At 63.4% G+C, this 57,671-nt stretch carries 43 protein-coding genes and 1 tRNA gene (2 of these 44 only partly in view); 25 read left to right on the forward strand and 19 right to left on the reverse strand.

The window, feature by feature from the left end; all coding sequences use genetic code 11:
* From Thiosp_RS08760 to menA, 7 genes are all read right to left on the reverse strand, one after another.
* Positions 1 to 878, reverse strand: the 5' portion of a protein-coding gene (locus tag Thiosp_RS08760; protein WP_201067937.1) for an adenosine kinase. 118 nt of this gene lie to the left of the window's left edge; the window shows 878 of its 996 coding nt (coding positions 1–878); its start codon is at positions 876 to 878; its stop codon lies off the left edge, out of view.
* Between the two features lie 213 nt (positions 879 to 1,091).
* Positions 1,092 to 1,976 carry an alpha/beta fold hydrolase BchO gene (gene bchO / locus Thiosp_RS08765; RefSeq protein WP_201067936.1) on the reverse strand — a complete coding sequence of 295 codons (885 nt, stop codon included), beginning with the start codon at positions 1,974 to 1,976 and terminating at the stop codon, positions 1,092 to 1,094.
* A gap of 118 nt (positions 1,977 to 2,094) precedes the next feature.
* Entirely contained in the window at positions 2,095 to 3,987 is a 1,893-nt protein-coding gene (locus Thiosp_RS08770) for a magnesium chelatase subunit D (RefSeq protein ID WP_242518715.1), read from the reverse strand.
* Positions 3,984 to 5,012 (reverse strand): magnesium chelatase ATPase subunit I, encoded by a 1,029-nt coding sequence (gene bchI, locus Thiosp_RS08775; RefSeq protein WP_201067935.1) that lies wholly within the window; start codon positions 5,010 to 5,012, stop codon positions 3,984 to 3,986. The genes Thiosp_RS08770 and bchI overlap by 4 nt, the downstream gene beginning before the upstream one ends.
* A gap of 211 nt (positions 5,013 to 5,223) precedes the next feature.
* Positions 5,224 to 6,024, reverse strand: coding sequence for an alpha/beta fold hydrolase (locus Thiosp_RS08780; RefSeq protein ID WP_201067934.1), 801 nt, complete (start codon positions 6,022 to 6,024; stop codon positions 5,224 to 5,226).
* Positions 6,021 to 7,184 (reverse strand): o-succinylbenzoate synthase, encoded by a 1,164-nt coding sequence (gene menC, locus Thiosp_RS08785; protein ID WP_323696996.1) that lies wholly within the window; start codon positions 7,182 to 7,184, stop codon positions 6,021 to 6,023. The genes Thiosp_RS08780 and menC overlap by 4 nt, the downstream gene beginning before the upstream one ends.
* A 33-nt stretch (positions 7,185 to 7,217) precedes the next feature.
* Positions 7,218 to 8,138: a 1,4-dihydroxy-2-naphthoate octaprenyltransferase gene (menA, locus tag Thiosp_RS08790; protein WP_201067932.1), complete on the reverse strand. Its 921-nt coding sequence runs from the start codon at positions 8,136 to 8,138 to the stop codon at positions 7,218 to 7,220.
* 371 nt (positions 8,139 to 8,509) lie between these two features.
* On the opposite strand from menA, the gene Thiosp_RS08795 reads away from it, so the two are divergent.
* Positions 8,510 to 10,084, forward strand: coding sequence for a P-loop NTPase family protein (locus tag Thiosp_RS08795; protein WP_201067931.1), 1,575 nt, complete (start codon positions 8,510 to 8,512; stop codon positions 10,082 to 10,084).
* A 78-nt stretch (positions 10,085 to 10,162) separates the two neighbouring features.
* Here Thiosp_RS08795 and menB read toward each other — a convergent pair whose 3' ends face one another.
* The 4 genes from menB to Thiosp_RS08815 form a co-directional block, all read right to left on the reverse strand.
* Complete coding sequence (gene menB / locus Thiosp_RS08800) at positions 10,163 to 10,981, reverse strand: 1,4-dihydroxy-2-naphthoyl-CoA synthase (protein WP_323697112.1); 819 nt, start codon at positions 10,979 to 10,981, stop codon at positions 10,163 to 10,165.
* Positions 10,982 to 11,397: 416 nt separating this feature from the next.
* Positions 11,398 to 13,143 (reverse strand): 2-succinyl-5-enolpyruvyl-6-hydroxy-3-cyclohexene-1-carboxylic-acid synthase, encoded by a 1,746-nt coding sequence (gene menD / locus Thiosp_RS08805; protein WP_242518748.1) that lies wholly within the window; start codon positions 13,141 to 13,143, stop codon positions 11,398 to 11,400.
* Positions 13,144 to 13,220: 77 nt separating this feature from the next.
* Positions 13,221 to 14,732 carry an isochorismate synthase gene (locus tag Thiosp_RS08810; RefSeq protein ID WP_323696998.1) on the reverse strand — a complete coding sequence of 504 codons (1,512 nt, stop codon included), beginning with the start codon at positions 14,730 to 14,732 and terminating at the stop codon, positions 13,221 to 13,223.
* A 286-nt stretch (positions 14,733 to 15,018) separates the two neighbouring features.
* Positions 15,019 to 15,957 (reverse strand): alpha/beta fold hydrolase, encoded by a 939-nt coding sequence (locus Thiosp_RS08815; RefSeq protein WP_201067928.1) that lies wholly within the window; start codon positions 15,955 to 15,957, stop codon positions 15,019 to 15,021.
* Between the two features lie 206 nt (positions 15,958 to 16,163).
* Here Thiosp_RS08815 and Thiosp_RS08820 point away from each other — a divergent pair, with 206 nt between their 5' ends.
* Positions 16,164 to 17,264, forward strand: a complete 1,101-nt coding sequence (locus tag Thiosp_RS08820) for a GGDEF domain-containing protein (RefSeq protein WP_201067927.1) — start codon at positions 16,164 to 16,166, stop codon at positions 17,262 to 17,264.
* A gap of 4 nt (positions 17,265 to 17,268) precedes the next feature.
* On the opposite strand, the gene nth is transcribed toward Thiosp_RS08820, so the two are convergent.
* Positions 17,269 to 17,898 (reverse strand): endonuclease III, encoded by a 630-nt coding sequence (gene nth / locus Thiosp_RS08825; RefSeq protein WP_201067926.1) that lies wholly within the window; start codon positions 17,896 to 17,898, stop codon positions 17,269 to 17,271.
* A gap of 147 nt (positions 17,899 to 18,045) precedes the next feature.
* On the opposite strand from nth, the gene Thiosp_RS08830 reads away from it, so the two are divergent.
* From Thiosp_RS08830 to Thiosp_RS08885, 12 genes are all read left to right on the forward strand, one after another.
* Positions 18,046 to 21,537: a class I SAM-dependent DNA methyltransferase gene (locus Thiosp_RS08830; protein WP_201067925.1), complete on the forward strand. Its 3,492-nt coding sequence runs from the start codon at positions 18,046 to 18,048 to the stop codon at positions 21,535 to 21,537.
* A 37-nt stretch (positions 21,538 to 21,574) separates the two neighbouring features.
* The gene (locus Thiosp_RS08835) at positions 21,575 to 21,823 is read left to right on the forward strand and encodes a DUF433 domain-containing protein (protein ID WP_201067924.1); all 249 of its coding nucleotides are present in this window, start codon (positions 21,575 to 21,577) and stop codon (positions 21,821 to 21,823) included.
* A 197-nt stretch (positions 21,824 to 22,020) separates the two neighbouring features.
* Positions 22,021 to 24,378: a DUF4268 domain-containing protein gene (locus tag Thiosp_RS08840; protein ID WP_201067923.1), complete on the forward strand. Its 2,358-nt coding sequence runs from the start codon at positions 22,021 to 22,023 to the stop codon at positions 24,376 to 24,378.
* Positions 24,379 to 24,831: 453 nt separating this feature from the next.
* The gene (locus Thiosp_RS08845; protein WP_201067922.1) at positions 24,832 to 25,425 is read left to right on the forward strand and encodes a hypothetical protein; all 594 of its coding nucleotides are present in this window, start codon (positions 24,832 to 24,834) and stop codon (positions 25,423 to 25,425) included.
* A gap of 304 nt (positions 25,426 to 25,729) precedes the next feature.
* Complete coding sequence (gene lexA, locus Thiosp_RS08850; protein ID WP_201067921.1) at positions 25,730 to 26,452, forward strand: transcriptional repressor LexA; 723 nt, start codon at positions 25,730 to 25,732, stop codon at positions 26,450 to 26,452.
* Positions 26,453 to 26,484: 32 nt separating this feature from the next.
* Positions 26,485 to 27,111 (forward strand): translesion DNA synthesis-associated protein ImuA, encoded by a 627-nt coding sequence (imuA, locus tag Thiosp_RS08855; RefSeq protein ID WP_201067920.1) that lies wholly within the window; start codon positions 26,485 to 26,487, stop codon positions 27,109 to 27,111.
* Between the two features lie 34 nt (positions 27,112 to 27,145).
* A complete protein-coding gene (locus Thiosp_RS08860; protein ID WP_201067919.1) occupies positions 27,146 to 28,786 on the forward strand; it encodes a Y-family DNA polymerase in 1,641 nt (546 codons plus the stop codon).
* A 261-nt stretch (positions 28,787 to 29,047) separates the two neighbouring features.
* Entirely contained in the window at positions 29,048 to 32,104 is a 3,057-nt protein-coding gene (locus tag Thiosp_RS08865) for a chemotaxis protein CheB (RefSeq protein ID WP_201067918.1), read from the forward strand.
* A 110-nt stretch (positions 32,105 to 32,214) separates the two neighbouring features.
* Complete coding sequence (locus Thiosp_RS08870; RefSeq protein ID WP_201067917.1) at positions 32,215 to 35,649, forward strand: EAL domain-containing protein; 3,435 nt, start codon at positions 32,215 to 32,217, stop codon at positions 35,647 to 35,649.
* A gap of 90 nt (positions 35,650 to 35,739) precedes the next feature.
* Positions 35,740 to 37,353, forward strand: a complete 1,614-nt coding sequence (locus tag Thiosp_RS08875; protein ID WP_201067916.1) for a histidine kinase — start codon at positions 35,740 to 35,742, stop codon at positions 37,351 to 37,353.
* A complete protein-coding gene (locus Thiosp_RS08880; RefSeq protein ID WP_201067915.1) occupies positions 37,353 to 38,027 on the forward strand; it encodes a response regulator in 675 nt (224 codons plus the stop codon). The genes Thiosp_RS08875 and Thiosp_RS08880 overlap by 1 nt, the downstream gene beginning before the upstream one ends.
* A gap of 158 nt (positions 38,028 to 38,185) precedes the next feature.
* Positions 38,186 to 38,659, forward strand: a complete 474-nt coding sequence (locus tag Thiosp_RS08885) for a rhodanese-like domain-containing protein (RefSeq protein ID WP_201067914.1) — start codon at positions 38,186 to 38,188, stop codon at positions 38,657 to 38,659.
* A 116-nt stretch (positions 38,660 to 38,775) separates the two neighbouring features.
* On the opposite strand, the gene Thiosp_RS08890 is transcribed toward Thiosp_RS08885, so the two are convergent.
* From Thiosp_RS08890 to Thiosp_RS08900, 3 genes are all read right to left on the reverse strand, one after another.
* Positions 38,776 to 39,690, reverse strand: a complete 915-nt coding sequence (locus Thiosp_RS08890; RefSeq protein WP_201067913.1) for a complex I NDUFA9 subunit family protein — start codon at positions 39,688 to 39,690, stop codon at positions 38,776 to 38,778.
* A gap of 49 nt (positions 39,691 to 39,739) precedes the next feature.
* The gene (locus tag Thiosp_RS08895; protein WP_201067912.1) at positions 39,740 to 39,967 is read right to left on the reverse strand and encodes a hypothetical protein; all 228 of its coding nucleotides are present in this window, start codon (positions 39,965 to 39,967) and stop codon (positions 39,740 to 39,742) included.
* Positions 39,968 to 40,094: 127 nt separating this feature from the next.
* Complete coding sequence (locus Thiosp_RS08900; protein ID WP_201067911.1) at positions 40,095 to 40,400, reverse strand: DUF4342 domain-containing protein; 306 nt, start codon at positions 40,398 to 40,400, stop codon at positions 40,095 to 40,097.
* A 302-nt stretch (positions 40,401 to 40,702) separates the two neighbouring features.
* Between Thiosp_RS08900 and Thiosp_RS08905 the strand changes: the two genes are divergently transcribed.
* From Thiosp_RS08905 to pmbA, 10 genes are all read left to right on the forward strand, one after another.
* On the forward strand, positions 40,703 to 42,151 hold the full coding sequence (locus Thiosp_RS08905) for a TldD/PmbA family protein (protein WP_242518714.1): 1,449 nt from the start codon (positions 40,703 to 40,705) through the stop codon (positions 42,149 to 42,151).
* Positions 42,148 to 43,569, forward strand: coding sequence for a metallopeptidase TldD-related protein (locus Thiosp_RS08910; protein WP_201067909.1), 1,422 nt, complete (start codon positions 42,148 to 42,150; stop codon positions 43,567 to 43,569). Before Thiosp_RS08905 ends, Thiosp_RS08910 begins: the two co-directional genes overlap by 4 nt.
* Positions 43,570 to 43,780: 211 nt before the next feature.
* Positions 43,781 to 44,410: a c-type cytochrome gene (locus Thiosp_RS08915; RefSeq protein WP_201067908.1), complete on the forward strand. Its 630-nt coding sequence runs from the start codon at positions 43,781 to 43,783 to the stop codon at positions 44,408 to 44,410.
* Positions 44,411 to 44,429: 19 nt separating this feature from the next.
* Positions 44,430 to 44,900: a 23S rRNA (pseudouridine(1915)-N(3))-methyltransferase RlmH gene (gene rlmH, locus Thiosp_RS08920; RefSeq protein ID WP_201067907.1), complete on the forward strand. Its 471-nt coding sequence runs from the start codon at positions 44,430 to 44,432 to the stop codon at positions 44,898 to 44,900.
* 3 nt (positions 44,901 to 44,903) lie between these two features.
* Positions 44,904 to 45,533 (forward strand): Maf family protein, encoded by a 630-nt coding sequence (locus Thiosp_RS08925; RefSeq protein ID WP_201067906.1) that lies wholly within the window; start codon positions 44,904 to 44,906, stop codon positions 45,531 to 45,533.
* A 124-nt stretch (positions 45,534 to 45,657) separates the two neighbouring features.
* Positions 45,658 to 47,112, forward strand: a complete 1,455-nt coding sequence (rng, locus tag Thiosp_RS08930) for a ribonuclease G (protein ID WP_201067905.1) — start codon at positions 45,658 to 45,660, stop codon at positions 47,110 to 47,112.
* A gap of 29 nt (positions 47,113 to 47,141) precedes the next feature.
* Positions 47,142 to 51,401, forward strand: coding sequence for a YhdP family protein (locus Thiosp_RS08935; RefSeq protein WP_201067904.1), 4,260 nt, complete (start codon positions 47,142 to 47,144; stop codon positions 51,399 to 51,401).
* A gap of 169 nt (positions 51,402 to 51,570) precedes the next feature.
* The gene (locus Thiosp_RS08940) at positions 51,571 to 52,413 is read left to right on the forward strand and encodes a carbon-nitrogen hydrolase family protein (protein WP_201067903.1); all 843 of its coding nucleotides are present in this window, start codon (positions 51,571 to 51,573) and stop codon (positions 52,411 to 52,413) included.
* A gap of 80 nt (positions 52,414 to 52,493) precedes the next feature.
* The gene (tldD, locus tag Thiosp_RS08945; RefSeq protein WP_201067902.1) at positions 52,494 to 53,948 is read left to right on the forward strand and encodes a metalloprotease TldD; all 1,455 of its coding nucleotides are present in this window, start codon (positions 52,494 to 52,496) and stop codon (positions 53,946 to 53,948) included.
* Positions 53,949 to 53,987: 39 nt separating this feature from the next.
* On the forward strand, positions 53,988 to 55,340 hold the full coding sequence (gene pmbA / locus Thiosp_RS08950; RefSeq protein WP_201067901.1) for a metalloprotease PmbA: 1,353 nt from the start codon (positions 53,988 to 53,990) through the stop codon (positions 55,338 to 55,340).
* Positions 55,341 to 55,396: 56 nt separating this feature from the next.
* On the opposite strand, the gene Thiosp_RS08955 is transcribed toward pmbA, so the two are convergent.
* Both Thiosp_RS08955 and Thiosp_RS08960 read right to left on the reverse strand, forming a co-directional pair.
* Positions 55,397 to 55,774, reverse strand: a complete 378-nt coding sequence (locus Thiosp_RS08955) for a type II toxin-antitoxin system VapC family toxin (RefSeq protein WP_201067900.1) — start codon at positions 55,772 to 55,774, stop codon at positions 55,397 to 55,399.
* Positions 55,774 to 56,022 (reverse strand): type II toxin-antitoxin system Phd/YefM family antitoxin, encoded by a 249-nt coding sequence (locus Thiosp_RS08960; RefSeq protein WP_201067899.1) that lies wholly within the window; start codon positions 56,020 to 56,022, stop codon positions 55,774 to 55,776. The genes Thiosp_RS08955 and Thiosp_RS08960 overlap by 1 nt, the downstream gene beginning before the upstream one ends.
* Before the next feature lie 329 nt (positions 56,023 to 56,351).
* On the opposite strand from Thiosp_RS08960, the gene Thiosp_RS08965 reads away from it, so the two are divergent.
* A tRNA-Phe gene (locus tag Thiosp_RS08965) sits at positions 56,352 to 56,427 on the forward strand.
* A 524-nt stretch (positions 56,428 to 56,951) separates the two neighbouring features.
* Here the strand turns inward: Thiosp_RS08965 and Thiosp_RS08970 are convergent.
* Positions 56,952 to 57,227, reverse strand: a complete 276-nt coding sequence (locus tag Thiosp_RS08970; RefSeq protein WP_201067898.1) for a hypothetical protein — start codon at positions 57,225 to 57,227, stop codon at positions 56,952 to 56,954.
* Between the two features lie 201 nt (positions 57,228 to 57,428).
* Positions 57,429 to 57,671, reverse strand: partial view of a phytoene/squalene synthase family protein gene (locus tag Thiosp_RS08975; RefSeq protein WP_201067897.1) — the 3' portion only. Its footprint extends 831 nt past the window's final position; the window shows 243 of its 1,074 coding nt (coding positions 832–1,074); its start codon lies off the right edge, out of view — the gene reads right to left on this strand; its stop codon occupies positions 57,429 to 57,431.

Below are 57,671 nucleotides of genomic sequence, written 5' to 3' on the forward strand. Positions count from 1 at the left end.
CTCCATCCCTGAGTGAGTCCATAGAGAAAGGCCCCGGCAAACATGTCGCCGGCGCCGACGGTATCGACGGCCTTGACCGGCACTGGGTCGATATCGATCAATTCCTTGCCGTCGAACACCAGCGCGCCCTTGGGGCCGCGCGTAATGGCGAACTCCCGCGAGATGGTTTTCAGGTAGTCGATGGCCTGGGTCAGATCACTGGTGTCGGCCATGCCCATGGCCTCGTCCTCGTTGGCGAAGACCAGATCGAGCTTGTCGCCGATCATCTCCTTGAGCCCGTCCTTGAAGAAATTCACCATGTTCGGGTCGGACAGGGACAGTGCAGTCTTCACGCCAGCGTCCTCGGCGATTTTGCGCGCTTCAATGGCGGCCACGCGGGCGGTATCCGAGGTGACCAGGTAGCCCTCGGTATAGAACCATTTCGAGGCGCGCAGCGCGTCGGTGTCGAGCTCGTGAACCGACAGGTTGCCGCTGATTCCCAGATAAGTGCACATGGTGCGGTCACTATCCGGGGTGACCAGCACCACGCAGCGGCCGGTGTCGCCCGCGTCAAGAAACTTGGTGTCGCGGGTGGCGATGCCGCCGGTGGACAGGTCTTTGAGGTAAAAATGCCCAAGCTCGTCGTCGGCGACCTTGCAGGAGTAGTATCCGCTGCCGCCTAACTGTCCGAGCGCAATGATGCTATTGGCCGCCGACCCACCCGAGCCACGATGATGATCGCGCTCGCGCAGATGATCCATGATGCGCAGCTGATGGGCTTCGTCGACCAGGGTCATCACCCCTTTGTCGATCTCGAGGCGTTTGAGATCCTCTGGCTCGACGCTGTATTCCATATCGACCAGGGCGTTTCCGAGCGCGTAAACATCGTATTGAGGCATAAGACAATCCTTTTGGTTGCAGTTGGAAGCCTGTGAACTGAGAAAGAAGTGAAGTGAGAAGGTTTCGATAAGACGAACGCGATGCTTTGTGAGGGCATCGCGATCAAGAAAAAGCGGGCGGGCCTTGCAGGAAAAAAGCTTAAGCCGATGCTTGCATGAGCTGAGACAAATGTCTGCGATGGCGGCAAACTGTTGGTTTGATGAACATGCGCGCTAGCCCGTCGCCAAAGCCTCGTCTGCTGCGCCAAGAATCACGCGGGCGACGGGCGCGGCTTGTTCTTCGTGCGCCAGGTGGCCAAGGCCCTGGAGATGCTCGATGCGCGCATTGGGCTGCAGGCGCTGAACGCGCTTGGCCTCGCTCGGGGGAACCGTCTGGTCATTGTCGCCGACCAGCAGCAGCAACTCGCAGGGCAGCCGGGGCAGGTCGCGCGCAAGCGGGTTCAGGTCCCAGTTCGCCATCATGTTCAGCGCGGCGGCGACATGGCCGGGGCTGCTGACCAGCAGGCGGTAGCGCGCGACCCCGGCTTTGTCCAACCTTGAACCTGTGCTGTCGACCAAGCGTTCAACCGCGCCTGGTCGTTTGGCATCATGCCCGACGATGCGCGGCACCAGGGACGTGCGCGCAAGCAGCTTGGCAACGGGCGAGAACACCTTGCCCGGCATGCCGCGCAGCGGCAGCAGAGCGCCGTTCAAGCTCACGAGCAGTCGCGGGGCGATCAGCCCATCCAGGCTCATGCGTGCAAGGATGGCCGCGCCGGCCGAATGTCCGACTGCCACCACGGGCGACTGACCAAGGCTGAGCAGCAATGCGCCGATGGCGGCCGCCATCCCCGGCAGGGACAAGCACTTGGGCTCAGGGGCCGAGGTAAAACCGTGCCCGGGCAGGTCGGGTGCAATCACCCGAAAGCGCTCGGCAAGCAGCGGCATCAGTGATCCCCAGGAATGCGTGGCCGCCGCGGTGCCATGGAGCAACAACAGCGCTGGACCATCGCCCATCATCTGCACATGCCAACGCAGCCCACCGGCCTCGACAAAGCGGCTGTGCTCGCGATTGGGCCAGTCGCTGGCATCGCGCTCCCAGTCGGGTTTGTCATTCATTACACGCGCGGACGTCATGGTATCCAGACCAGCCTGCCAGCAGCAGTTGAGCCAATAATGCGGTTCGGGCAAGGGTTACGAGCTGCTCCGGCGGTAAGTTGCAATCAGGGACGCGCCATCAGACAACGGCTTTGACCGCATTCGATAGAGCGTTGGCGTCCGCGTGTGGCAGCGGCAGATAGACGGCGTTCATCTCTCTGGCCAGCTGCTCGGCCTCGGTGCGCGGGCGCGGGGAGACGTCGATCACCACTCCGATCAGCTCGGCAGTGCGGAACATGCGCGCGGCGCCCATGGCATCCTCCCCGGCTTGGGCGCGCCCGCCGGTGCCATCGCGCGCGACATTGGCACGTCCATCTGTCAGAAAGATCACCACCGGCGTGCCGCCACGGCGCTGAATGCTGTCGGCCAGATCGACGGATGATTCGATGGCGAGCGCGAGCGGGGTGCCGCCACCGCCCGGCAGGCCGGCCAGGCTGCGTTTGGCGCGCACCAGCGAGCGGGTCGGGGGCAGCAGCAGTTCGGCGTTGGCGCCGCGAAAGGCGATCATCGCAACCCGGTCGCGGCGCACATAGCAGTCGGCCAACAGCAGTTCGATGGCGCCCTTGGCCTCGGCCAGGCGGTGCAGCGCGGCCGAGCCGGAGGCATCGACCACGAAAATGGTGGTGGTCTCCGAGCGGTGCTTGTAGCGGGTGACGCGGAAGTCGTCGAGCCGCACCTCGACCCGCGGGCGGGACTGCGCAGGGGCGCGCCCACGACCCTTGCGCGCTGCCGGCTTGGGTGTCGGCGCCTCGCTCTCCTGCTCGCGCTCGGCGCGGCGGATGCGCTGCCAGGGTGCGGCTGAGCGCAAGGTTTCGATGACATTCAATCGTGCGCCAGCGCCCGGCTCGCCGCGGCGCGTGCCGGCTGGCCGTCCGCGCAGGGAGCCACTCTGGGACGCGCCCGACTTACCACTGGTGCGCGTGCGTGCGCGCAGCGCACCAAGCTGGAGTTGGGCGAGCAGATTGGCTGGAATCGCGGCCTCGGCGGACTCGAGCACCTGGTCCTCGAGCGGTTTGTCGATTTCCTGCTCGGGCGATTTGTCCTGCTCGCTATCATCCTGGTTTTCTTCCGGGGGTGGCGGCTCCTCCGGCATCTCGTCTTCGGGCTGCTCGGGCATGGGCAGCCGGGTGGCGCGCGGGGCCAGCACCAGGCGCGCGGCCAGGCTGATGTCCTCGGGCGCGACCTGCTCGCGACCGGCCAGTGCGGCGGCGACTCGCGCCACGCGCACCGCAGCGAGCGTGGGGCGCAAGGAGTCCACCCCTAATGCCAGCGCGGTGCCGCACAGGGCGTCGAGCGCATCGTCATCGACGCTCACGCCGGGCAGGCGCTTGCGCGCGGCCAGGATGTCGGCAGCCTCCACATCCGGCGGCAGCGTCTGCACCTCGCGCCAGGAGAGCGGGGTGAGGTCGATCAGCATGCTGAAACGATCGACCAGGGTGTTGGGTAGCCGCTCGTCGTCATCGGCGCCTTCATCCAAGGCCACCACGCCAAAGCGACTTGGGGTGCGGGCGGTCAGCCCATCGCGCTCGAGCAGGATTTCGCCAGCGTCGATCACCGCGGACAGATGCGCCGCGGTGGAGCGGGCGATGCGCTCGGCCATGGCCAGCACCACCACGCCCCCATCGACTTCCGCGAGAAGTCCGCGCTCGGCGACCGGGCGCCCGGCGCGCAGGGTCGCGGCCAGATCCAGCCCGCCGAGCAGACGCCCGTCGGCAATGTGCAGGGGCACGCGCCGCATGGGTGTGTCGGGCGGCAGAAATTCGCTAAGAAACTGCAGCCAGAGATCCCGCACCGGACCAGGCAGCGCGCGCACCGAAAGCCCCACGACTCCGGCCGGATCGACCGCGAACAGAGCCGCTGCCTGGCAGGCGTCCTGCCACAGGTCGGGCCTGGAATCGGGCTGGGGCGCGGGCGGTGGGCTTTGTTGGGGGGCTGACTGCGCGCTTGTTGCGGTCCCCGCACCAGGCATCATGCGCCGAACAACTCCTCAATCGCACGCTCGACGCGGGTGGTGGAGCCTGCATCATCCAGAACATTGCGCCGCAGCCGATGGCGCAGTGCGGGCGGGGCGACGCGGCGGATATGGTCATCGCCCACGGCATCGTCACCCTCCAAGGCCGCAAGGGCGCGCGCGGCGCGGATCAGGGTCAGCTCGCCGCGCAGACCGTCGGTGCCGAGCTTCATGCAAAGTTCGGCCGCGCGCTCAAGCGCCGCGTCCGGAACCTCGACCTTTTCAAGTCGTTCCTTGGCTTTGACGATCTGATTGCGCACCTTGCCGTCCTTGCGCTTCCATTTGGCAACAAAGGCGTCAGGGTCCTTCTCGAACTCATCGCGCAGCCGCACCACCTGCACCCGGGTTTTCAGGTCTTGCGGAGTTTTGACCTCGACCGAGAGGCCGAAGCGATCGAGCAGCTGCGGGCGCAGCTCGCCTTCCTCCGGGTTACCGGAGCCGACTAGGACGAACTTGGCCGGGTGGCGGACACTGAGGCCCTCGCGCTCGACGACGTTTTCGCCCGAGGCGGCAACGTCGAGCAGGGAGTCGACCAAGTGATCCTCGAGCAGGTTGACCTCGTCGATATAGAGAAAGCCGCGATGCGCGCGCGCCAGCAGACCGGGCTCGAAGGCTTTCTCGCCGCGGGTCAGGGCGCTTTCCAGATCAAGCGCGCCAATGACGCGGTCCTCAGTGGCACCCAGGGGCAGGTCGACTACCGGCACTGCAGCCTTGCGGACCTTGATGTCATCCTTCTTGCGGCGGGTGCGGCAGGACTCGCACAGGCCGGCGTCATTGGCCTGCGGGTCGCAGTTATAGGTGCATTTGTCGATCACCTGCATTTGCGGCAGCAGCGCGGCCAGAGCGCGGATGGCGGTGGACTTGCCCGTGCCGCGATCGCCAAAGACCAATACACCGCCGATGCTTTGATCGGTGGCCGCGATCAGGATCGCGAGCTTCATTTCTTCCTGGGCAACGATGGCCGAAAACGGAAAGGCGACGGGCATGATTAGGCCATCCTTAGGTCAAGAATAGGGAGGTCAAAACAATGGAGGTCAAACAAAGCGCCCGGCAACTGCGGGCAAAAAAGAGCGTCTTGGTGAGCAAAGATCAAGCGCGTGATCCTCCGGGGTATTGATGGGCGGCCTTGGCGCCGCGCCGAACAACCCGAAACCCTATCGCTGTTGTGATGTTGCGGTCAAGTTGCCGAGGCGGGTTTCAGCCGCCGCCGGCAGGGGTTAAGGGGCTTGGCGCGAGCAATTCTCGCAGCTTCCGCGGTGCCTCGATCAGGGGATTGTGTCCGCAATCATCGATGATGTCGTGGCGGGTCGCGGGTCGCCTGTGCTTAACCCCTTTGCCAATGGCGGTGAACTTGGCATCTTCTTCTCCTGTGATCCAATGGAGCTCCCCGTTGAAAGCCTCGATTGCCGTCCAGGTCGGCGGCATCTGCCCGAGGCCAAAGCAGGCCAGATTGCGCGCCAGCCCTTCGGGCCTTTGTGCCAGACGCTGGCGATGCTGGGCTGTGACGGCCGCCGGGGCGCGCGCCGCCTGGGCGTGAAACAGCGCCTGATGCTGCCAGGCAGTAGCAAAGCGCGCGATCCCCTGATCGCGCAGGCAATCGATCCACTGCTGATCCTGCCGGCGCCGGGCCGCGCGCTCGCTGGTTGTTTCAAGCCCCGGATGGGCGGAGATGATCACCAGACGCTGGAATCGCTCCGGCGCGGCCGCCATCAGCGCCAGAGCAATGCGCCCGCCAAGAGAATAGCCCGCGAGGGAATGAACGGTCTCTGGCAGTGCGCGCAGCAGGCGTTGGATTTCCTTGGAGAACTCCTTCTCTGGATCAGGGCTCTGGCCATGACCGGGTAGGTCGATAGCCAAAGCGGGATGCGCTGCTGGCCAGATACCGGCCCAGTCGCTTGCACTCCCGGTAAAGCCATGGAGCAGCAGCCAGCTTGGAGGCGTGCGGGCTGGCTTCGGAGTGTTGGTTGCGAATTGCTCAGCATGGTAACCGGTGATCATTCTCGGTCTCCTGCGGTCGCCCATGACTGGAACCCGCTGCCAGGTCCTTCCCCGAGATGCAGCATGCCATCGCGGATTGGTGGTGGCTCGCCAAGGTCCTTGGCCAGCCAATCGGCTGTCGCTAGCCCATGATGGATTCGCGCGGCCTGAGAGCCTTCTGCCAGATGGGCAAGCGCGGCAGCGAGTTGGGCGCTTGCCCAGAGTCCCGCAGCGGACTCAATCAGACTGGTGACGAGCGTTTCTTTGCCAGCTTCCAGCGCGGCTGCAGCCAGCTTCAGGCTCGGGCGCAGTCCGCCGAGGACTTGGGGCTTGAGCACCAGCCGCCGCACCGGCAGGTGGTCCAGTTTCAGCGGCCAAGCGCGGCGGGGCAGAGACTCATCCAGTGCCAGGGCGATGCTGGTGCGCGCCTGGAGTTGAGCGAGCTGGTTGTCTTGCGGATCGCGCAACGGCTCTTCAAGGGATTCAATCGGCGGGGGACCCCGCTTGCACTTGGCGTTCAGCGCCTCGAGCGCCTGGAGTATGCGGCTGGCGGTGGCGAAATCCCAGGCGCCATTGGCATCCAGGCGCAATTGGGCGCCCTCAGGGAGAGCGGCCAAGAGGGCGCCTAGCTGCTCGATCTCGTCCGACCAGTGCCCGGTGCCGACCTTGAGCTTGAGCACCCGAAAACCAGCCGCGCACTGAGCGGCTATAGTCTGGGGCAGACAGTTCATCAGGGCGCCGAGGGCGCCATTAACCGGAATCCGCTCGGGCGTGCTCGCGCTGGTTGCCAGTTCTGCCAACGCTGGAGCGCACCCGCGGAGTAGGTACGCCCGCAGCGGGACAGCGGCAGCTTTGCTGAGTACATCGAGCAGTGCGCATTCGACCGCGGCATCCGCTGCGGGGGTCGCGCTTGGCAGCGCGGCGTCGAGCGCATCCAGCATGGCCTGCGGGGTGCATGCAGACGCTCGCGCTTGCCAATGCGTCAGGCGCCGGTCGGCCGCGTCAAGCTCCTCGGTGCCGGCAGCCGGCAAGGGGGCGCAGTCGCCATAGCCAGTGAGGCCGTCATGCTCGGCAACAAGCAGCCAGCCGCAGCGTTCGCTGAGCGTGCCTCGGGCACTGTGCCAGGGTTGGCGCAGCGGCAGACGATAGGGTAGGGCTTGCAGGCGCATCGGCGCAGACAAGGGTGGAGCGCGGCTGAACAGGTCGCGGCCGGGTCAGAACATCGGCCAAGCCAGGCCGATGGCAAAGAGTGCGACCAGCAGGCTCTGGTAAAGCGCAGTTTGTCCGAGCAGGACATTCAGCGCGCGGCCCTCGGTCCCGGCGAACAGACGGCGAATCAGCGCGATGGCCACCGGCAAGCCGAGCACGACCGGCCAGGAGTGTGACAGCGGGGCGCACAGCAGCAATAGCGGGATGGCTCCGAGCATCAGCGCGGCATAGAGCTGGCGCGCGCGCGCCTTGCCCAGCAGGTGATTCAGCGTTCGGCGCCCGGCGCGGTGGTCAGTCTCAAAGTCGCGATAATTATTGAGCAGTAACACAGCGGCGGCGGGCAGGCCGCAGGCGACGCCAAGCAAGAGCGCAGCGCCAGTGAGCTGCAGGCTTTGCAGATAATAGCTGCCAGCCACTGCGGCGATCCCAAAGAAAGCCAGCACGAACAGCTCGCCATAAGGGCCATAGGCAATGGGCCGGGGGCCGCTGGTGTAGGCATAACCGGCCAGAATTGCCGCCAGACCCAACAACAGAATCGGCCAGCCGCCGCGCACGACCAGCAAGAGACCCACTACAAAGGCGGCGAAAAAGGTCAGATGCGCGGCTTGCTTGACCTGCTGCGCGCTGAACCAGCCCTGCGCCGAGGCCCGTGGTGGGCCGAGCCGATCTGGCGTGTCCGTGCCGCGCTCGAAGTCGGCAGCATCATTGTGCAGATTGGTGCCGATTTGAATCGCGGTGGCGCCGAACAAGGTCCCGAGCGCCGCCCAGAACGCCAGGGTGCCGGTATGGAACCAGGCCAGCGCGATGCCGGCGACCACCGGCGAGACCGCGAGAAAGAGCGTGCGCGGACGCGCCGCGCTGATCCAGCGCCCAGCCTGGAGGCGCAGCCGCTCCCGGCGGGGCAGGGCGATGGTGGAGGATTTCATTGCGCGCTTGGTCTCGGGAGTGGATTGCTGGGAGGACCATGAGCCTAGGGCTGCGTCATGTTCGGGCGGACAGTGCCGGATTCTACCGAAAAGCGCATCCCTGTTTCAGCGCCTAGCTTCGCTTTTCGAAATTCTTCTGCTTCGTGATTAGATGTTGGCGAGCTCCAACTTGTCTGCAAGCGAGGGTTTTGCACAGGCTGCGTCGACGCAAGCCTGGTGGTTCTTGGTGCCGCGTCTTGAATTGTCGGGTCAGGCAGACTATACCGAAGACGGCACCATCAACCACCTCGACTCGTGGTTAGGCGAGCGCGGGCGCGCCACGGCCTACTGTTAGGGCTTACCCCAGGTTCACCCCGCTTGGAGGCGGACAGATGCGATTTTTTAACACCGAAGGGCCAGTGCGGGCAGATAAACACTATCAATTGGATCCGCTGCACCGTTGGAATCTCGCCGACATTCTGCGCTTGATCGAGCAGGAGAAGTACTTCTTGCTCCATGCGCCGCGCCAGACCGGAAAAACCAGTTGTCTGCTCGCGTTGATGGCGCATCTCAACCGCGAGGGCCGTTACCTGGCCGTTTACGCCAACCTGGAAGGCGCTCAAGCCTACCGCGAGCGTCTGGACCCCGCGATGGCGACTCTGGTGACGGACATTGCCGCTTGGGCGAGCGACTGCGCGGGCGAGACCGAAGCGCCCGCGCTGGCGCGCGAGGTGTTGTCGAGCACACCCGGCGGCTCGGCGCTGGGCGTGTTTCTCAGTCACTGGTGTGCCCGTTTGGAGCGGCCCCTGGTGCTGCTGCTCGATGAGGTCGATGCACTCGTGGGGGACACCCTGGTCTCGCTGCTGCGTCAGTTGCGCGCCGGTTATACCAAACGCCCGCAGGCCTTTCCCAGCACCATTGTCTTGTGTGGCGTGCGTGACCTGCGCGACTACCGCATCCATGCCCACTCCGAGCGTGACCCGATCACCGGCGGCAGCGCCTTCAACATCAAGGCCAAGTCGCTGCGTTTGGGCGATTTCTCAGCCGCCGAGGTGACAACCCTGCTTGGCGAGCATACCCGGGAGACCGGGCAACACTTCACACCAGAGGCCAGGGCGCGCATCTGGGAACTGACCCAGGGACAGCCTTGGCTTGTCAATGCGCTGGCGTATGAAAGCTGCTTCGAGAGACCCGAGGGACTTGATCGCAAGCGCGCGATCGATGTTGCCTTGATCGACCAGGCCAAAGAGCAACTCATCCTGCGCAGCGTTACTCACCTTGACCAACTCGCCGATAAACTGAGAGAAACCCGTGTGCGACGCATCATCGAGCCCATGCTCGCTGGCACCTCCCTGGGCGAAGTGCCCACCGACGAACGCGATTACCTGGTCGATCTGGGTCTGCTGCGGCGCACCAACGGCGGCAGTCTTACCGTGGCCAACCCCATCTACCGCGAAGTCCTGCCGCGCATGCTCGCCAGCGGCCCGCAAGACTCAATGCCTCAGATCAGCCCGAGCTGGCTCAGGCCCACGGGGGATCTGGACCCCGATGCTTTGCTCGCGGCCTTTCTCGACTTCTGGCGCCAACATGGCGAGCCATTGCTCGGCAGCGCGCCCTATCACGAGATCGCCCCGCACCTAGTGCTCATGGCTTTTCTGCAGCGGGTCGTCAATGGCGAAGGCACCTTGGAACGTGAATACGCCATCGGCCGTGGGCGGATGGATCTGTGTCTGCGCTATCGGGCCGTGACACTGGGCATCGAGCTCAAGGTCTGGCGCCCGGGTGCGCCCGATCCACTCACCGAAGGTTTGGCGCAATTGGACGACTACCTGGCGGGCTTGGCGCTGGACACCGGCTGGCTCGTCATCTTTGATCGCCGCTCCGGGCTGGCACCGCTGGCCGAGCGGCTGACCGCAACCGAAACCACCAGTCCCGGCGGGCGCCAGGTGCGCCTGGTGCGGACCTGAGATGAAACAACAGGACGGATTGATGGAAGGCATTCACCTATCGGCCCGAGCGAGTGTTACAGGATCAAGAGACGCATGTCATGCACGCCGCGGAAAGCGGGAGAAGTCGGGCGGGCGTTTTTCCAGGTAAGCATTACGGCCTTCCTGTGCCTCGGGCGTCTGGTAGTAAAGCCCCGTGGCATTGCCGGCCAGTTCCTGAATCCCGGCCAGACCGTCGGTGTCGGCGTTGAAGGCCGCCTTGAGCAGCCGCAGTGCGGTGGGCGAATGGCGCAGCATCTGCCGGCACCAGTCGAGGGTGACAGCTTCAAGCTCCGATAGCGGCACCACGGTATTGACCAGCCCCATGGCCAGGGCCTCCTGGGCGTCGTACTGGCGGCACAGAAACCAGATTTCCTTGGCCTTCTTGATGCCGATATTGCGGGCCATCAGCCCGGCTCCAAAACCGGCGTCGAAGCTGCCGACGCGCGGCCCGGTCTGACCAAAGCGGGCGTTGTCGGCGGCGATGGTCAGGTCGCAGACAAGATGCAGCACATGGCCGCCGCCAATCGCATAACCGGCCACCATGGCAACTACTGGCTTGGGCAGGGTGCGAATCTGGCGCTGCAAGTCCAGCACATTCAGGTGCTCAGCGCCGGCATGGTCGCGATAGCCGCCGTCGCCGCGGATGCGCTGATCCCCGCCCGAGCAAAAGGCCAGGTCTCCTGCACCGGTCAGGATGATCACACCGATGTCTGGATCATGATGGGCGCGATGAAAGGCGTCGATCAGCTCGCGGATGGTCTCCGGGCGGAAGGCGTTGCGCACCTCGGGCCGGTTGATGGTCAGCTTGGCGATACCCTCGGCCTGGTGGTAGAGGATGTCCTGGTAGTCGAGCCCGTCCGGCTGCTGCCAGTCGATTGATGACTCGGGATGTGCGGTGACTGGATGATTGTGGCTGGTCAATGTCGGGCCTTGGATGTGGCGTAATGCGGATAGATTGGCGTGAATCCCACGGCCCGATCCTCCGTGGCAGGACCATGAGCCTTGAGATGCGCTTGATTTCAGTGAGCGACCGGTTGCTTAGGCGGCACTTGCGCGATACAGGCGGATTCTACCGAAAAGCGCAACCCCGTTTCAGCGCAGAGTTTGGCAGCACAAATGAGCTTTCGGTTTTGAGTCGGGTGACGGGCGCGGGGGTGTTCGATCGCCCTGCTCTGATCGGGCGACGCGATCGCAAGCCTACAGGGAAGTATTCACGGCGTCCCCCGCGCCCGTCACCCGGCTCAAAACAAGAAGAAATGCAGGTATGCAATGCCGACTTTCTTCATCCAGTTTTAGCGTCCGGTTTCAGCGGCATCCCCCAACAAGCGCGCATGGGCAACACGTTGCCAGAAATCCAGATGCATGGCGCGACTCTGGTCAGCGTCGATTTGTACTTCAATAAACTTGGGCAGGGTCGAATCAGCCAGGGCGGCGGCAAGACCGTCGCTGTCGCGGACGCACTCATGGGGCAAGCCGAAGGGCTTGGCTAGCTCACCGAGATCTGGCGCCACCGGCGTGCGCCAGTAACGCGCAAAATCAGGTAAGCCTTGCTGGGGCAAGTAGTCGAAAATGCGGCCGCCGCCATTGTTGATGACGATGACAGGACGCTTGAGCTCGCCGGTGAGCAACAGGCCACTCAGATCGTGGCAGAAAGACAGGTCACCAAGCAGCCCCCAGGTGGGTATGCCGGCGGCATTCAGCCCGGCCAGAGTCGAGAGCTGGCCGTCGATGCCGCTGACACCGCGGTTGCCGAACAGCTCCAGCGGCTCGCGGCGCGGGTAGGACCAGGTCTCAATCTGGCGGATGGGCAGGGAATTGGCGCATAGCAGGCCTTCGCCGGGCGCAATGGCCTGCAATAGCTGCTGAATGAGCTGGGCTTCGCACCAGGGGCTTTCTGTTGCATGGGCAGCGGCTAAGTCTTCCACCCGCTGCTCGGCCAGCTGCCAGCTCTTGCACCAATGGCTGTCGGCGCGGGCGTCGAGCCGATCGCCCATGACGCCGGCCAGCGCTCCATTCAGGTCCTGGGGCGCGGCCTGTATCAGCCCGCAGGCGTCATGGCTCGGGTCGCACCAGCGTTCGCGGGTCGCGACCAGCCAGCTCGGCACCTCCGCGAGCCACTCGCCGAGGGTCTTGGATACGGGCGCGAGCCCGAGGCGCAATACCCAGTCGGGCTTGAGCCGGGCGGCTGCATCCGGGTTGCGCAACAGCGCGTCGTAATGGCGGATCACGCAGGGCGAAGGGTCTTGTTCTGGCTGCTGCGCGAAGCGAAGCCCGGACAGCGGATCGGCCAGCAGCGGCAGGCCAAGGTGGGCGGCACAGTCCAGAATGGCGGCGGCATCATCGGCATTGGCTACGCTGGCTGGCCCGCAGACGATGAGTCCGTTGCCCGGTGGTAGCCAGTACCTAATGGACCCATGGCTGCGGGAAATACTCGGCCGGCTTTGCTCGGCGATGGCGGGCGCTAATGCCGCTGCGCTGGCAATGCTGCTTGCGGACGATTGGGCGGCATCTGTTCCAGATCCATCGGATGAAGCCGATGGGCAGTCCCTCGCCGGCACCAGGGGCTCGTTGAATGGCAGATTGATATGCACGGGCGCGGCCCCCGGCCCCTGGCTCTGCAGGGCAACGCGCAGCCCCAGCGCGCGCATGGCCTTCAGACTGACGGGATCAGCACTGGGCGCGCCTGGATCATGGAATTCCCGCACAAAGCTGCCAAACAGGCGGGTCTGGTCAATCGTCTGATTTGCGCCTGAGTGGCGCAGCAGTGGCGGGCGGTCGGCGGACAGCAGCACCAGACCAAGGCCCCAGTGGGCAGCTTCGATCACCGCCGGATACCAGTGCGCCGGGGCGCTGCCCGAGGTGGCGAGCAGGGCGACAGGTTCACCGCTGGCGCGCGCCAGCCCAAGGGCGAAAAAGGCTGCGCTGCGCTCGTCGAGAATCGGGGTGAGGCTGAGCGCGGGGCACCGCTGCGCGGCCAGCACCAACGGGGTAGAGCGCGAGCCGGGCGAGAGCACCAAGTGGCGCAGGCCGCCCTGCATCAGTCCGTCGAGCAGCGCCAGCGACCAGCGCAGGTTCAGACAGCCGATGTCCTCGCTTTGGGGCGCAGCGTCCGGGCTCACGCGAAGCGCAGCGCCGTGAGCATGGCTGCGAGCTTGGCTTCGGTCTCCTCCCATTCCTCATCCGGGTCCGAGCCGGCGACAATGCCGGCCCCGGCATAAAGCTCCGCCTGCTTGCCGCAAATGCGCGCGCAGCGCAGCAGTACCCAGAGCTCGCTGCTGGCGCCGGGCTCGATGAACCCGGCCGCGCCCGTGTACCAGCCACGCGAGAAGGGTTCGTGTGTGCGCAGCCACTGGTGTGCCGCGAGTCTTGGCTGACCGTTGGTGGCCGGGGTGGGGTGCAGCCGCTCGGCAAGCTCGAACAGGTCCGTGTCAGGGTCGATCTCTGCGGTAATCGGGCTCCACAGGTGCTGCGCATTGCGCAGCCGCATCAGGTCGGGCTGGGCGGGAACGTGAATGGCGCGACAACTGGGCTCCAGGGCCTGGCTAATGGCGTCGACGACAAATCCGTGCTCGCGCAGATTCTTCTCCGAGCGCAGCAGCTCCTTGCCCAACGCCAGATCCTGGTCCGCGCAATCGGAGCGCCCGATGGTGCCAGCAATGGCGTCGACCGCAAGGCGCCCGTTGTGCACATGCAGCAGGCGCTCGGGCGTTGCGGCGACAAAGTTGCTGCCATGGCTGCGCATGTTGATGATCTGGCAGGACGGAAACACGGCCGCTAGCACATCGAGCAGGCGCGCGATATCGAACGCGCGGCTGCCGCGTACATCAAGACGGCGCGACAGCACCACCTTGTGCAAGTCACCGGCATCAATATGCGCCAGTGCGGCATCGACCAGGCGTGCCCATTCCGCCTGCTTCGGCTGGGCGGAATTCGTCTCCATCCGCGTGACCAGCGCCGGGCGGCGCACCGGCGCGAACAGGCGCGGGATGAGCTCCTCAAGCAGGGCGTTCCAGCGCGCATGGACTGTTGCTCGCGCCTCGGTTTGGGGCGCGCTGAAAATCACCGCGGCCTGGTCGCCGTGCTGGCGCAGGCCGATGTCTGGCACCCATAGCAGCGCATCGGGCAGCGCATCCTTGACTTGGGATATGGGTTGCGCCTGTGTGGGATCAGGTGTGGAATCTGGCGCGGCAGCAAAACCGAACATCGCGAAGGGGGGCAGCCCAGTGGCGTCGGGGTCATGCGACTCCCAGTCGGTGTGCCAGTTGCGCGCGAGCGCCGATAACTCGCCGAGCCGCCCTGGCCCCCGGGCTTCCCATTGTGCGGCCAGGCCATAGCCGGCGCGCAGTCCGTCGCCATCTGGACGCAGAAACTGAAACTGCGCGCCCGGCAGCTGGGCGATGGCGTTTGGCTGGTGGGGCAGGGCGAGGATCAGTGAGGTCAGCTGATTGGCCTCTGCGCCATCGCGTCCAAGCGGCAACCGGGCGATTTCGCGTGCGAGCCGCTCTTGCAGCTGCTTCATTACAGCCTTGGCGGCGGGCGTCCAGTCCTCGTGGAGCGCATCGGCGCTCCGCGCCGCCTGGCACAGCGGCGGGCGGGCATTATTGATGTCGAGCTGTAAGGATTCCACTCAAAAAAAACCGTTGGCTGTAAGCAGAGGTTAAGCCAAGTAGCGGATGCCAGTACCCCGGGCACTCCGTTACCGCCCGGGACAGGCATGACCGGTGACGATTCTAAAGGCTTTCCGGCCGATCGAGAAACCGCCGCTGACGGGAGTCGCCACGCCCCGCGCGGCGGTGGATTACCACGAAGCACACGGCTTGATTCCGCAACAGCAAGGGTTTCGGCTATACCAAAAACGCATTTGGCTCAAGGTCGTCTCCGGGGCAGCTGGAGAGTGGTCGCAATCCGCAGCCTCAGCCCGCCTTTTGCCAGAAGGCATCAATGGCGGCGATGGTCTTTTGCGGTTGCTCCCATTGTGGCATGCCCAGGGTTGGCTCGACCCGCGACACCTGCCAGTTGGCTTTGCGCGCATCCAGATCAGGCAGCAGGTCGAAGCTTACATTGGCATCGCGATCGTGGATCACCAACACCGGCAGCTGGAGCTTGGCGTAGAGCTGCTCGACCGGATCATGGGTGAACAGCTGCCCAGAGAGAAAGTAGAACGGGGCATAACGTGCACCTGGCTGATGCGAGGTGGCGTAGGCGTAATCGATCAGCTCTTTCGGTGGCTTGGTGACGAAGCTGCGCTGCATGAAATAACCCACGCTTGGGCGGATGGTGACCAGGGCATAAAGCGCCGGGCCGAATCCGGGCAAGCTGAAAAAGCGGTGCAACACCCGACCGGTTTTTGCGCTAGGCAGGCGCCGCGCCGAGAACCCGGTCGGCGACAGCAGCACCAGCCGGCGGAACACTTCAGGTGCCTGCAGCGCAGCGCGGGCGGCGAACTCGCAGCTCAGCGAGTAAGCGATCAGGTCGCAGGGAGCCTTGACGACTTGGGACAAAAAGGCCCGGATCGAGTCCGCGTAAAGCTCGGGCGAGTAAACCCTGTCGCTGCGATCGGAAAAGCCAAAGCCCGGCAGCTCGAGTGCATAGACGCGTCGCGTCGCGCGGTAGTGGTCGAACAGCGGCTTCATCTCGAACGCGCTGGGAGCCGCATTAATGCTGTGAATCAACAGAATGGGCTCGGCATCGGCAGGGCCGTCCACGTAATAATTAAGCTCCGGCAGGCTCTGGCCGGCAAAGCGTGCCCGGGGCGCATCAAGCGCTGCTGGTAGATTTGGGGTTGCGCCCCCAGCATCGGTCGGTGCGGCATTCAGAAGGCCAAGGTGGCTTGGCGTCGATAACACTTGCATAACATTCTCCAGCGGTATGGCGGCCGCAAATCCTGCAAAAATCGCCCGGCAAAAAATCGCCTGAGCAAGAATAGCCCTTCAAAAGATGGTGAAGTATAGCTCGATTGTGCGCCAGGTCGCGTTTTCGATCAGGTCTGTCTGTTGGCAGCACGCGGTGGATGGCCTATGCTGCCAGAAGGTGCTGGGCTTAAAGGGAGTTTCATCACATGACAGCCGTGACTGTGCAGAATATGCGTGTCTGCGAGTTTTGCGAGCTCGACTCGGAAAATGCTCGTCTCAAAACGCAGCTTGAGTCGCTGCGCGCGCGCGCGGTGGAAACCGAGGCCCTGTTCCAACGCCTGCAGGAATGGGAAATGACATTGCTTGGCATTGACTCGCTCGAGCAACTGCTCGACAGCATGACCGGCGATCTGCGCGCGCGCTTCCACGTCGATCAAGCACGGCTGCTGCTGCCGGATACCGATCGGCGCATTCGCAGCCTGCTCGATTCGATCGAGGCCAAGGCACCCAAGGATGTGCTCTTCGAGCGCCCGTCGCAAGACTGCGAGCGTCTGCGCGAGCCCCAACTCAGCGCGCTGGACGAAACCGGCCTGCCGCCCTTGTTCGAGCCCGGCGGGCCGATTCGCAGCGTCGCGCTGCTTCCCCTGGTGCGCGAACAGCGGTTTTTCGGCCTGCTGGCGCTCGGCAGTCGGGATGCGCAGCGCTATGGTCCCGAGCTGGAAACCCATGCGCTGGCGCGACTGGGCGCCATCTGCTCGGTGTGTCTTGAAAACGCCATAAACCGCGCGCGTCTCGAACTGGGCGGTCTGACCGACCCCTTAACTGGGCTGCACAACCGCCGCTCGCTCGAGCAGCGGCTGCACGCCGAGGTGGACCGTGCCCGGCGCAAGCGCCATTCGCTGTCGTGCCTGTTTGTCGATCTCGATCTGTTCAAGCAGATCAACGACCAATACGGCCATAGTGCCGGCGATGCGGTGCTGCAAGAAGTCGCCCGTCGGCTGCTTGCCGCGCTGAGAGGGGGCGACATCGCCGCACGCTTCGGCGGCGATGAGTTGGCCCTGCTATTGCCTGCCACCAGTCAGCAGGATGCGCGCAACATGGGTGAGCGCATTCGTACCGTGGTGAGTGATAATCCGCTGCAGCTCGAAGACGGCGTCAGTATCCCCATCGGCCTGTCCATCGGCGTCGGTACCCTCGAGCACAACCAGCTGACAGAAGACATCGCCCGTTCCGGCCAAGAGCTCCTGCAGGCCGCTGACGAAGCGCTATACCTTGCCAAGCGCGGCGGGCGTGGCCGCGTGGTATAGCTGATCAGCGCTGGTCGGGATACTCACACAAATCCGCGATTGCACACTGGCTGCAGCCTGGGCTGCGCGCGGTGCAGGTGTAGCGCCCATGCAGGATAAGCCAATGATGGGCGTCTTGCAGAAATTCCCTCGGCACCAAACGGAGCAGCTTTTGCTCGACCGCCAGCGGTGTCTTGCCCGGAGCGATGCGCGTGCGGTTGGCAACGCGGAAGATATGGGTATCAACGGCGATGGTCGGCTCGCCGAACGCGGTGTTGAGAATCACATTAGCGGTTTTGCGCCCAACACCGGGCAGCGCCTCAAGCGCTGCGCGCTCACGCGGAACCTCGCCCTGATGCTGGTCGATGAGCAGGGCGCAAGTCTTGATGATGTTCTTCGCCTTGCTGTTGAACAACCCAATGGTGCGGATGTACGTGCTCAAGCCCGCCTCGCCTAGCGCAAGCATCGCGTCAGGGGTGTTGGCTACGGCAAAAAGCGTTTCGGTGGCTTTGTTGACGCTCTTATCCGTGGCCTGAGCGGACAGGATCACAGCGATCAGCAACTCGAACGGCGAGTTGTAGCGCAACTCCGTGGTCGGATGCGGATTCGCAGCGCGCAGGCGGGTGAAAATCTCGGTGCGTTTGGCCCTGTTCATGCTGGCGCTAAGGATATATCGGAACAACATCCAGTTTCAGTCTGAATGTTCCATCGTCAGGCTGTTCGGGAGGTCGCAGGCTCCTTGCTGACAGAGAGCATTTCTCGCCCTACAATCGGCGCCGTTACGGGTTCGCTGGAATCAGGCATGAACGAAACGGATATCGAAGCCTTTATCACCCGCTGGGGTGGCGGCAGCAGCCGTGGCGGCAATGAGCGCGCCAACTTGCAGCTGTTCTTGACGGAATTCTGCACCCTGCTCGATCTGCCCCAGCCCGACCCGGCGAGCGCGGACAACAGTCAGAACGCCTACGTTTTCGAGCGATCCGTTACCGAGCGCCTTCCGGATGGCAGCACTAAGCCGCGCTCGCTGGACCTCTACAAGCGCGGCTGCTTCGTGCTTGAAGGCAAAGATACCGGCAAGCAGACCGGCAGCGACACCTGGGACGCCGCCATCGTCAAGGCGCACAAACAGGCGGAGAACTACGTCCGCGCCCTGCCGGCGGAGGAAGGCCGCCCGCCCTTCATTCTTGTGGTCGATGTCGGGCGCTCCTTCGTCCTCTATTCGGAATTCACCTGCTCCGGCGGCAACTACGTCCCGTTTCCCGACGCGCGCGGTTATCGCATTAGACTTGAGCAGCTGCGCGCCGAGGATATCCGCGAACGCCTGCGCGCGCTCTGGCTCGATCCGTTGAGCCTCGACTCCAGCCGCCACGCCGGCCGGGTCACCCGCCAAATCGCCGACGCGCTCGCGGGCCTGGCCAAGTCGCTCGAGGAGACGGGCGCGGACTCGGAACGCGTCGCCGGCTTTCTGTCGCGCTGCCTGTTTACCATGTTCGCCGAGGATGTCGGCCTGCTCCCGGCCGAAAGCTTCTCTGAACTGCTCGCGCGGCTGCAACAAAAGCCCGAAGCCTTCCCGGATGCGCTCAAGAGCCTCTGGCAAAGCATGAACAGCGGCGGCTTCTGTGGCGTCTTGATGACCCAAGTGTTGCGCTTCAACGGCGGTCTGTTCGAGGGGGCTGATCCCTTGCCGCTGACCGCCAAACAAATCGGCCAGCTCATCGACGCCGCACGCGCCGACTGGCGCCAGGTGGAGCCCGCCATCTTCGGCACCCTGCTCGAGCGCGCACTCAACCCGCACGAGCGCCACAAGCTCGGCGCCCACTACACCCCGCGCGCCTATGTCGAACGCCTGGTCATGCCCACGGTGATCGAGCCATTGCGCGCCGACTGGGAGGATGTCCAGGTCGCCGCGCAAAACCATGCGCGCCTCGGCAAGACCAAGGACGCCATCACCGAAGTCCGCAATTTCCACGGCCGCCTGTGCCAAACCCGCGTGCTCGACCCCGCCTGCGGCAGCGGAAATTTCCTCTATGTCGCGCTCGAGCACATGAAGCGCCTGGAAGGCGAAGTCCTGGACGTGCTCGGCCGCCTGCAGAAATCCGCGAGCTTCGAACTCGAAGGCTTCACCGTCAACCCCAACCAATTTCTCGGCCTGGAGATCAACCCGCGCGCCGCGCGCATCGCCGACATCGTGCTCTGGATCGGCTACCTGCAATGGCATTTTCGCACCTACGGCCATGTCAACCCGCCCGAGCCGGTGCTGCGCGACTTCCACAACATCCAGTGCCGCGATGCCCTGATCGAGGCCAAGGCGCGCGAGCCTTTGCTTGACGACCAAGGCCAGCCCGTCACCGTCTGGGACGGGCGCAGTGTCAAGGTCAGCCCCATCACCGGTGAGAAGATCCCCGACGAGGCCCAGCGTCTGCAAGTCTACCGCTATCTCGAACCATGCCGCGCCGAATGGCCGGAGGCGGACTTCATCGTCGGCAATCCGCCCTTCATCGGTGCCGCCAGCATGCGCCGCGCCCTCGGCGACGGTTATGTCGATGCCGTGCGCAAGGTGTACAGCGGGCTCGTGCCGGACTCCGCCGACTTCGTCATGTACTGGTGGCAGATCGCCGCCGAGAAAGTCAGGAAGGGCGGGGCGCGCCGCTTCGGATTCATCACCACAAACAGCCTGCGCCAGACCTTCAACCGCCGGGTGCTCGAGCCGCATCTGAACGATCCCAAGACGCCCTTGTCGCTGGTATTCGCGGTGCCGGATCACCCCTGGGTGGAGGCCAGCGATGGCGCGCAAGTGCGCATCGCCATGACCGTTGGTGCGCCTGGTCAGAAACCTGGCTTGCTCCAACAAGTGGTCTCCGAGCACGCTGGAGATGATGATGCGCGCGCAGTAAGCGTGACCACTCGCGAAGGCAAGTTGTTTGCGGATTTGGTTATCGGCGCAAATGTTTCCAGCGCCGAAACTCTGCAGTCAAATAATGGCATTAGCTTCCGTGGTGTTTCCCTTATCGGAGCCTTCGATTTGACCCAAGACGAGGCGAACAGGTTTGGCTTTGATAATTCCGCTGTAGCAGACAGCCGGATTAGGCCATTCGTCAATGGAAAAGATATTGCTCAGTCCCCTAGCAATCGTTATGTGATTGATCTTTTTGGGCTTGACCTGCATGAAGTGCGTCAATCTTATCCTGCGCTATATCAGTGGGTTTTGGAGAGGGTGAAACCATCGCGAGATGCGAAGTCGCACACAAAGGATGGGGCTGCATACGCAAAATCCTGGTGGGTTTTTGGGAAGCCAAGACAAGAAATGCGGAGAGCGCTGGAAAACTTAGATCAATTCTTTGTTACGCCGATGACGGCCAAACACCGCCTGATTGTCAGAATGGGCCAACCTGTTCTGCCAGACCAAGGGTTGATCGTATTTTCGACTTGTGACCAATCTCACCAAGGCATACTAAGCAGCCGAATTCATTGTGCTTGGGCTTTAGCAACAGGCGGCAGGCTTGGGGTTGGAAACGATCCGCGCTACAACAATAGCCGTTGCTTCGAGACCTTCCCGTTCCCCGCCGCCGATGACACCCAAATCGCCACCATCCGCGATCTCGCAGAGCAGATCGACACCCACCGCAAACGCCAGCAGGCCAAGCATCCCAAGCTGACCCTGACCGGCATCTACAACGTCCTCGACGCCCAACGCCACCAAACGCCGCTCACCGAAAAAGACCAAGCCATCAGCAACCAGGGCCTGGTCACCCTGCTGCGCGAACTCCACGACCAGCTCGACACCGCCGTCTTCGAAGCCTACGGCTGGCAGGATCTGGCCAAGCAACTGATCGGCCGCCCCGGCGCCACCTGCCCCTGGCCGGACAAGCCCGCCGACCAGCTCCAAGCCGAGGAAGAACTGCTCACTCGCCTGGTCGCCCTCAACGCCGAGCGCGCCGCCGAGGAAGCCCAAGGCAGCATCCGCTGGCTGCGCCCCGACTACCAAAACCCGCAAGCGCACGCCACCACCACCGGCGAGCAACAAACCGCCGACCTCGACACGCCCGCCACCGCGACCACCACCGCCAAGCCGAAAAAGGGGAAAATCAAATTCCCGACCGCGCGCGCCGGCATCCCGGAGCAAGTCGCCGTCGTCAAATCCGCGCTCGGCAAACAAGCGCGCAGCCTGGAGGAACTGACAGAGGAATTTTCAGACCCAAAGAGGACCGCTCCCAAGATCGCAGAAATCCTCGCCACCCTCGAATCACTCGGCCTGTTGCAACGCGAGGGCGAGCGCTACCGGCTCACGCGCTAACTCGCAATCTGGCGCAACAACAAAGTAGATCAGACCGATGAATAACGTCTTACTACAACGCATCACCGTTGATTCACGCATATTCGGCGGCAAACCCATCATCCGTGGGCGACGCCTTGCCGTGGAGCATGTTCTTGGCATGCTCGCCGCAGGCGATGACATCCACACCCTACTCGAAGGCTATCCCTGGTTGGAGCGCGAAGATGTTCTGGCTTGCTTGGCCTATGCCCATCGGCTCGTTGAGCATGAGCGGGTTGAACCCCTGATCGTCGATGCCGCTGCATGAAGCTGCTACTGGACACCTGCGTTTGGGCCGGCGCTGCTCCATGCAACCGTCGTCGAGCGCTATGCCGCCGAGCTTAACCACGGCGCTATCTTGACCGTCACGGCTGATCGTGTGCGAGTTCGCGCCTTACTACAACGCTAAGCATGCGGAAATGGGAAAAGGAAACGATTTCATTCTGAGGACTCGAATTAACCACCATGACTGAGCAGAATCAGCCAAAATCTATCGAAGCCCGCGCGCGCAGCGTGCGAGAACTGCTCGACAAGGCCAAGTACACCATCGACTTTTACCAGCGCGAGTATGCCTGGGAGGAGCGCCAAGTCCGGGAATTGGTCGACGATCTCACCGGCAAGTTTCTTGACCACTACGACCCCGGTCATTCGCGCCCCCAGGTTGAGCACTATGGTCATTATTTCCTCGGGTCGGTGGTTCTCAGTCACAAACGCGGTCAGCGCTTCATCGTCGATGGCCAACAACGGCTCACCACACTGACGCTGCTGCTGATCGAACTCTACCATCGCCAAGGCGAGCGGCCCGATGGGGTCGATGTGCGCAACCTGATCTTCTCTGAGAAATACGGGCACAAGAGCTTCAACCTGGATGTGCCGGACCGCGAGCCAATCATGCGTGCCTTAATGGACGGTCAGGGCGCAGTCTTCGATGTCAGCGATGCGACGCCATCGGTGGTCAATATCCAGGCTCGGGCCGCCAATGTCGGCGAGCACTTGCCCGAAGAAATCAACGCGGACGCGCTGCCGTTTTTCGTCGATTGGCTGCTGGAGAACGTGCATCTGGTTGTGATCGAGGCCTACTCCGACGAGGATGCCTACACCATCTTCGAGACCATGAACGATCGCGGCCTGTCCTTGAGCTTGCCGGAGATGCTCAAGGGCTATGTGCTGGCCAATGTGTATCGGGAAAGCGACCAGCGCGACATCAACGACCTTTGGAAAGCGCGGATGCAAGCGCTGCGGGCGACGGAGAAAGAGGGTGACGCCGACTTCTTCAAGGATTGGCTGCGCGCCCGTCACGCGCAAACGATCCGGCCTGGCTCCGCTGGCGCCGAGAACAAAGACTACGAACGCATTGGCACGGAGTTCCACCGCTGGGTTCGCGATCAGCGTGATCTATTGGGATTGGCGGACCCTGATGGCTTCCTGCGCTTTGTGCGCCGCGATCTCGACTTTTTTGCCCGCCAGGTGCTCACCATTCGCAACGCGATGGTCAAACTGGAACCCGGGCTTGAATCCATTCGTTTCAATGCCGACCGGGGGTTTACGCTGCAAACCCAGTTGATGTTGGCGCCGCTCTCGGCCGAGGATTCCAAGGATACCGCACGGCGTAAGATCGCTTTGGTGGCGGACTTTGTCGATATCTGGCTGGCACGACGCATTTGGTGCTTCCGCACCATCAGTTACTCGTCGGTCAAGTACACCATCTTTCAGCTGACCAAGGAATTGCGCGGTCGCGATATCAGCGACCTCGCGACCTTCCTGCGCGCGGAACTGAATGCGCAGAAAGAGAGCTTCGCGAGCGCCCCTCAGTTTAGGCTGCATGCGCAAAATTATCGCCAGGTTCGGCACATCCTCGCGCGCCTAACCTTATGGCTTGAAGCCCAATGTGGCCAGCCAGCGCACTTCGAGGATCTGATCTCACAGGGCAAGGCAAAGCCGTTCGAGATTGAGCACGTTTGGGCGGATCGTTATGAACGCTTTACCGAGTGGTTCAATCACCAAAGCGATTTCGACACCGAACGCAACCGGATCGGTGGTCTGCTGCTCCTGCAGCGCGGCATCAATCAAAGCCTCGGGGATGGGACCTATGAGCAAAAACGCGACGCCTACATGGCGCACAGCGCCAACCTGCTTGCTCGCAGCCTGCACCCGCTGGCCTACCAGAACCACCCGGCTTTTCTGAGCCTGATTGACCGCACCGGTCTGCCGTTCCGCCCCTACGACACCTTTGGTCCGGAGGAGCAGAAGCAACGCCAGGAACTCTATATCCGCATTGCCGAATGGGTCTGGAATCCTTCCCGACTTGACCTGGATGGCGAAAAACCGCCCGTCTATGAGCCCATTGCCACCATCGACGAAGAGGAAGCAGAGGCGGCCAACCGTCCTGATCGCTACGAAGCGAGACTCGCTTTCTGGACCAAGCTGCTCGACCACGCCAAGACTCAGTCTGATTTGCACGCCAGAATCTCCCCAGGGAAATACCATTGGGCCGGTGCCCGTCGCCACGGTGTCTGGTGGAACTATTGGGTCACGATGGCGGAGACCCGCGTGACCATTTACATCGATGGCCCCGATGCCGCTGCGAACAAGGCGCTCTTTGACGCGCTCCATGATGGCCACCGCAACGCGATCGAATCCGCATTCGGCGGCCCGCTAGAATGGCAACGCCTCGAAGAGCGCCGCGCCTGCTGGATTGGCACCAAGCTGGAAGGTGGCTGGGTCGATGAGTCAACCTGGGACGGCGCCATCGCAAAGGCTGTCGATGTAATGACAAGGCTCTATGCCGCGGCTTCGCCTCGGCTGAAGAACACGGAAAATTAGCGAACATCTCCGCTCTCGGCAAACAAGCGCGCAGGCTGGAGGAACTGACAGAGGAATTTTCTGACCCAAAGAGAACCGCTCCCAAGATCGCAGAAATCCTCGCCACCCTAGAATCACTCGGCCTGCTGCAACTTGAGGGCGGGCGCTACCGGCTCGCGCGCTAAAGGGCGATTACGACCTTTGCTTTCCGATCATCGATCTTTATCAGAATGACCTTGACCATCGTCTTCCACAATTACATGCAGCGGCTTGACAGGTAGGTTCGCATGGATCAACAACCCATTCGTCGCGTGATTGGGCGTCGGCAGGAACGTCCGGTGGGCAAGCTAGGGGCGCCAACACTGGCTGCACAGAGGTGGTCTGAGACCATGGCCGTGCGGGAAACGCGGGTTCCCAAGGGTATTTTCCGCTATGCCACAATGGAAGAGGCAAATGCGGACTGGGAGCGATGGCATGCTGAGCTGGTGGCGGAAATGGCTAGGAAAAGACGCGGGCCGGGCGAGCGAGAGCAGTCCTGATGCTGGCGGTGACGATGGTCTTGAGTATACACGCCCCGCGACATGGCAGGATGTCATCACGACGGTGCGACTGCTCAACCGCGCTGGAGTCCGCTACATTCTAGTCGGCGGCTATGCCTTGGCAGCCCACGGCTACGTGCGTATGACGACGGATATCGATATCGCGGTCGCGCCTGATCCGGGCAATTCCGCTCGCTGGGTCGCGGCACTTGCCGAACTTCCGGATGGGGTGTGTGCTGCCATGTCTGGCGAAGCGGATCCGTTCGAAGGCGACCATCTGCACGCCATTCGCTTGAACGATGCGTTCACAGTCGATCTTCTGCCTGCGGTGGCGGGAGTATCCTTTACGGAGCTTGAACAGCATGTTGAATGGATGAATCTGGAAGGTGAGTCGGTGCCGGTCTTAAGTCTGGTTGGATTGCTCAAAACCAAGCAAGGCGTGCGGCCGAAAGATCAGGCCGATGAGAGGGTTTTGCGGCGGGCGATCGCCGCAGTGACGGGGCAGAGTTCAGATGACCGTGCGCCATAGCTGTAAAGTCTCGCTAAAGGCAACCAACCACCTTCTTTTCATGCGCCTGCTGAAGCAGCACTGGCCTGAGTGCGGCCTGGCCCGCTGCGGGTGACATTGTGCGCTCGCGCAACTTCAGCGTCGGGCAGGGCAACGCCATGGACGGCGCGATCATCTGAAATCATGCTTGCTGGATGGCAGGAGCTGTCTATAATTACAGTTCTTGTGCCGCGATTCGCGCTTGGCTGTCTGATCGCGGCGCTGTATCCCGTAATCAAGCCCTTGTCATGACCACCACCCCCATTCTGAAATCCCGGGAGCCCTCGTGAGCGAGCCTGTATTGACCGATCGCCAACGCCAGATTTTGGCGCTGATTCGCCGACATATCCGTGAGACCGGCTATCCGCCGACGCGCGCGGAGATTGCCGCTGCCTGCGGATTTCGCTCGGTCAATGCTGCGGTGGATCACCTCAAGGCACTGGCGCGTCGTGGGGTGATCGAGCTCAAGCCGGGGGCATCGCGTGGCATCCGGCTGCTTGAATCCGCGGCATCCGTTTCTCGCGCGTCCCGGGCGCTGTCGGATTCGTCGCCGGATGCATCGGCTGGTTTGCCGATGGCTTCGTCGATAGGTTCGCCGATGGGGTTACCCCTGATCGGTCGGGTGGCGGCGGGGCGCCCGCTGCTGGCGCTTGAGCATATCGAGGACCATTACCCGGTCGACCCGGGGCTGTTTCGGCCGCGTGCCGATTATCTCCTGCGCGTTAGCGGCGAGAGCATGCGCGATGCCGGCATTCTCGACGGCGACCTGCTGGCGGTGCAGCGCAGGTCGGAGGCGCGCAATGGACAGGTCCTGGTAGTGCGCGTCGATGATGAGGTCACGGTCAAGCGTTTCCAGCAGTCAGAGGATCACCCGCATCGCGTGCAGCTGTTGCCCGCCAACCCGGATTTCGACCCCATCGAGATCGATTTGCGCGCGCAGGAGTTGATGGTGGAAGGCTTGGGGGTTGGCGTGCTGCGCCGGCAATTGACGGTTGCCTCGCAGGTTTGATCGCCACAGCACAAGCCGCCAGACCTGCGGCGATGAGCCTGGCATCAGCACCGGTGCGCGATGCGCGTTTGGAGGCATTGCTTGCCCAGCGCGGTGATCTCTGGCGTGGGCGGAGCGGCGCGAGTTGTGAAGCGCCTGGCATGGCCACGGGCTTTGCGCTGCTCGATCAGGCGCTGGTCGGTGGTGGTTGGCCGCAAGCCGGTCTGTGCGAGATTCTAACTGACCAACCGGGCCCTGGGCTGGCCTTGATTCTGCCGTTGCTGGCGCGGCTTGGCGCGCGGCGGCCCTGGATACTGATGGCCGCGCCGCCGCTGTTGCCTTATGCGCCGGCACTCGCTGCCGCGGGCCTGCGGTTGAGCCGCCTGTTGGTTGTCACCCGTCAACCTGCTTTGTGGGTGATGGAGCAAGGGCTGCAGGCGGCAAGCTGCGCGGCCGTGGTGGGTTGGCTCGACCGAGGCACGGCTGCGGACCTGCGGCGTCTGCAACTGGCCTCCACGCAAACGCAGACACCGGCCTTTGTGTTTCGCCCGCCGCCCATGTCGCGGCAACCATCGCCAGCGCGGCTGCGCCTGCAGCTGTGCGCGATGACGCAAAACCGTCTGGAGCTGAGGCTGCTAAAGCAGCGCGGGCGCACGGCGACCATCAGCCTGCCTCTGTAAGACACTTAACGCTATCCCCTTGGCGCCAATCCCCATGCGCGACTCCTGCTGGCTGGCTCTGTGGTTTCCGGAGCTCCCGCTCGAGGTCTATCAGCGTGCCTGGGGCGAGGAGCGGCCGCTCGCCATTGTCGAGGGTGGCCATGTGATTGCCTGCAATGCGGCGGCACGCTCGGCGGGGGTGCGGGTGGGGGGCGCGCGGCTGGCGGCGCTCGCGCTCTGTGCCGAGCTTGCGACCCGTGTGCGCCGCCCGGGCGTGGAGCAAGCCGCGCTCGAATGGCTCGCCGCTTGGGCGCTGCGCTTTAGCGATCAGGTCAGTCTCGAGCCGCCCCAGGGGCTGGTGATCGAGGCCGGGCGCAGTCTGCAGCTTTTTGGCGGTGCTGAGGCTTTTTATCAAGCCGTGGTCAAGGCGGGTGCAGCCCTGGGTTATCGTCTGCAGCTGTGCATGGCGCCGACACCCGCCGGTGCGCTGCTGCTGGCGGCCTGGGGCTGCGAGGAGATCATCGGCGACACAGCCGAGCTGCGACAGCGGCTGGCGCCATTGCCGCCGTCGGTAGCCGGATTGAGCGCGCGGGCCCTGGCTGACTGCCAGCGCATGGGGGTGCGCTGCATCGGCGATCTGCTGGCGCTGCCGCGCAGCGGCCTGACAGAGCGCTTTGGCGTTACCTTTGTGGACGCTCTCGCGCGTTTGCTGGGCGACAAGCCCGATCCGCGTCGGCCGTTTGAACCGCCGGATCATTATCATGGCGAGCTTGAGCTGCCGGCTGAGGTCCAGGAGGCGGAAGCGCTTATGGTTGCCTGTCGGCAGTTGCTTGCCGAGCTCTGTGGTTTGTTGCAGGCACGCAGGGCCTTGGTGCCGGCACTTTACTGGACATGGTGCCATGCCGACGGCGAGCGCACCGTGCTGCGGCTTGGCAGTGCAAAACCAGAAGCAGACATGAAGCACTGGCTGTTGCTACTGCGTGAGCGCCTGGCCGGCTCGCCGGCGCCGGCACCGGTGCGCGAGATTGTCCTCGACACGGATCGTTTTTGCTCGCAAAGTCGCACGACTGGCGACCTCTTTTCACGTCAGAGCCCGCTGTTGGGAGCCGGCTTGGAGGCGGATTTGCAGCCGGGCTCGAGCGACGGCGCCGATTTGCTCGACCGGCTGCGTGCGCGCCTCGGCGATGACGCGGTCAAGACACTGGTCCAGGTGGACGATCACCGCCCGGAGCGGGCCTGGCGCTGGGTGGACGCTCAACAGCCGCCGGACTCCCGAACAGCCCGCGTGCCATGGCCATCGCAGCGGAAACCGTCTTCCGAGTCCTTGCTGTTCGCGGATAGTGCCAGCGCTGAGCGGCCTCTGTGGCTGTTGCAGACACCGCTTCGCTTGCGCTTGCGCGACGGCTGCCTGTGGCTTGCCGACCCGGCGGCGAGCGCGACTTTGCCCGCATTAGTCCGGGCGCAGCCGTTAAGGTTCTGCGGCGGGCGTGAACGGATCGAAACCGGCTGGTGGGACCGCCATCCAGTGGCGCGTGATTATTTTCGTGTCCAGGCGGCGAGCGGAGAAAGATTCTGGGCCTACCGCAGCCTGAGTGGAGATTGCACGCGGGGCGGGTGCGAAAGCGGATCAGCTGATGAAAACAGACCAGGCGCGCCGGATTTGTGTTGGTATCTGCACGGCGCCTTCGGATTCTGAACAGACAAAATAATCGCTATCAAACCCTCGGCGAGCCCGTGCTGCTTTCGATAGCAAGCTGATGGTGGCTGAAGTATCATGGACAATTCGCTGAAGATGCGCTTAGGGGAAAGCCGCTGGCCTGGCGCCGCTGGCCAGCCTGGCGATTCTGATAGTCGCGGGAGGGTCGCAGCGGTTGGAATGCTCAGCCAGCCCTCATCCGCGTGCAAGATTTTTGAAGGAGTGCGCAGCAGCACTAATGCGTATAGGTCAAGTTTAGCTATGTCGACCCATCAAGAGCCTGTTACCGGTCAAGAGCCTGACACCGATCAATCAGACACCCAAAGCGCGAGCGAGAATTCGGGCGATACGCCGACGCCGCAGGAGCCTCGGACCGCCGCTGTTGTCTCCGACGACGACAAAGGGCGCTACATCGTTGCCGTTGGCGCCTCGGCCGGTGGACTTGACGCGCTGGAGCGGTTCTTTCAGGCGCTGCCTGAGCGCTCGGGCGCGGCCTATGTGGTCATTCAGCATCTGTCGCCGGATCACAAAAGCATGATGGCGAATTTGCTCGCCCGCCACACGCTGATGCCGGTGGTGACGGTCGAGGATGGGATGAAGATCGAGCCCGACCGGGTCTATCTGATCCCGCCGGCCAGCATGATGAGCGTCACCAACAACGAGTTGCGCCTGAGCCCGAAGAATCCGCGCGGCCTGACCTTGCCGATCGACCTGTTCTTTACCGCGCTGGCGCGGGAGTATGGCAAATACGCCATCGGCGTGGTGCTCTCCGGTACTGGCTCCGATGGTACCCGTGGTGCTGTCTCCATCAACGATGCCGGCGGCTTTTTGCTTGCGCAAGAGCCGGAGACGGCCAAGTTCGACGGCATGCCGCGCAGCGCCATCGCCACCGGGCTGGTCGACGCTATCCTGCCGCCGGAAGAGCTCGGTCCGCGTATTCTCGATCATATCAGCCAGGTGGCGCGCATCAACATCCGCGGCACCCGTGCCACGGTTGGTTACGACAAGGACAGCGCGCTCGAGGAGACCATGCACCTGCTCTATCACCAGGGCGGGATCAACTTCCGTGAGTACAAGCCGGCTACGGTGATGCGGCGCATCGAGCGGCGCATGCAGGTGCGCCATGTGCCAGACTTGGAAAACTATGCCCGCCTGCTCGAAGGTGACCGCACCGAGCTCAACGCGCTGCGGCGCGAGTTGCTGATTCCGGTGACCAACTTTTTCCGCGATCCGGAAGCCTTCGAGACCTTAGCGCAGAATGCCATTCAGAACATCGTACAGGAGCGTGGCGAGGCGCAGTCCATCCGGGTGTGGATTGCCGGAACCTCTACCGGTGAAGAAGCCTATACCATCGCTATTTTGTTTGCGGAGGCCTTCGAGCGCTTCAAGCGCTGGCCGAATTTCAAGCTGTTTGCGACCGATGTCGAGCAGCACAATGTCGATGTCGGCAGTTCAGGGGTGTTCTCCGAGGCCATTACTGCTGAGGTCTCGCCCGAGCGGCTCGAGCGCTGGTTCTACAAGCGTGGCAACCATTTCGTGGTCAAGAGCGAAATCCGCCAGAGCATTGTGTTTGCACGTCACAATGTGCTTGAGGACCCACCCTTTACCCGCATGGATCTGGTCTCCTGCCGTAATCTGCTGATCTACTTCCGCAGCGAGGCGCAGGAGCGGGCGCTGCGGCGGCTGCAATACGCCCTGGCACCCGGGGGCTTTCTGTTCCTGGGCTCAAGCGAGAGCCTTGCCAGCCTGCAGACGGACTTCACCTCCGTCAGCTCCAAGTACAAGATCTACCGCATCCTGCGGCATGTATCCCTGCCGCTGGACTCCAGCTCATCCTCGCTCGGGCGCTTCTCGTCCATGGCCGGCAAGCCGCGCCCGGCAACCAAGCCCGGGCGCAACATGACCGATGCGGTCGCCATCGATGCCGGACAATCGCTGCTGCTGCGCAGCTATGCGCCGAATACGCTGTTGCTGAACGCCAACAACGAGTTGTTGCACGTCTTCGGTGATGTCGGTCGCTACCTGCGTTTTAACGAGGGGGCCGTGTCGCTGGAGTTGGCCAAGCTGCTGCCACCGCAGATTGCGCCCGTGGCGCAGGCGTTGCTGCACAAGGTCGCGCGCGGCGGCGAGCCGCTGCGCTCGGATGTCGTGACCCTGCGCTTGCCCGATGGTGAGAGCGAGCGCCTGCGTCTGGTGGTGCGGCAGGTCGAGCTTGAGCAGCGTGAGCCCTATCTGATGCTGTCATTCGAGCCGCAGGCGCCCGAGGCTGGTGATCCGGCGAGCTACCGCAGCATGGAGACCATGGACCTCGACAGCGAGACCGCGACTCGGGTCGATACGCTCGAACGCGAGCTGGCCGCGACGCGCGAAAGCCTGCAGGCGACGATCGAAGAGCTTGAAACCGCCAATGAGGAACTGCAGGCGACCAATGAGGAGCTGATGGCCTCCAACGAAGAACTGCAAAGCTCCAACGAGGAGCTGCAGTCGGTCAACGAGGAGCTCTACACCGTCAACGCGGAGAATCAGGAGAAGATCGAAATTCTCAACCGGCTCAACGCCGATCTCGATGGCATGGCCAAGGCTGCCGCCATTGCCACCGTCTTTGTCGATTCCGATCTGCGACTGACCCGCTTCACTCCCGAGGCGACCGGGCTGTTCAAAATCCGCGACGGCGACCTTGGGCGTCACATCGACGATTTCAGTAATCTGCTCAACTACCCGACCTTCATTGAGGAGTTGCGCAACACCATCATTAGCGGTGAGATGCTGCAGCGCGAGATTACGGCCGGCAACGGGCGCATTTATTTGGTGCGGGTGCTGCCCTATGCGGTGCGCCGTGGCGACCCGCGCGGCGCGGTGGCGACTTTCATCGATGTCACCACCCTGCACGACATCAAACGCCTGCAGGCGGTACTGGATTCGCTGCCCGAGAGCGTCGCCGTGCTGGACGCTCTTGGCAAAATCACCATGGTCAACGCGGCCTGGCGCAAGTTTGCGCGCCTCAGCGGCGATGAGAACCTGGCAGAGCAGGGCGTGGGCGCCAATTATCTCGACGCCTGCGAGAGCAACGATGCGGCCAAAGACGAGCAATTCAGGCGCGACTCGCGCAGTGGTATCGAATCCGTGCTCGCGGGCGAGAAAAGCGAATTTTCGATGAAATACAACTGCCATTTGAATGATCCAGAGCATTCGGATGATCAGGAACGCCTGTTGGTGATGCATGTCTCGCCAATTCGGCATCCGGCCGGCGGTTTAATCATCAGCCATCTGGATTTGACGCCGTCGTTCATGGACCAGAATGCGGAGGAAAAGGGTTAGCGCCCACACGAACGATGTTTTCAATGAGCTGCCCTAATAAGCTGCTGTTGATCGTGGCAGCATTGCCCGGATCTCGCATGCGAGCGGCCAGCCCGCTTCTGAGGCGCTGAATGAAGCAAGATGATTACAAAATCCCGTTCAAGGATGACGATGCCGATCAGGCGCAGGCCGTGCGCGAGCAGGCATTGCTTGCGCTGCGTGAGGGGCGCTTCGATCTCGCCGAGGAGGTGTTGACCCGGGGCGAGTTGAAGCTTGAGACCGTGGTCGAGAATCTGCGCATCTATCATGCGGAGCTTCTGATCCAGAACGAGGAACTGCGCCGCAGTGAAAGCGAGCGCGAGGAAGCCCTGGCGCGCTTCACGACCTTCTTCAATTCGCTGCCGATCGCTGAGCTGATCGTCGATGCCCAGGGGTTGATCATGGACGCCAACCCGGAGGCCAGCCGGGTGTTCGAGCTCAAGCCGACCCATCTGCATCAGCATTTCTTCGTCCGCCTGGTGGATGAGAAAGACCGCGGCCGGGTGATTCATGCCTGGTCGCGACTCGACGCCGATGAATCCGTGTTGCTCACCGGTCTGCGCTTCCGTGTCGAGGGCGATCAGCCTTTCATTGGCGACCTCCATGTCGCGCGGCTGAGCTTCGAGCGGGACAGCCGCCGGCGCTTTCTTTGTGCGGTGCTTGATCGCACTGAGGAGGAAAGGAGCAACCGCGAGCTGGGCATCGCCTATGAACAGCTGCGCGACAGTGAGGAACGCTATCGCGTGCTGGCCGAGTTCAGTCCCGACTGGGAATATTGGTCCTCGGCCCATGGAGATTTTATCTATGTCTCGCCTGCCTGCGAACAGGTGACAGGGTTCCCGGCGGACGACTTCCTTGATGACCACAATCTGCTTGAGCGCCTGATCCACCATGATGATCGCCCGCTGTGGCGCGAGCACTTCAGCTGTGAGCGCCAGCAGCCGCCCGGAGGTCACCAGCGCCTAGAGTTCAGGCTGTTCGACCGCAGTGGCAAGCTGCACTGGATCGAGCACCTTTGCGCGCCAGTCTCGGGCGAGGATGGCCGCGATCTCGGGCGCCGCGGCGTCAATCGCGACATCACCGAGCGCAAGCTGGCCGAGGATGCGCGCGCGCGCAGCGATGCGCTGCTGCGCGCCACCGGGCGCATGGCGCGTGTCGGCGGTTGGGAACTGGACGCAGCAAGCGGTCAGGTTACCTGGACGGATTCGGCCCGCGAGCTGCATCAGGCGAGCGACAATTTCTCACCCAGTCTGGCCCAGCTGATTGGCTTCTTCCATCCCGAGGACCGCGACAGCGTGCATCAGGCCATCAAGCTCGGCTTGCGCGATGGAGAGCCCTTTGCGCTCGAGGCCCGGTTGACCACAGCCAAGGGCCAGGCACTGTGGGTAAGGATCGCCGGCGATCCGGTCGAGCGCGATGGCATTATCACCAAGCTGGTTGGCTCGCTGCAGGACGTTACCGAACGGGTCGAGGCGGAAAACGCGCTGCGCGAGCACGAGCAGCAGTACCGGGCCTTGTTCGAGTCGGCCAGCGAGGGCATGAGCCTGCTGGTCGATGGGCGTTTCATCAAGTTCAACCAGGCGGCCGTGCGGATGCTTGGCCATCCTGATGATTCGGCGCTGATTGGGTGTCGTCCATGGGAGATTTCACCGCCCACCCAACCGGATGGCGAGTCCTCGGTCGACAAGGCCAAGTTGCTGATGGATCAGGCATTCGAGACCGGTGGCGCGCAAGCGTACTGGGATCACATGCGCGCCGATGGCAGCACCATCGCGGTCGAGCTCAACCTGAGCCGCATCGAGCTGCAAGGAAAGCCGGCCTTGTTTGCCGCCTGGCGCGACATGACCTACGAGCGCGCGGCGCGCGAGCGTGAAGTGCGTTCGCAGACGGTGTTTGAAAAGACGTCCGAAGGGATTATCTTCACCGATGCCGATCTGCGCATCCTGATGGTAAACCCGGCTTTCACTGCCATCAGCGGCTACAGCGAGGATGAAGTTCTGGGCCAAAAGCCTAACCTGCTCAAATCCGGCCGCCATGACGACGCCTTCTATCAGGCCATGTGGGCGTCAATCAACCAAACCGGCTCCTGGCGCGGCGAGTTCTGGAACCGGCGCAAGAGCGGGGAGATTTACCCGCAGCAGTCGACCATCAGCGCGGTCCATAACGATGCGGGTGATCTGACCGGTTACATCGGCGTGTTCGGCGATATGAGCAGTCTGCGGCGCTCGGAGGAGGCACTGTATCGGCTCGCGCATCACGATATTCTGACCGGTCTGCCCAATCGTGCCTTGCTCAGCGCTAGCATGGAGCAGTCCCTGGCGCGCGCGCGCCGCAGCAAGAAATTGCTCGCGCTGTTGTATCTCGATCTTGACCTGTTCAAGAACGTGAATGAAACCCTGGGCCACCCGGTCGGCGATCGCCTGCTTCAGCAGGTCGCTGCGGCGATGCAAAAAGCGATTGGCGACAGCTGTCTGATCGCCCGCGTCGGCGGCGACGAGTTCATGGTGGTGGCCGAGGATCTGACCGAACCCAGCATCGCGGGGCGACTGGCGGCGCGGATTCTGAACTGTTTTGCCGAGCCTTTCACCGCTGATGATCGCGAACTGTTCATCACCGCAAGTATCGGTATCAGCCTATTTCCAACCGATGGCGAAGACATCGACGAGTTGCATAGCCACGCCGACCTTGCCATGTATCAGGCCAAGGAGCACGGTCGCAATACCTACCGTTTCTTCGAGGCCGCCATGACTTCCGGCGTCAGCGACCGCCTGCGGCTCGAAAGTGCCCTGCGCGGCGCTCTGGCGCGCGATCAACTCTGGCTGGCCTATCAGCCGCAGATCGCGCTCGAAGATGAATCTCTGGTCGGGGTGGAAGCGCTGCTGCGCTGGCAGCATCCGGAGCTGGGTTCGGTCTCCCCCGGCGTGTTCATCCCCATTGCCGAGGAAACCGGGCTGATTCGTGAGATCGGCGACTGGGTGCTGGAGCAGGCAGCGCGCCAGCTCGCGGAATGGGATCGGGCCGGCATCAGGGTGCCGCGCCTTGCCGTCAATTTGTCCATGCCGCAGATCGAGACCCCGGATCTGGTGACCCAGGTCCAGGGGGTGCTTGAGCGCACTGGTGTCAGCGCCAACCGCATCGAACTGGAAGTGACCGAGTCCATGCTGATGCGCAACATCGATCAGGTGCGGGCAAACCTTGACGCGCTGCGCGAGATGGGTGTGTATCTGGCGATCGACGACTTCGGCTCAGGCTACTCCTCGCTGCGTTATCTCAAACGCCTGCCGATCCATCGGCTGAAAATCGACCGCAGCTTTGTCGAACACCTCACGCAGGATGCCAATGACGACGCCATTGTGCGCGCGGTGATCGCCCTAGGCCGCAGCCTTGGGCTCGCGGTGTTGGCGGAAGGGGTGGAAACCCGCGCCCAGGCGGACTTTCTCGCCTCCGAAGGCTGTCACGAGGTGCAGGGCTTTCTGTTCGGGCGACCCGTACCGCCGGAGGAAATTATCCAGCGCGAGCGCGCGTGAAGCCGAATCCCTGGTCTGGGTCTGAAAAGCCGGCGCCTGCGCTGGCCGCGCCCGCCACCGGGTCTGCGCGAGCGTGCGAACAGGTTGTCCATGAGCACTGATACGGCTTCTGCCTGTGGTCTGAGGGTTTCACAACTGCTGCGCTCGTCGCGCTTGCTCGGGCCGCTGATCCTGATTCCCGGGGCGGTGCTGGTTGCTGGCGCTGCTGTGCTGCTGCATTGGCTGGGTGGCCCGCCGAACATGGGATTGTGGCCGCTGGTGGCACTGGGCGCGCTTGCTGTTGCGCTGATCGCCGCCCTGGTGGCGGGGCAGCGGCTGTGCGGCCAGTTGCTGCGACCCCTTGCCAATCTCGAGGAATCCGTCGCGCGTGTGTGCCAGGGCGAGCCCGGCGCGAGCGAATCCCTGCGCCATGCTGGCGTGCTGGCGAAGATGGCAGACGACATCGGCAGTCTCAATGCCGAGCTGACCGACCTCTACGAGGACATGGACGCCCGGGTCGCACGCCAGACCACGCGGCTGGCGCAGAAAACCGCCTCGCTGAAAATCCTCTACGATGTCGCCGCCGGTATCACCACCGCCGACGGCCTTGAGGAGATGCTGCTGCGCTTTTTGCGCGTACTCAAGGAAATGGTCAACGGACGTGCCGCCACAGTGCGCCTGCTGATGCCGGACGGGCAGCAGCGCCTGGTCGGCTCCATCGGGCTGGATAACGACCTGGTTGCCTGTGCCGACAAACCGCCGGTCGATCTGTGCCTGTGCGGCACCGTGCTGGTGCCGGGCGAGATTCTGTGCGACCACGACGCCCACTATTGCTCGCGCATCTATGGCCGGCGCATGTTCGCCAGCGATGAGATCGAGGTGGTCACGGTGCCGCTGCAACATCACGACGAGCTCTTCGGCGCCTACACCATTTTTGTCGACCGCCCCGGGGTGTCGGTGCGCGAGGATATCCTCGAGCTGCTGCGTACCATCGGGCAACACATTGGGGTGGCTATCGCCAAGCATCGTTCGGACGCGGAAGCGCGCCGGCTGTCGATTGTCGAGGAGCGCAGCACACTGGCCCATGAGCTGCACGATTCCCTGGCCCAAACCCTGGCCAGCCTGCGGCTGAAGATGCGCATGCTTGAGGACGCGCTGGTGGACGTGGACCTGCCGCGCGACGCGCGCCTGGACCTCAATCGCATTCGCAACGGCATCGACGAGGCGCATAGCGAGCTGCGCGAGCTGCTCTCAAGCTTCCGCGCGCCTCTCGACCGGCGCGGCCTGCTGCCAGCGCTTGAGCATCTCGCCCAGCGGTTTCGCCAAGAGACCGGTATTTCAACCTTCTTTCAGGTCAGCTGTCGCGACCCCGAACTCTCGGCGGCCGAGGAACTGCACGTCGTGCGCATCGCCCAGGAATCGCTCAACAATATTCGCAAGCATGCCGATGCGCAGAATGTGCGCATGCTGCTGATGCGGGAGCCCGATGATTTCATCGCCCTGCTGATCGAAGACGACGGTGTCGGCTTTTCCGAGCCCGAGGAACACGATGGTTCGCCGGGCGAGCGCATTGGCCTGTCCATTCTTGAAGAACGCGCGCGGCGCATCGGCGGCGAGCTCGGCATCGAAACCGAGCCGGGGGAGGGCACCCGGGTGGAGCTGCGCTTCGCACCGGGCAAAGGCGCCATTGGCGAGAAAAGCGTGCAGCCAAGGCGGGCGGCCTGATGCGCGTGCTGCTAATCGACGATCATGCGCTGTTTCGGGTCGGCCTGCTCGAGCTGCTCGAACGCCGTGGCATCGAGGTGATCGACGCCGTGGGCGACTGGGAGGTCGGTCTGCGGCTGGCGCGCGACTGCGGACCCGATGTGGTGCTGCTCGACCTGCGCATGCCCGGCATGGGCGGTATTGATGTGCTCAAGCGCATGCGCGCCGAAGGCATCGACCGCCGCGTGGCCATGCTGACCACCAGCAACGATGAGCGCGACCTGATTGGCTCCCTGCAGGCCGGTGCCAATGGTTATCTGCTCAAGGACATCGAGCCGGACGAATTAGTCGCCGCATTGCGCGATATCCTGGCGGGCGAGACCGTGGTTGCGAAAGAATTGACCGGCGTGCTGGCACGTGCGGTCCGCGAGGAGAAGCGTCCGCCAGCGAAAGAGCCGCGGTTCTCTGACCTGACACCGCGCGAGATGGAGATTCTCTGCCAGCTCGCAGCCGGTCTGAGTAACAAGGCCATCGCCCGCGCGCTTGGCATCAGCGACGGCACCGTGAAACTGCATGTGAAGGCCATCCTGCGCAAGCTCGACGTGCGCTCGCGGGTCGAGGCGGCGGTCATCGCCGTGGAACGCGGCCTGTGCTCGGATCAGCCGCCAGCGAGAGAAGAGCAAACTGTCTCCTAGCGGGATCGACCCGATTGGATGCGATCGGATCTGACCTCATCTGAGCCGATCTGGCCTTACCTGTTTTGATTTAGCCTGATCCAATCTAATTTCGGCTGTATGCGAGTCCCGCGCCCCTGTCAGCCGGCCCCAACCCCGAAACGCTATACAAGTCGACGATGAAAAAATTTCTTGAGCTTATCCAACACTGCATGACCGACGTGAGCGAGATCATGCCCTGGGATCTCGAAGAGCGCCTCCAGGAAAATCCCGATCTGCTGATTCTCGACGTGCGCGAGCCCTATGAGTTCGACGCCATGCGCATTGCCGGCTCCATCAACGTGCCGCGCGGCATCCTTGAATCCGCCTGTGAATGGGACTATGAGGAAACCCTGCCCGAACTGGTCGAGGCACGCGAGCGCGAAGTCGTGGTGGTGTGCCGCTCAGGCAACCGCAGCATACTGGCGGCCCATTCCATGCAGGTGCTTGGTTACAGCAACGTCGTCTCCCTGCAGACCGGCCTGCGCGGCTGGAAGGACTACGAGCAGCCCTTGGTCAACGCGGCCGGCGAGGACATCGACCTCGACGACGCCGATGTCTATTTCACCCCCAGGCTCCGCCCCGATCAGCTAAAGCCCAAATCGGCAGGCTGATGCGCACTAACAGGGAATTTCCCTGAACTAGAGGGAAATTCGGCGCGTTTCGGTCTAGCTAAGATTCGTACGCGACCGGCACTTCAGTCGCGAACCGATTCGGCAAGACTATCCCGCTACAAATAGTCCAGGGCGGCCGCGTTGAAGGGTGCCGGGGTCAGCCCGAGCCGCGCGAAACCATCTTCGGCGCAGCAGTTGCCGGCGACTAGCATGCGCAGTTGATCGCGGGTGACGGGAAACCACTGGAAGCGTTCCAGCATGGCGGCCACGGGTGCGATCAGCATCACAGGCGCGGGCAGCATGGTTTTCTTTTTGCCGCTGGCTGCTGCGATGGTGGTGAGAATCTCCTTCCAGCTCACCGCATTCGGTCCGCACAGTGCATAGCTTTGCCCGATGGTTTCGGGTCGCGTCAGGGCGGTCGCGAAGGCGGCGGCGACGTCTCCAACCCAGACCGGCCCGAGCTGGAATTGCCCGGCCTTGAGCGGCAGCAGGCCGTCGTAAAAGAGTGGCGCCGGAACCGGGCTGTCGATCAGCTCGGCCTTGAGCTGACTGCAGAATTCCATACGCCCGTGCGGATTGCCGAAGATCACCGACGGACGGAAGATGCTCCACTCAAGCCCCGAGGCCTTGAGCGCCGCTTCGGCCTGCAGCTTGGTGCGTTGGTAGGCGGTTTCGCCTGCGTCAATGCCGTTGGCGCTCATCAGCAGGAAGCGCTGGACGCCTGAGGCCTTTGCCGCCGCGATGCTGCGCTCGACGCCCTGAAACTGCAGCAGCTCGAAGGTGATGCCCGCGGCTGGGTTCTCGCGCAGCAGGCCCACCAGATAGATCACCGCATCGCTGCCAGCAATGCAGGCGTTCAGGCTCTCGGGGTCTTCGAGCCGACCTTCGATGGGCGTGCATTGGGGATGGGGCGGCGCTTTGCCGCTACTGCCCGGGCGCACCAGCAGGCGAAGCTGGTGACCCTCCGTCAGCAGGCGCTCGACCAGCGCCTGGCCAACAAATCCGGTTCCACCGATGATGGCGATATTCATGATGACTGAGGCGCGTCGAGAAGGTGGCTAGAATAGAAGATATGGTCTGTTAGGCTGCCGTCTCAGCAGAGGCGTCTTCGGCCGGCGTTTCTTCAGTGGCGGGCTCGGCCGGTGGTTCCGGAGCTTTCTGCTTGGGTGCACTGACCAGGCCTTCGGCGAGGAGAATGGCGGATTTGTCGTCGCCGTTGACGGGGCGCTTGCGCGCATCCAGCACGGCGTAGCGCCCTGAGCGCTTCTGGTAGATGCGGTGTTCTTTGGTGCGTTTGATTTCTTTCATCTTGAGTGTGTTGCGCCTTAAGGTTTACTTGGGATCAGGTCAAGGTTTTCTTGGGATCAGATCGAGAAAATACAGCTGTACTTCGGTGTGAAACCGAAAAACCGGTTCGCTTTCGGGGAACGGGGGTTCAGTCACCGGAGATGGGGCGTTCCTCACGCGGTTCCACCTTGCGTTGCACATCCACCTGAACTTTGCCGAACAGGGCGGCAATGGCGCCGAGTGCCGTGAGAAAGGGCGCAATCAGCGTGAAGACACCACCCACGGCCACGCCAGCGGTGAGCGGAATGTCCATCAGCGGTGTGCCATCGGCCTTACGGACCACCAGGCGGCGGACGTTACCCTCCGCCACCGCGTTCTTAACGAAAGCGATCAGGTCACGGCCGGCGATGGTCACCCGCTCGGTAATGTTACGATTGGATTCGTCGTTTTGCATACAATCGCCCTATTGTGATCGGTTGGCCGTGCTTCCTAATGACTCATGGCCCTGGGCGGATAGGGTTCCGCCTTATCCTATCGGGGTCTGCTGGGGCCTGGTGGCCGGGGTATGTTGCGGCCCTGCGTTTGAAAACAGCTGCGGCGAACCGCTAAGTCTAGCAAAGAGCAATCAAGATGTCCGCATCCTTCAAGAAATCGCCCAGGCAATCGTTGCCTGACAAATCATCGCAAAACACCGCAAGTTTCGCGACCGGGACATCCGGTTCTGATTCACAGGACCGTCTCGCGCCCCTCATGGGCATGGCGGAGGATTTTGCCGCGGTGGCACCGGCCTGTGATTTCTGGTCTTTGCGGCTGGTCGCCAGCCACTGGGACCGGTTGTCGATGCGCCAGGGCGTGCTGGAGCCGGCGGCGCTCGGTCACTCACTGGGGGCCATGGTGACAGTCGTTTCTCATCGCGGTCTGGGGTATGCAGCAACCGACGACCTCAGCCGGCCTGGGCTGCGCGCCGCTGGCCGGCGGGCGCGGGAATGGGCCTTGATGCACGGGCGTCACGGCTTGTTCGACGCGAGCCTCTACCCGCGCAGCGGCCTGCAGGCTGATTATGCCTCGCCGGTGGCCGCGCCTTGGAGCGATGTGCCCCTGCCCGAGAAGCTCGCGCTCTTGCGCCAGGCGAGCGATGGCTTGGCTATTGGCCCGGCCATTCTCGATTGGTCGGCCTGGCTGGGTTGGGACGGTGTCGACCAGCTGCTGGTCAGCAGCGCCGGTGCGCGCATCTTCGAGCATCTGGAGTTCGTCCATTCCGGGCTGCTGGCGGTCGCCAATGCCGGGGAGCAGACCCAGCGTCGCCATGGCGGCGGTGCCGACTGGCCCCAGCAGGGCGGCATGGAGCGTCTGGCCGCGCTTGGCTTCGTCGAGCAGGCGCCGCAGGTTGCCGAGGATGCGCTGGCTCTGCTCGAGGCACCGGAGTGTCCGACCGAGACGCTCGATCTGGTGCTGATGCCCAGCCAGATGACGCTGCAGATTCATGAAAGCATCGGCCATCCGTTGGAGCTGGATCGCATCCTCGGTGACGAGCGCAATTATGCCGGGACCAGCTTTGTCACCCCGGACATGTTCGGCAGCTATCGCTATGGCTCGGAGCTGCTGAATGTCACCTTTGACCCGCGGCTGCCGGGCGAGCTGGCCAGCACCATGGCCGACGATGAGGGCACCCTGGCCGAACCCGAGGTACTGATTCGCGACGGGATTCTGCAACGCCCGCTGGGCGGCGCGCTGTCCCAGGCACGCGCCGGACTGCCCGGTACCGCCAATGCCCGCGCGAGCGGCTGGGACCGCCCGCCGATCGATCGCATGGGCAATATCAATCTGCAACCGGCACCGGCCGATGGCCCGGCGGAGGGTCGTGCGAGCCTGGCTGAGCTAGTCGGAGGGGTGGAGCGCGGCGTGCTGATGGAGACCAACCGCTCCTGGTCAATCGATGACAGTCGCAACAAATTTCAATTCGGCTGTGAGCTGGGCCGCATGATCATCGACGGTGAGCTGCGCGGCCTGGTGTGCAATCCCGGTTACCGTGGCCTGTCGGCAGGTTTTTGGCGCAGTCTCGACGGCGTTGGCGATGCCGACTCGGTGGAGGTGCGAGGTGTGTGCAATTGTGGCAAGGGCGAGCCCAATCAGGCCATTTACGTCGGTCATGCCTCGCCGCCATGCCGGTTTCGCGGGGTCGAGGTGTTTGGAGGTGGCGCATGAAAGGCCCACGCAGCCTAAGCCGACAGATCTCAGAAAGACTGGGGCAGGACCGGCAGACCGAAGAAGATGCACGCGACAGTTTTTACGCGCTGGCCGAGCGTCTCCAGGCCGAGGCACGCCCGGACGAGACACTGTTTAGCGAGTTGACGGCCGAGCGCTCGGACTTCGCGCGGCTCAATCAAAACCGCATCCGCCAGGCCGGGCAGATCCGTCACGCCAGTCTGCAGCTGCGGCTGATCGATGGCAACCGCCAGGCCGAAGCGGCCTGCGATCTGAGCGGCGACTTGGCCCATGACTTCGAGCTGGCGCGCGGCCTGTTGCGGCAACTGCGCTTGCGTCTGCGCCATCTGCCGGATGATCCGTATTTGCACGTCAGCGACGAGCCCACGCGCAGCGACCGCTGGCCCGAGGTGCCGGAAGTCGACGCCGCCGCGGCGGTCGCAGACATCATCGCTGCCGGTGCAGTAGCGGGAGCAGGCGCAGGTGCCGGGCTGGATCTGGTCGGCATCTGGGCCAGCGGCGAGGTTACCGCCGGATTGGCCAGCTCGCTCGGGCATCGCCACTGGCACGTCAGCCGCAACTTTCATTTCGACTGGAGCTGTCACGGTGACGGCGACCAGTCCGTGAAGGGCTCGCTCGGCGGCCTGCGCTGGGACGCCGCCCCGGTGCGCGCGCGGCTGGACGCCATGCGCGCCGAGCTCGACATTCTGGCGCGCCCGCCCAAGGTGCTCGCGCCCGGGCGCTATCGCGCCTGGCTTGCACCCATGGCGGTCTCCGAGCTCACCGACATGCTGGCCTGGGACGGCTTCGACCTCAAAAGCCAACGCACGCGTCAGACTCCGCTGCTGCGGCTGCTCGATGGGGAAGAGCAGTTCGATCCGCGCGTCTCCCTGCGCGAGGTCCATGGCCCTGCTGGTACCGGGCTGCTGCCGGCTTTCACCAGCGAGGGCTTCATGCGACCGGACAGCGTCACCTTAATCGACCGCGGCGCGGCCGGCTCGCCGCTGGTAGATGCGCGCGCCGGCAAGGAATATGGCTTGGCGGTCAATGCTGCCAGCGGCTATCCGGAATCCCTGGCGATGGAGCCGGGCGATCTGGCACCCGAGCAGGTGCTTGAGGCGCTTGGCACCGGCCTTTTCATCGGTAATCTCTGGTACTGCAACTGGTCAGACCCCAATTACTGCCGGGTAACCGGCATGACCCGCTTTGGCACCTACTGGGTTGAGGACGGAGTGATTGTCGCCCCGGTCGCGCCCATGCGCTTCGACGACAGCCTTTATCGTCTGCTCGGTGAACGCCTGGTTGCCATTGGCGCCGAGGCACAGCTGCTGCTCTCGGCCCAGACCTACGGCGGGCGCTCGCTCGAAAGCGCCAGGCTGCCGGGCTTGCTGGTCGCCGGGATGGATTTCGCCCTGTGAAGAAGCCAGCTGCGGCGTCATCGCAATGCAAGGATTTTCCTAAAAAGCACAGCATTGCGGCTCAAACATTTCGGCTAGAAACGGAAGATTTATGTGGGAGTGCAAAACAGGAGTCTCGATGAAGCATCAGCCAATCAACCGAAGGTTGCGATTTTTAGCTCTTAATGCAGCGCCCCTGCTGGGTGCGAGCGCGGTCGTTGCAGCCCTGTCGATGCAGACCGCCGGCAGCGGCGCCATGGCCGCGGATGCGACAGCCCAAGCGACCCCAGAGGCGGTTTACGCCTACTGCGTGGACTGCCATGGCAAGTACGGGACTGGCGGAGAAGGTGGTCGCTACCCGCGCATCGCCGGGTTGCCGGTTGACTATATCGACACCCAAATTCACGCGTTCAAGGCAGGTGAACGGCTCAACAAGCCGATGATCCCGATCTTCAAACATGTGCGCTTCGACGAGGAGGTGATCGACATGGTCTCGGCCTATATCGCCTCCATGTCGGTGCCGGACTTGAGCCTCTGGCCCTATGAGCCCGACCCTGCAGCGCTGGCCGCGTTCGACTCGCGTGAGGCTTATGCCGCGGCCGGCGAGCAGGCGTATAGGGACCAGTGCGCGGGCTGTCACGGCGACGGCGGGCAGGGCGACGGTGGGCAGGATGGTCGCGAGCCCGCGCCAAGCGGTATGAGCGCCCCGCCCCTGGTGGCGCAGTATCCGACCTATCTGCGCAAGCAAATGGGCGACTTTGCCAGCCGGGCTCGCGAGCACGCCCATAGCGCCAAGTGCGGCGCACCGGATGCACCCACGGCCGATGCCATCGTCAATCACCTGGTGGAGCTCGGTCGCTGATGCGCGTCCATCAGCCCTAATGCGCATCCATCTGCTATCCGTCGGGCGGCGCATGCCGGCCTGGGTCGAGCAGGGCTTCGGCGAATACGCCAAACGCTTGCCGCAGGACTGCCATCTGCGCCTGGTGGAGATCGATCCAGTTCCGCGCACCAAGGGCGGGGATGCGGCCCGCGCGATCGCGGTGGAAGGTGAGCGCTTGCTGCAGGCGGTGCCCAAGGGCGCGCGGGTTATCGCGTTGGATGTTGAGGGTCGCCCCTGGTCAACCGAGGCCTTGGCCGCGGAACTCGAGCGCTGGCTGGCCTCAGGGCAGGACCTGGCGCTGCTGGTCGGCGGTGCTGACGGTCTGTCCTCGGACTGCCTGGTGCGGGCAGATGCGCGCTGGTCGCTGTCGCCACTGACCTTTCCGCATCCGCTGGTGCGGGTCATCCTGGCCGAACAACTCTACCGCGCATGGACCCTGACTCAGGGCCATCCGTACCACCGCAGCTGAGCGATGACGTCATCATCGCCACCAAAGCTGGTGCTGGCCTCTGCCTCGCCGCGGCGGCGCGAGCTGATCGCGCAGCTGGGTCTGGATTGCGAATGGATGAGTGCCGATGTGGACGAAACGCCCCACGATGGGGAGATGCCTGACCAATATGCCCTGCGGCTGGCTGTCACCAAGGCGAAAGCCGTGCATGAGCGTCTTGAGGAAGAGGCGGACTCTGAGACCTCGGGGCGGCCACGATTGATTCTGGCGGCGGATACTGTGGTGACGGTCGATAGCGTGATCCTGGGCAAACCGGCCGACGCGGTCGATGCGGCGCGCATGCTTGAGCAGCTGTGTGGGCGCTGGCATCTGGTCATCACCGGCGTTGCGCTGCTGGGGCGCGAGCTTCAGGCCATGGCCGTCGAGACCCGGGTGCTGTTCCGCGATCTGGAGCCATCGGAGGCGCGCACCTACTGGAGCACGGGCGAGCCTCGCGACAAAGCCGGTGGCTATGGAATACAGGGAATAGGCGCGCTTTTTGTCGAGCGCATCGAGGGCAGTTACTCCAATGTGGTGGGATTGCCGTTGTTTGAAACCGGAAAGTTCCTGGCTAACGAGGGACTGACTCCCTGGGCCGCGCTGGCCCGATCCTAAGTTGCGTCAAGCGCCACGATCGCGACGACAAAGGTTCCTGACTCGAAAACGTCCATGATTGCTGAAACCTCAACCATTGCTGAATAGGCGCTTACCGCATGAGCCAAATCCATGAGCCAAACCGATGAGTGAAGAAATCCTGATCAACGTCACCCCGCCGGAGACTCGGGTTGCCGTGGTGGAGAACGGCGTGGTGCAGGAGATCATGATCGAGCGCTCCAACAGCTGCGGTCTGGTCGGGAGTGTCTTCCGTGGGCGCGTGTGCCGGGTGCTGCCCGGGATGCAGGCGGCCTTCGTTGATATTGGGCTTGAGCGCGCGGCCTTCTTGCATGCCTCGGACATCGTCATCGGCGAAGGCGAGCAGCGCGGCGAGCACATCAACGAGCTTGTGCGCGAGGGCGAGACCATCGTGGTGCAGGTGGTCAAGGACCCGCTGGGCACCAAGGGGGCGCGTCTGACCACCAGCATTTCTCTCGCTTCGCGCTATCTGGTATTCATGCCCAGTCTGACCAATACCGGGGTGTCGCAGAAAATCGATGGGGAGGAAGAGCGTAAACGGTTGCGCGAGATTATTCAGCAATATGTCGATGAAAATACAGTCAGCGGTGGTTTCATCGCGCGCACTGCGGCGGAGACCGTTAGCGACAGGGCGCTGTGCCGGGACATGGCGTTCCTGATCAAGCTGTGGCACAACATGAAGGAGCGCTCCGAGGCGGATGTGGAGGTCGGGCTGATCCATGACGATCTGCCGCTGCCGCTGCGTGCGCTGCGCGATCTGGTCACGCCTGAGGTCGAGCGGGTGCGCATCGACTCGCGTTCGACACTAGAGCGGGCGCGCGCTTTTGGCGTCAAATACATCCCGGAAGTCGTGGAGCGCATGGAGTATTACGATGGCGAGCGGCCGCTGTTCGATCTTTATGGCGTCGAGGACGAGATCCAGAAATCCCTGCATCGCAAAGTGCAGCTCAAATCCGGCGGTCACCTGGTCATTGACCAGACCGAAGCCATGACCACCATTGATGTGAACACCGGCGCCTTTGTTGGCCATCGCAATCTCGAGGAGACCATTTTCAAGACCAACCTCGAGGCCGCGCAGGCTATTTGCCGGCAGCTGCGCCTGCGCAATCTCGGCGGCATCATTATCATCGACTTCATCGACATGACCGATGAGGAGCACAAACGCCAGGTGTTGCGTGCGCTTGAGAAATGCCTGGCCAAGGACCATGCCAAGACGCACATCACCGAGGTCTCATCCCTGGGGCTGGTGGAAATGACCCGCAAGCGCACGCGCGAATCCCTCGAGCATGTGCTGTGCGAGCCCTGTCCCTGCTGCGGCGGGCGTGGCTCGGTGAAAACCGCCGAAAGCACGTGCTATGAAATTTTTCGCGAGATCATGCGCGAATCGCGCCAGTTCGAGGTCGAAACCCTGATGGTGCTGGCCTCGCAGGATGTGATCGACCGCCTGCTCGACGAAGAGTCCGCCCACCTCGCCGAGCTTGAGGAATTCATCGGTCGCCCGATCCGCCTGCAGGCGGAGACGCTCTATACTCAGGAACAATACGACGTTGTTTTGGTCTAGCTGAGCCCTATCCTAGCTGAGCCTTATCAATGAAGCGCTTCGCGCTCGCTGCCATTTTCCACACGCGGCGGTTTGCCGTCGTGACCGTGCTGGCGCTCGCCGCGCTGCTGCTCGTCGCCCGCGCTCTGGTGCCTTTTGCCGAGGGCCTGCGCGGCGAGCTGGCGACCCACTTGGGCGACCTGCTTGGCATGCGGGTCGAGGTTGGCGCGCTGACGGTGCGCCTGGAGGGCTGGTCGCCGCGGCTGACGCTCACGGACGTGAAACTGAGCGATCGCTTAAGTGATCAGGCCGAGTTCAGCGTGCGTGAGCTGCGACTCGACCTTGATCTGTTGTCCACCTGGGGTGCGCGTCGTCTGCGCATCGAGGGGCTGACGCTGGTCGGTGCCGATTTCGAGCTGCGCCGCGATGCCGAGGGACGCCTTCTGATCAGCGGCCTGCAAGGGCTCGGAGGCGGCAAGGATCCCGGTGCGCTGAAATTCTTCCTGCGTGAAGGGCACTTTGCCCTGACCGACAGCCGCCTGTATTGGACCGATAATTTCACCGGCGCGGCAACCATCGTGGTGAACATCGACCAGCTGTTGGTGGTCAATCGCGAGCAGCAGCATCTGCTGCGACTCGAGGCCCAACTGGCGGCGGATGCCGACACTCGCGTCGGGGCGCGCGGGCGGCTGCGCGGCGCGGCCGATGACCTGAGCAGTTGGTCTGGTGAGCTCTACGTCCGTCTTGACAGCCGCCAGGACCAGATTCCGTTACTGCAGTCGCGCCTGCCACGCGGTCTCGGACTGCAGCTTTCGGGCCTGCGGGTGGAGACCTGGTCGCAGTTGGACAGCGGCCAGCCGGTCGAGGTGCTGGCGCGGCTGCGCGCTGATGCGTTGCAAATCGAGCGCGAGCCGGGCGAGATCAATGCCGCCGCTGCCAATGCCCCCGCTGCCAATGCCGCCGCGACACCCGCAGCCGCATGGGAACTCGAAGGCGTGAGCGGCCTGCTGCAGTGGTCACGCCACGGAGCAAGCAGCCGGCTGCGGCTGGCTGATCTGCGCGCGCGCGGTTTCGGTAGCAGCCCGTTGTCCATCGGGCTGTTGCTTGCGCCGCTAGCGGATGCATCCGATGTGACCAAAACAGCGTCTGGTGCGGCTGACGCAGACAGCGGGACATCCGCTAACGGCGCTCAGGCACCATCTGGAGCAACGGCAAGCGCATTACCGGCAACCGCAGCACCGGCAACCCGGCACTTGCTTGGCGGAATGGGCGACATGGACCTGGCAGTTCTGCTCCGGCTCGCGCGCCTGGTGGTGCCCGAGCGGCTGGCTGAGCTGCCGGGGAATCTGGCGCTGGAGTCCACCCAAGGGCGCCTAGAGCGCCTGGTTTTCTCTCTCGATCTGCCCAGCACCGGATTCGTGCCTGCACGCTGGCGTGTGAAAGGTGCGCTCAACGGCATCGGCATTGAGCCCAAGTCCGGTAGACCCGGTGTGCACGGGCTGGCGCTTGAATTCGACGCCGAGCCCCAGCGGGGCTTCGCGGATGCGGACATGCGTTACGGCGTGCTCGACCTGCGTCCGCAACTGGCCGAGCCAACGCCGGTTAGACGCCTGAGCGCGCAGCTTGGCTGGCGTATCGAGCCAGCCGGTTCGCTGCGCCTGCAGGTGCCCGATTTCCGCCTTAGCACACCGGATCTGGGCGCCGTGCTTGACGCCGAGCTGTGCCTGCATCCTTCTGCCAGTCCCTATGTCGATCTGCACCTGCAGCTAACCGATGCCGATGCCAGCGCGATCGGGCGCTATCTGCCGGTGCGGGTGCTCGATCCGCCGCTAGTCGATTGGCTCAATCGCGCAGTGCGGGGCGGGCGCGTGACCAAGGGTGACTTCCTGCTGAGCGGGGACATGGGGTATTTTCCGTTCGACGACAGCCAGGGTCGTTTCGTGATGGATTTGGAGATTGAGGATGCCACCCTGGATTACTCCGCACCAGCCCCCGATAAGCATCCGAAACCACGCTGGCCGGCGCTAGAGGGGCTTGATGCTGAAGTCCGCATCGTCAACCGGCGGCTGGACATCACCGCCTCGAGTGGGCGTTTTCTGGACAGTGAGCTGCTCGAAGGGTCGGCCAGCATGCCGAATCTCTGGCAGCCGGAGCGGATTATCATTAAGGCGCGCGGGCAGGGACCGTTCACCGACGGGCGCCTTATACTGCTCGAAAGCCCGCTCGAGCCCCAGCTCGGGTGGCTTGGGCGGGCCTTCGCGGTCGAGGGTGAGCTTGGCATCGCGCTCGAGCTTGGCGTGCCTTTCAGCCGAGATGCGGAGGTGGACTACAAAGGCGCGCTGCAATGGAGTACTCAGGCCAGTGCGCGTTTCGATCCAGGGGAGGGGCTGGAACCCCTCGCTCTCAACGACATCCAGGGGCAGCTGGATTTTTCCAACGACGGCGTTGAAGCACAGGGCATCAAGGCGCGACTTGGCGAGCAGCCGATTGTTGTGAATGTGAGTACCCTGCCGGCCGATGCGCAAAATGCGGCCGCGCGCACCCGGGTGGAGATCCAGGGCCAGGCGCCCCTGACGGTGCTGTCACAGGCCTTTCCCAGTCCGTTCTGGGATCTGGTGACCGGTGATCCGCACTGGCAGTTCGCGATCGATCTGTCGAACCAGGATTTTGCCAACGCCAGCGCGCCCATCAATCTGGCACTCAGCTCGGATCTCAAAGGCGTCAGTCTTAACCTGCCGCCCCCTCTCGGCAAGGCGGCCGAAGCGCAGATGCCGGTGCGTCTTGACACGCAGCTTATCGGGCAGAGTCTCACCCAACCGGCGCTGCGACTGGGTCCGCTGCGGGCGCGCTTGGCGCTGAATCAAACTTCAGGAAAACCGCCGGCGCTGCAAAGCGCTGCCATCGCCTTCAACGCCGAGCCGCCGGCACCGCCAGGCGCGCGCGGATTAAGTCTCAGCGGTCGCCTGCCGTCGCTGGACCTGGGTCTGTGGCTCGACTGGTGGCAAGCCAATGGTGACAGACTGGGGCAGGGCGATCAGACCTTCGCGGTGCGCTCGGATGGCATCGAGATCGGGCGCCTGTCATTGGGAGAACTTCAGTTTCGCGATCTGACCGCCGCCTTTGCGCCAACGTCCGATGGCGGCATGCAGGTGCGCTTTCGCGCCAGCGACAACGCCGGCACCCTTGGCCTGCCGCCGGCGGGTTCCGGCGCACCGGTGCGGCTCGAGCTCGCCAACTGGCGCTTGGAAAACCCGGTAGCCAAGTCGCCAGGCGCTGCCCCTGCGACAACACCCAAGCCAGCGCGCGAAATGATCGACCCACGCCGACTCGGCCCGCTGGTGATCAGCATCGATGCGCTTGAATGGGGGGAGTATCCTTTAGGGCACTTTGCGGTGCGTCTGGTCCCCGATAAGAGCGGCGTCAGCTTCCAAGACATGGAACTGGCCGGCCCCTTGATCCAGGCAAAAGGGCAGGGTACCTGGCGCGCCAATCCAATCGGCGGCTACACAACCGCGCTCAAGCTCGCGATCAACAGCCCTAATGGCGGGGATTTGCTGCGTGAGCTCAAACTCTACCAGGGATTGGACGGCAGTCAGGCAGACATCACGGCTGATCTCCAATGGCTTGGCGATCCGGGCGCTTTCGGACCGGCCAGCGTGGCGGGCGAGGTGCAGGTTGATTTCAAGGCCGGGCGGCTGCTGGATGTCGACCCGGGTGTCGGGCGCGTTCTCGGCTTTCTCAACCCTGCCGCCATTCAACGGCGTTTGCGCCTGGATTTTCGCGACGTGACGGATGAAGGTTTTGATTTCGACAGCGCGACTGGAGAATTCACGCTAGAAGAAGGGATTGCGCGAATACTGCGCTTCGAGTTGCTGTCCTCGACCGCAGATATTCGCATTCAGGGAGCCTCCAATCTGATCGAGGAAACCTTCGACCAGACGGTGATGGTCACGCCCAAGGTTGGCTCGGGCGTTGCGCTTGCGAGCGCTGTGGCCGGCGGCCCCTTGGTGGGAGCGGCGGTTCTGCTGGCGGATACGGTCGCCGGCGGGGCGGTCGATCGCCTGACGCAGCACCAGTACAAAATCACCGGCCCATGGCGCGAGCCAAAGGTCGAATCGCTTGGAATGACCGCTGATGACGCAGCTAAACGGGCGGTCTCCGACGCGGCGGCGGGGATCGCGCACGAGGCTGGTCTCGGCACATGGAGCGGGCGAGGTTCGCAAGCTGACAAGGCGTCGACCGCACCGCCCAAGGCATCTGTGCGACCGCAAGCGAGCGAGCCGGAGAACTTGTTTCTCGATAACTTTTGATTGACTGCTTGAGACCGCCTGGGCGCGAGGACGGCTGTGCGCGCTGCTGCGGTGCGGCAAAGGTGACAATGGCTTGACCATGCCGCGTCCGATCGACGAAGCTTGGCGCATGCCTGTCGCGCGAGCACAGCAATCCCCGGCAAATGAAACCGACAGCGAGCCCTAGCCTATGAGCAAGCCAATGCGCGCCGCGGCCATTCAGATGGCCTCCGGCCCAAGCGTGGATTCCAATTTGATCGAAGTCGAGCGCCTGATCAAAGAGGCGGCGGAGATGGGCGCTGCCCTGGTCGTGCTGCCCGAGAACTTCGCCTTCATGGGCAAGAAGGATCAGGATCAACTCGGCATCGCCGAGCCGCCGGGCAAGGGTCCCTTGCAGGAGTTTCTGTCTGGCATCGCCGACCGCCTGGGCATCTGGCTGGTGGGCGGCACCATCCCGCTGCAAGCCTCGGCACCCGATCGGGTTCGCTCCGCCGCGCTGGTGTTCGATGCCTCCGGCCAGCAGGTGGCGCGATACGATAAGATGCACTTGTTTGATGTCAGCCTGCCGGGCTCCGAGGAGCGCTATCACGAGTCAGCCACCATCGAGCCCGGAGACAGCCTGACCGTGGTCGAGACGCCGCTGGGACGACTCGGCGTCGCGGTCTGCTACGACCTGCGCTTTCCCGAGCTGTGTCGCCAGATGCTGGACCAAGGCGTCGAGTTGCTGGCGATTCCCTCGTCCTTCACGGCGCTGACCGGCAAGGCCCACTGGGAGGTACTGGTGCGCGCCCGCGCGATTGAGAATCTGGCCTATGTCGTCGCCGCGGCCCAGGGCGGTTATCATCTCAACGGGCGCGAGACGCACGGACACAGCATGATCGTCGACCCCTGGGGCGCCATTCTGGCGCAGGTCCCGCGCGGCAGCGGCTGCATTTGCTGCCCGATTGACCTCGGCTTCCAGCAGTCGGTGCGCCGCAGCTTCCCGGTGCTGGATCACCGGCGTTTGAAATGTCAGCTGGCTGCCGACACCTAATGCAAAAATCAATCAGCCGGCAGCCGCCACGCGCGTTCATCGCGGGCCGGACCTTCCCAACCACGGATTCCCTTTACCCAATGCACGATACTCTCGCCCTTGCTCGCGACCGGATCTTAGCCCCGGTCGGCCTCGCAGAAAACGACCTTGACCGGCTGATCGGCGCGCTGCGCAGTCCGCGGGTGGATGCCGCCGATATCTATTTTCAAAGCAGCCGACTGCAGTCGTGGACGCTGGAAGACGGCATCATCAAGGACGGGCATTTCAATATCGAGCGCGGCGCCGGGCTGCGCGCCATCAGCGGCGAGAAAACTGGCTTTGCCTATTCCGACGAGCTGGAGCTACCGGCGCTGACACAGGCCGCTGAAGCCGCGCGGGCCATTGCGCGGTCGCATGCCGACGGGCAGGTTGGCATTGTGGCAGGCGCGCTGCCTGGTGCCTCGGTCGCGCGTCGTTATCAGCCCATCGACCCGATCGACAGCCTGCCCGATGCGGACAAGGTCGCCTTGCTCAAACGCGTCGACGCCGAAGCGCGCCGCACCGATGCGCGGGTAAAGGAGGTCATCGTCAGTCTGGTCGCCGTGCAGGACACCATCTTGGTGGTGCGCGACGATGGCCAGATGAGCGCAGACGTGCGCCCGCTGATGCGGCTCAATGTCAACGTCATTGTCGAGCAGGACGGCCGCCGCGAGCAGGGCTCCATGGGCGGCGGCGCGCGGCGCGATCTCGGCTATTTGCTCGAGCAGGACCGCGCCCTTGGCTTCGCGCGCGAGGCCGTGCGTCAGGCGCTGCTCAAGCTCGATGCGGTGGACGCGCCCGCCGGCAGCATGACTGTGGTGCTCGGCAGCGGCTGGCCCGGCGTGCTCCTGCACGAGGCAGTCGGCCATGGGCTCGAGGGCGACTTCAACCGCAAGGGCACCTCTGCCTTCGCCGGGCGCATGGGCGAGCAAGTCGCGGCCAAGGGTGTCACCGTTGTGGATGACGGCACCATGGACGGCCGGCGCGGTTCACTCAGCATCGACGACGAGGGCGAGCCGACCCAGTGCACCACCCTGATCGAGGACGGCATTCTGGTCGGCTACATGCAGGACCGGCTGAACGCTCGGCTGATGAAAACCCGGCCCACCGGCAACGGACGGCGCGAGTCCTATGCCCATCTGCCCATGCCACGCATGACCAACACCTATATGCTTGCCAGCCAGTATGACCCGCAGGAAATCATCGCCTCGGTCGAAAAAGGGCTCTATGCCGTCAACTTCGGCGGCGGGCAGGTCGATATCACCTCGGGTAAGTTCGTGTTCTCCGCCAGCGAGGCCTATCTGATCGAGAACGGCAAAATTGGCCGTCCAGTCAAGGGTGCCACGCTCATCGGCAACGGACCCGACGTGCTCCGGCGCGTCAGCATGGTCGGCAATGATCTGGCGCTCGACCCCGGCATCGGCACCTGTGGCAAGGACGGGCAAAGCGTCCCGGTCGGCGTCGGCCAGCCGACGCTGAAGGTCGATAGCCTCACCGTCGGCGGCACCGAAGCCTGAGGGGAGCCATTTTTAGTGAGTGACTTGATGAAGGATTCCATGACCACTGCCTGCACCATCGATCAGCAGGGCGAACAACTCGCCGGATTGCGCCAGACGCTTGAGGACCTCCTCGGCGAGGCCAAGCGTGGCGGTGCCAGCGCCGCCGAGGCGGTGGTGACCACCAGCACCGGGCTTGAGATCTCGGTGCGGCTCGGCGAAGTCGAGACGGTCGAGCATACGCGCGACCACGGGCTTGGCATCACGGTCTATTTTGGCCGCCGCAGCGGCTCGGCGAGTACCTCGGACTTCAGCCCGGCGGCTGTGCGCGATGCGGTGCAGCGTGCCTGCAATCTCGCCCGCCATACGCAGGAGGACCCATGCGCCGGACTGCCTGAGGCGTCCATGATGGCGACCGAGGTGCTCGACCTCGATTTGCACCACCCCTGGGCGCTGAGCGTCGATGATGCCGCAGCGCTGGCCATCGCCTGCGAAGACTCGGCCCGCGCCACCGACCCGCGCATCGTCAACTCCGACGGGGCCAGCCTTTCAACCCATGCCGGCTTGAAAATCTATGGCAACAGCCATGGCTTCATCGGCGGCTATCCCAGCACCCGCCATGGCATCAGCTGCGCCGTGGTCGGTCGGCAAGACGACCAGATGCAGCGCGACTACTGGTGGACCAGCGCGCGTGCGTCAGAGGACCTGCAGGCAGCGGCTGAGGTTGGAAGCGAGGCGGCGCGGCGCACGGTGGCGCGGCTCGGCGGCCGACGCATCGGCACCTGCAAGGCCCGGGTGCTGTTTCGCGCCGATGTCGCCACCAGCCTGCTGCGCGGACTGGTCAGCGCCATCAGCGGCGGCAACCTGTACCGCAAGTCGAGCTTCCTGCTCGATCAGCTCGGAGAGCACATTTTTCCATCCTGGGTGGAGGTCTTCGAGCAACCGCATCTCCCGCGCGGCCTGGCCAGCGCACCCTTCGATGGCGACGGTCTTCCCACCCGGGCCAAGCACTTCGTCACTGGCGGTGAATTGCAAAGCTATGTGCTCGATCACTACTCCGCTTGCCGCTTGGGCATGACCAGCACCGCCAACGCCGGCGGCCCGCGCAATCTCAGTATCGGCATGGGCGAGCTCGACCGCAACGGCATGCTGCGCGAGCTGGGCACCGGCTTGTTCGTCACCGAGTTGATGGGGCAGGGCGTGAACATCGTCACCGGCGACTATTCGCGCGGCGCCTCCGGCTTCTGGATCGAGAACGGCGAGATTCAGTACCCAGTGGAAGAAGTCACCATCGCCGGCAACCTCAAGACCATGTTCCAGAACCTGGTCGCCGTCGGCAACGACTGCGACTACCCCGGCAGCACCCGCACCGGCTCCTGGCTGATCGAGCGCATGACCATCGCCGGCGACTGATAGAGAACCGCCGACCCGATCTTAAGGGCGCTTGTGAAACAGCCGGGACTGGCCAGCTAGGGTCTGAACACTTCAATCTCCAGCCCGTCGATCATGCGGTAGTGTTTATCTTTGGCGGTGACCAAGGTCGCGCCCAATGAAACGGCGGTGGCGCCAATCAGCGCGTCGGCCATTTGCAGACCGTGACTGAGGGCGTATGCCTCCATCAAGAAGATCGCTCTGCCAGAGATTTCTTGATCCAGTGGTTGGATATTTGCATTCCAGTAATTGAGCGACCTGCGCAAGAGGCTCAACTCCGCTTTGTCTCGTACCCCCTGGATCAGTTCCATGTAGGTGATCGCGGACAAGATAAACCCTCCCGCATGGTCAAGCAGATCCGCGGCCGTTGCATTGCCGCGAAGGTTCCAGATCAGGACATCCGTGTCGATGAGCATCAGGCGAAACTCCGCGGTTTGCGCATCGCCCGGACTTCTTCGTCAACATCGAGGCTTTCCCCATCGCTGGCATCGGCCCAAAGACCAAAGGCGGGATTGCGCTCTGAACGAGGGGCAGTCGGTGCCTCGAATGCCGTCAGCATTGCGCGGGGCTTGCCGCGAAAGGTGATGATCACCTGCTCACCGCGCTCAGTGGCGGCGATCAGCTCGCGGGTGTGCAGGCGAAGGTCTTTGGTTGTGGCTTGCATTCTCAGATCCCCATAGAGTTACACTTCAAAGTGTAACTCTATGGGGCGAGTGCTTCAAGCGTGACTGCGTGACGATCCAGCTGGCTGTTCTGATCCCGCCTCTTCTGGGCGGGTGTGAGTGGCGCGTTTTGGGCCGGGGTTCTGATCTGGCGGGATATGACAAATAAGCGAGTAGCGACCGACGCAAGTCCACAGCCTGATCCCGTGACGCGCCAATACGACAAAGCGGAAAATCTGCCTGCTGGTCTTGACCCAAAGAGCAAAAAGCGCTGTAATAGCAGGCTTCGGTCGCGGCGCAATTCCCCAGTGCCCACCCGTCATTTCTGCACGCCCAGGTAGCTCAGTTGGTAGAGCAGTGGACTGAAAATCCTCGTGTCGGTGGTTCGATTCCGCCCCTGGGCACCAAATTTCAAGCGCTTTGGTCGCAGAGTTTTCGGCACCAGTTCTCGCAAACTCAGTAAGCTAGGGCCGTGCGTAGCTGATCAGGTTTCAGTGGCGGCTTCCCTTGGCGACTGATAGAATCCATCTCGGCGCCGGGTTTTAGTATTCGTGTCAGGCGGGTATTTGTTGGCGTTTTGCGGGCTTGATTCCTGCGCCCTGTTAACAAGCTGCAGGGGAGATCGATGACTGAATACCACGACCAAGTTAGGAAGGTTGCCGCGAAGTTGAAGGAAATCGAGGGAGACCTCAAGAGTCCGAATTATTTGCATACGGACTTATACAACTATACCGATGGGACATTGAATTTGCGGATTGACGCAAGAATGGACCATGACGACATCCTTCGGTTGACGAAGGTCTTATGCTACCTCCGCAAGGTCATGATCGATCAGCCGCCGACGACGTCAATTACCAGACTCTAGAATCCTCGACGCCTTCCCGGCGGTATTCCCCCTGCGGTAACCCCCCTTCGGTATTTCCGAAAGCAATCAACTTTCCCCTCCCTTGTCGCCACTCTCTGGCTCAGAATCCTGCGCTGATGACGTGTCGGGGTTGTCTTCGGCTGAGGTGAAGGCGCTGCTGTAGAAGGTTTGCATCATCAGCGAGTATGCAAAGGCGCCGGCAAAGAAGAGCAGACTCAGAATATCGAAAATGGAAATGCGCCTTGGCCCGTCCATCACCAGCGCGATGGCGGCAACGCCGAGTGCGCCCATCACGACCGCCAGGGCGACGACCGGGGCGCAGCCGCTGGCAAAGCGCTGCATGCTTGGGTTTGGGCGCGGGGCGTCATCCGCGGGCGTGGTTGGGTCCAGCTTCTGCTGAGACCCGCCATGGTCGCTTACCTCCCTTGCGGCCTGTCTCTCAGTGCGCTGCCGCAGTACCTCGTTGCGACGCCTGAATGCAGCAAACAGGTACCAAATTCCAAAAGCTGTGAAAACGAGGCCGAGGATGGAGGGCATGGGGTATTAGCTGCTGACGGCGGCTGCCTGATTTAAGCCACCGGCTTGGGCGCGCTCGCGTTCTTCGAGCTGGTGGAAAAGGTCCAGCACCCAGAGTACCTTGCCGCTGACGGTGCCATCCGTCAGTTCCGGGTCTTCGATCGCCAGCGCATCGACCAAGAAGCGATTTTCTTCCAGTGGCTCGGCTGTGCAGACGGCTTTTATGGGTAGGGGCGTGACCGCCATGGCGCGCCCGAGCAGGGTCATCTT

The sequence above is a fragment of the Thiorhodovibrio litoralis genome (assembly GCF_033954455.1).
In the GTDB taxonomy this organism is placed as follows: domain Bacteria; phylum Pseudomonadota; class Gammaproteobacteria; order Chromatiales; family Chromatiaceae; genus Thiorhodovibrio; species Thiorhodovibrio litoralis.

Excerpts from the sequence above, each read along its gene's own strand:
- Thiosp_RS08940 (WP_201067903.1), top strand. The coding sequence starts at position 51,571 with ATGAGCAAGCCAATGCGCGCCGCGGCCATTCAGATGGCCTCCGGCCCA.
- Thiosp_RS08860 (WP_201067919.1), top strand. The coding sequence starts at position 27,146 with ATGCGCGACTCCTGCTGGCTGGCTCTGTGGTTTCCGGAGCTCCCGCTC.
- Thiosp_RS08890 (WP_201067913.1), bottom strand. The coding sequence starts at position 39,690 with ATGAATATCGCCATCATCGGTGGAACCGGATTTGTTGGCCAGGCGCTG.
- Thiosp_RS08900 (WP_201067911.1), bottom strand. The coding sequence starts at position 40,400 with ATGCAAAACGACGAATCCAATCGTAACATTACCGAGCGGGTGACCATC.
- Thiosp_RS08795 (WP_201067931.1), top strand. The coding sequence starts at position 8,510 with ATGCGATTTTTTAACACCGAAGGGCCAGTGCGGGCAGATAAACACTAT.
- nth (WP_201067926.1), bottom strand. The coding sequence starts at position 17,898 with ATGAACAGGGCCAAACGCACCGAGATTTTCACCCGCCTGCGCGCTGCG.
- Thiosp_RS08815 (WP_201067928.1), bottom strand. The coding sequence starts at position 15,957 with ATGCAAGTGTTATCGACGCCAAGCCACCTTGGCCTTCTGAATGCCGCA.
- Thiosp_RS08865 (WP_201067918.1), top strand. The coding sequence starts at position 29,048 with ATGTCGACCCATCAAGAGCCTGTTACCGGTCAAGAGCCTGACACCGAT.
- Thiosp_RS08780 (WP_201067934.1), bottom strand. The coding sequence starts at position 6,024 with ATGATCACCGGTTACCATGCTGAGCAATTCGCAACCAACACTCCGAAG.
- Thiosp_RS08895 (WP_201067912.1), bottom strand. The coding sequence starts at position 39,967 with ATGAAAGAAATCAAACGCACCAAAGAACACCGCATCTACCAGAAGCGC.
- Thiosp_RS08875 (WP_201067916.1), top strand. The coding sequence starts at position 35,740 with ATGAGCACTGATACGGCTTCTGCCTGTGGTCTGAGGGTTTCACAACTG.
- pmbA (WP_201067901.1), top strand. The coding sequence starts at position 53,988 with ATGACCACTGCCTGCACCATCGATCAGCAGGGCGAACAACTCGCCGGA.
- Thiosp_RS08915 (WP_201067908.1), top strand. The coding sequence starts at position 43,781 with ATGCAGACCGCCGGCAGCGGCGCCATGGCCGCGGATGCGACAGCCCAA.
- Thiosp_RS08925 (WP_201067906.1), top strand. The coding sequence starts at position 44,904 with ATGACGTCATCATCGCCACCAAAGCTGGTGCTGGCCTCTGCCTCGCCG.
- Thiosp_RS08885 (WP_201067914.1), top strand. The coding sequence starts at position 38,186 with ATGAAAAAATTTCTTGAGCTTATCCAACACTGCATGACCGACGTGAGC.
- rng (WP_201067905.1), top strand. The coding sequence starts at position 45,658 with ATGAGTGAAGAAATCCTGATCAACGTCACCCCGCCGGAGACTCGGGTT.
- Thiosp_RS08955 (WP_201067900.1), bottom strand. The coding sequence starts at position 55,774 with ATGCTCATCGACACGGATGTCCTGATCTGGAACCTTCGCGGCAATGCA.
- Thiosp_RS08870 (WP_201067917.1), top strand. The coding sequence starts at position 32,215 with ATGAAGCAAGATGATTACAAAATCCCGTTCAAGGATGACGATGCCGAT.
- Thiosp_RS08770 (WP_242518715.1), bottom strand. The coding sequence starts at position 3,987 with ATGATGCCTGGTGCGGGGACCGCAACAAGCGCGCAGTCAGCCCCCCAA.
- Thiosp_RS08905 (WP_242518714.1), top strand. The coding sequence starts at position 40,703 with ATGGCGGAGGATTTTGCCGCGGTGGCACCGGCCTGTGATTTCTGGTCT.
- imuA (WP_201067920.1), top strand. The coding sequence starts at position 26,485 with ATGAGCCTGGCATCAGCACCGGTGCGCGATGCGCGTTTGGAGGCATTG.
- Thiosp_RS08960 (WP_201067899.1), bottom strand. The coding sequence starts at position 56,022 with ATGCAAGCCACAACCAAAGACCTTCGCCTGCACACCCGCGAGCTGATC.
- menA (WP_201067932.1), bottom strand. The coding sequence starts at position 8,138 with ATGAAATCCTCCACCATCGCCCTGCCCCGCCGGGAGCGGCTGCGCCTC.
- rlmH (WP_201067907.1), top strand. The coding sequence starts at position 44,430 with ATGCGCATCCATCTGCTATCCGTCGGGCGGCGCATGCCGGCCTGGGTC.
- Thiosp_RS08840 (WP_201067923.1), top strand. The coding sequence starts at position 22,021 with ATGACTGAGCAGAATCAGCCAAAATCTATCGAAGCCCGCGCGCGCAGC.
- Thiosp_RS08845 (WP_201067922.1), top strand. The coding sequence starts at position 24,832 with ATGCTGAGCTGGTGGCGGAAATGGCTAGGAAAAGACGCGGGCCGGGCG.
- Thiosp_RS08835 (WP_201067924.1), top strand. The coding sequence starts at position 21,575 with ATGAATAACGTCTTACTACAACGCATCACCGTTGATTCACGCATATTC.
- bchI (WP_201067935.1), bottom strand. The coding sequence starts at position 5,012 with ATGCCCGTCGCCTTTCCGTTTTCGGCCATCGTTGCCCAGGAAGAAATG.
- Thiosp_RS08830 (WP_201067925.1), top strand. The coding sequence starts at position 18,046 with ATGAACGAAACGGATATCGAAGCCTTTATCACCCGCTGGGGTGGCGGC.
- tldD (WP_201067902.1), top strand. The coding sequence starts at position 52,494 with ATGCACGATACTCTCGCCCTTGCTCGCGACCGGATCTTAGCCCCGGTC.
- Thiosp_RS08880 (WP_201067915.1), top strand. The coding sequence starts at position 37,353 with ATGCGCGTGCTGCTAATCGACGATCATGCGCTGTTTCGGGTCGGCCTG.
- bchO (WP_201067936.1), bottom strand. The coding sequence starts at position 1,976 with ATGAATGACAAACCCGACTGGGAGCGCGATGCCAGCGACTGGCCCAAT.
- Thiosp_RS08970 (WP_201067898.1), bottom strand. The coding sequence starts at position 57,227 with ATGCAGCGCTTTGCCAGCGGCTGCGCCCCGGTCGTCGCCCTGGCGGTC.
- Thiosp_RS08935 (WP_201067904.1), top strand. The coding sequence starts at position 47,142 with ATGAAGCGCTTCGCGCTCGCTGCCATTTTCCACACGCGGCGGTTTGCC.
- menD (WP_242518748.1), bottom strand. The coding sequence starts at position 13,143 with ATGCAGGGCGGCCTGCGCCACTTGGTGCTCTCGCCCGGCTCGCGCTCT.
- Thiosp_RS08910 (WP_201067909.1), top strand. The coding sequence starts at position 42,148 with ATGAAAGGCCCACGCAGCCTAAGCCGACAGATCTCAGAAAGACTGGGG.
- Thiosp_RS08820 (WP_201067927.1), top strand. The coding sequence starts at position 16,164 with ATGACAGCCGTGACTGTGCAGAATATGCGTGTCTGCGAGTTTTGCGAG.